The organism is Geodermatophilus sp. Leaf369 (genome assembly GCF_001424455.1).
In the GTDB taxonomy this organism is placed as follows: Bacteria; Actinomycetota; Actinomycetes; order Mycobacteriales; family Geodermatophilaceae; genus Klenkia.
The window spans coordinates 282,285-338,959 of the sequence record NZ_LMQA01000003.1; the positions used below are offsets into that span (position 1 = coordinate 282,285).

Below are 56,675 nucleotides of genomic sequence, written 5' to 3' on the forward strand. Positions count from 1 at the left end.
GAAGGTGATGCCCAGGTCCAGCGCGCGGTCCAGGACGGCGAGGGACTCGTCGCGGTCGGCGGCCCCGTAGGACTGGCTCATCCCCATGCAGCCCAGCCCCTGCGCGGAGACCTCGAGGTCGCCCAGCCTGCGTCGTGCGATCGGTGCGGTCATGCCCCGATCCTGCGCCTGCCCGTCGGTGTCAGCCACGGGACAGCTCGTCCACGGCGTCCCGCTCGGCGTCGGTGAGGGCGAACCCGAGGACGTCGGCGTTGGCGCTGATCCGCGCCGGGGTGACCGACTTGGGGATGACGACGACGCCGTGGTCCAGGTGCCAGCGCAGCACCACCTGGGCGGAGCTCACCCCGTGCGCGTCGGCGATCCCGGTGAGCACCGGGTCGGCCAGGTCGGTGCTCTTGAACGGGCTGTAGCCCTCCAGCACCACCCCGCGCTGCCGGTGGCCCTCCAGCACGTCGGCGTCGAAGAACGAGGGCGCCCAGCGGACCTGGTTGACGGCCGGCATCACCCCGGTGGCCTCGGCCAGCTCGTCGAGCATCGCCAGGGTGAAGTTGCTGACCCCGATGTCGCGGGTCCGACCGGCGTCCCGGGCGGCGACGAACTCCCGCCACACGGCGACGTCGTCCCCGCCGGTGGACCAGTGCACGAGCCACAGGTCGAGGGCCTCGACGCCGAGGGCGGCCAACGAGGCGTCCAGGGTGGCCTGCGCGGCGTCGGCCCGGTCCGGCGGCAGCTTGGTGGTCAGGAAGACCTCGTCCCGGGCGACGCCGGACTCGGCCAGGGCGCGGCCGACCTCGGCCTCGTTGCGGTACATCGTGGCGGTGTCCAGGTGCCGGTAGCCGGCCTCCAGGGCGGCCCGGACGGCGTCGGTGCAGGCGCTCCCGGTGATCTGCCAGGTGCCGAAACCGAGCAGCGGCATCGCGCCACCCCCGGGGAGAGCGGCGGTGGGCTGGGTGTGATCGGTCATGCCCGGGCCCTGCCCTGCCAGGGGTGGCCCGACACGTGGGATCGTCGGCAGGGACCGGGGACCCCGGCCGCCCCACCCCCACGCTGGAGGACCTCCCGTGCAGTACGCCGAGTCCGTCGTCGACCTGATCGGGAACACCCCGCTCGTCCGACTGACCAAGGTCACCGACCACCTGGGCCCCGACGCCCCCCTCGTGCTGGCGAAGGTCGAGTACGTCAACCCCGGCGGCTCGGTCAAGGACCGCATCGCCGTCCGGATGATCGATGCGGCCGAGGCCTCGGGCGCCCTGCAGCCCGGCGGCACCATCGTGGAGCCGACCAGCGGGAACACCGGCGTGGGCCTGGCCATCGTGGCGCAGCAGCGCGGCTACAAGTGCATCTTCATCTGCCCGGACAAGGTCAGCTCGGACAAGATCAACACGTTGCGGGCCTACGGGGCGCAGGTCGTGGTCTGCCCGACCGCGGTCGACCCGTCCGACCCGCGGTCCTACTACTCGGTGTCCGACCGGCTGGCCCGGGAGACCCCCGGTGGCTGGAAGCCCGACCAGTACTCCAACCCGGCCAACCCGCAGAGCCACTACGAGACCACCGGCCCGGAGATCTGGGCGCAGACCGACGGCCGGGTCACCCACTTCGTCACCGGTGCGGGCACCGGCGGCACCATCTCCGGCGTCGGGCGCTACCTCAAGGAGGCCTCCGACGGGCGCGTGCAGGTCATCGGCGCCGACCCCGAGGGCTCGGTCTACTCCGGCGGCACCGGTCGGCCCTACCTGGTCGAGGGCGTGGGCGAGGACTTCTGGCCCACCACCTACGACCAGACCGTCGCCGACGAGATCGTCGCGGTCTCCGACGGGGACTCGTTCGCCATGACCCGTCGCCTGGCCCGCGAGGAGGGCCTGCTGGTCGGCGGCTCGTGCGGGATGGCCGTGGTCGCCGCGCTGCGGGTGGCCGAGAAGCTCACCGCGGACGACGTGCTGGTCGTGCTGCTGCCCGACGGCGGCCGCGGGTACCTCAAGAAGATCTTCGACGACGAGTGGATGGCCGACTACGGCTTCGTCGAGGCCGCGGACGGCGAGACCGTCGGCGAGTTGCTGCGCGCCAAGTCCGGCGACGGCGACGCACTGCCGGCCCTGGTGCACACCCACCCCACCGAGACCGTCCGCGAGGCGATCGACATCCTCCGCGAGTACGGCGTCTCGCAGATGCCGGTCGTCCGGGCCGAGCCGCCGGTGACCGCCGGCGAGGTGGTCGGGTCGGTCGAGGAGAAGGCGCTGCTGGACGCGCTGTTCTCCGGGTCGGCCGCGCTGTCGGACACCCTGGAGAAGCACATGAGCTCGCCGCTGCCGATCATCGGCTCCGGCGAGCCGGTGTCCGCCGCGGTCGCGGCCCTCGGTGGCGCCGACGCGCTGCTGGTGCACGAGGACGGGAAGCCCGCCGGTGTCGTCACCCGACAGGACGTGCTCGGCCATCTCGCCGGCATCCCCGCCGCGGTGCCTCCTACGGTGACGGCATGACCTCCGAGCCCACGCAGGGCTTCTCCACCCGGGCGATCCACGCTGGCCAGGAGCCCGACCCGACCACCGGCGCCGTCGTCGTCCCGCTGCACCTGACGAGCACCTACAAGCAGGACGGCGTCGGGGGGTTGCGCGAGGGCTACGAGTACAGCCGCAGCGCGAACCCGACCCGCACCGCGCTGCAGGAGGCGCTGGCCTCGCTGGAGCAGGGCGCGACCGGGCTGGCCTTCGCCTCCGGGCTGGCGGCCGAGGACGCACTGCTGCGCACGGTGCTCGACCCGGGCGACCACCTGGTGATCCCGATCGACGCCTACGGCGGCACCTTCCGGCTGATCAGCAAGGTGCTCGGCCGCTGGGGCGTCGACCACACCCCGGTCGACCTGGGCGACCTGGACGCCGTCCGCGCCGCCCTGCGCCCGAACACCAAGCTCATCTGGTGCGAGACGCCGACCAACCCGCTGCTCGGCATCGCCGACATCGCCGGGCTGGCCCAGCTCGCGCACGAGCACGGCGCGCTGCTCGCGGTGGACAACACCTTCGCCTCGCCCTACCTCCAGCAGCCGCTGACGCTGGGGGCCGACGTCGTGGTGCACTCCACGACGAAGTACCTCGGCGGGCACTCCGACGTCGTCGGCGGCGCGCTGGTCGCCGGTTCCGCCGAGCTCGGTGAGCGGCTGGCCTTCCACCAGAACGCGATGGGTGCCGTCGCCGGGCCCTTCGACGCCTGGCTGGTGCTGCGCGGGATCAAGACCCTCGGGGTGCGGATGGACCGGCACCAGGCCAACGCCGCCCGGGTGGTCGACTTCCTGACCGCGCACCCGGCCGTGTCCTCCGTGCTCTACCCCGGCCTGCCCGAGCACCGCGGCCACGAGATCGCCGCACGCCAGATGTCCGGCTTCGGCGGGATGCTGTCGTTCCGGCTGGCCGCCGGCGAGGAGGCCGCCCTGGCGGTCTGCGAGCGGGCGCAGGTGTTCACCCTGGCCGAGTCCCTGGGCGGCGTGGAGTCCCTGGTGGAGCACCCGCACCGGATGACGCACGCCTCGGTGGCCGGCAGCGCCCTGGAGGTCCCCGCCGACCTGGTGCGCCTCTCGGTGGGCATCGAGGACGCCGAGGACCTCATCGCCGACCTGGAGCAGATGCTCGCCTGATCCGCCCGCGGACTCCCGCCCTCCAGGCGTGCTGCGCCCCTGCAGGGCCACAGGACGCCTGGACGGCGCGGGTCTGCGGTGAGATGGTTGAACGCATGACCATCGACCTGGCCGCCATCGAGGCGACCCGCGCCCGGATCCGCGAGCAGCACCTGCGCCCGGCCGGCGAGCGACCGGCCTCCACCGCCCGCGGCCTGCACCACACCGCGCTGATCAGCAGCGACGTCGAGGCCACCGTCGCCTTCTACCAGGGCGTGCTGGGCTTCCCGCTGACCGAGCTGATCGACAACCGGGACTACCCGGGCAGCTCGCACTTCTTCTTCGACATCGGCAACTCGAACCTGCTGGCGTTCTTCGACTTCCCCGGCCTGGACGTCGGCCCCTACGCCGAGGTGCTCGGCGGGCTGCACCACGTGGCGATCAGCGTCGAGCCCACCCGCTGGGAGGCCCTGGTCGCGAAGCTGACCGAGGCCGGCGTCGAGCACGTCGTCCACTCGGGCGTCTCGGTCTACTTCCGCGACCCCGACGGTGCCCGCATCGAGCTCATCGCCGACCCACTGGGTGAGATGTACGGGGAACACGTGCTGTGATGACGGGGTTGCGCAGGCGCTGACACTCGACCGGGAGGCACCCGCATGACCCAGGCCCCCCGCCCCGGACCCGCACTGCGCGTCTCGGTCCCCACGCTGTCCCCGTCCTCCAGGCTCTACATGGGCACCGAGGCCGGCGGCTCGGCGCTGCTGCTCGTCGGCACCCTGCTGGCCCTGGCCTGGGCCAACTCGCCGTGGGCCGCCGGGTACGACACGTTCTGGTCCACCCCCGCCTCGCTGGGCATCGGGGACGTGGAGCTGTCGATGGACCTGCGGCACTGGGTCAACGACGGCGCCATGGCGCTGTTCTTCCTCGTGGTGGGGCTGGAGATCACCCGCGAGGTGGCCACCGGCGAGCTCCGCGACCGGCGCTCGGTCGCCGCACCCGCCCTAGGCGCACTGGGCGGCCTTGCCGTCCCCGCGCTGGTGTACCTGGCCTTCAACCCGAGCGGGGAGGCGGCCTCGGGCTGGGGCATCGTGATGAGCACCGACACCGCCTTCGTGCTCGGCGTGCTGGCGCTGTTCGGCCCACGCTGCCCCGACCGGCTGCGGCTGTTCCTGCTGACCCTGGCGATCGTCGACGACATCGGCGCGATCAGCGTGATGGCGCTCTTCTACTCCGACGAGATCGTGCTGCCCGCCCTGGGCGTGGCCGGCCTGCTGGTCGTCGCCCTGCTGGTGCTGCGGTGGCTGGGCGTGTGGAAGCTGACCCCCTACGTGCTGACCGGCATCGCGCTGTGGCTGGCCGTCCACGAGTCCGGGGTGCACGCCACGCTGGCCGGTGTCCTGGTGGGCCTGCTGCTGCCCGCCCGGCCGCCGTCCCGCAAGGAGATCGACCGGACGGCGGCGTTCGGCCGCGCCCTGCGCGAGGACCCCGACGCGTCCAAGGCCCGCAGCACCAAGCTCGCGGTCGCCTCCACGGTGCCCGCCAACGCCCGGCTGCAGGAGTCCCTGCACCGGTACACCGCCTACCTCGTCGTGCCGGTGTTCGGGCTGGCCAACGCCGGGGTGGTGCTGAACGCGGAGACGCTGCGGGCCGCGGCCACCTCCACGGTCACCCTGGGCATCGCGGTCGCACTGGTGCTGGGCAACGCCGTCGGCATCACCCTGGGCGCCTTCGTGGCGCTGAAGACCGGCTGGGGGGTGCTCCCGGGCGGGGTGCGCTGGTCGCACCTCATGGCCGGCGCCACGCTGGCCGGGATCGGGTTCACCATCTCGCTGTTCATCACCGACCTGGCCTTCGACGACGAGCTGCTGCGCGAGCAGGCCAAGATCGGGATCCTGCTGGGGTCACTGACCGCAGCGGTGATCGGCACCGTCCTCCTGCGCACCCTGGGCGAGCGGTTCCCGCTCTGCTCGCCGGCGTCCGACGAGCCACCGTCGCTTCCCCCGCGGCCCTGGATCGAGCCCGGCGTCCGGGTCTGAGCCCTGGCCGGCCGCGCCGATCGCCCGGCGCAGCGAGGCCAGGTCCGGGCGGCCGCTGAACAGTTGACCGTCCACGAAGAGGGTGGGCGTCCCCGGCACCTCCAGCTCCACCCCGGTCTCGAAGTCGGCCACCACCTTGTCGCCGAAGGGCTGTGCCGCCTCCCCGGTGACCCGCGACGGGTCCAGCCCCAGCTCGACGGCGTAGCCGGCGAGGTCGGCGTCGGCCAGCCGGTCCTGGTGGCCGAACAGGTGCTCGTGCATCTCCCAGTAGGCGCCCTGAGCACCCGCGGCCTCCGCGGCCAGGGCCGCGGTCAGCGCGTAGGGGTGCACGTCGGCCAGCGGCCAGTGCCGGAACACCAGCTTCACCCCGCCGTCGGAGCCGTCGACCAGCGCCTTGAGCACCGGGGCGGCGGCACCGCAGTACGGACACTCGTAGTCGCCGTACTCGAGCACGGTGACCGGGGCGTCCGGCGAGCCGTAGACGTGGTCCTCGGGCCGGACGTCGAAGGGCCCGCTCACGCCCGCTCCCCCGTCCCGACCTCGGCGCGGATGTGGCCGGCGGACCCCGACCGCCGGTCGCCCGAGGCGGTCCCGGACCGGCTGTCCGCCGGGTCGTCCCGCACGGTGGTGTCCTCCGGTGTCGTCATGGGCGCTGCAACGCCGGCGGCCGGCGGCGGCTTCCCGACGTTGACGGGCCCGGGCACGCGGGCTTGACTCCGGCCGACCCCGTCCGTCGTCGAGGAGAACCCCCATGCCCTCCCCCAGCACCACCCCCGACCGCGAGCTGTTCAGCGAGGAGCGCTCGTCCGAGGTGGTCGCGGCGTCCTTCGCCGGCACCACCGACCCGCGGCTGCAGACGGTGCTCACCTCGCTGGTCCGGCACCTGCACGACTTCGTGAAGGACGTCGAGCTCACCGAGGACGAGTGGGGCGCCGCGATCGGCTTCCTCACCGAGACCGGCCAGGCGTGCACCCCGACCCGGCAGGAGTTCATCCTGCTGTCCGACGTGCTGGGGCTGTCGATGCTGGTCGAGACGGTGAACCACCGCACCGGAGGGACGGCCACGGAGTCGACCGTGCTGGGCCCGTTCCACATGGTCGACTCCCCCGTGCGCGAGCTCGGCGACGACATCGCCCTCGACGGCAAGGGGGTGCCCTGTCTCGTCTCCGGTCAGGTGACCGGCCCGGACGGGGACCCGCTGGCCGGGGCGACCGTGGACGTCTGGCAGACCAACGAGGACGGCTTCTACGACGTCCAGCAGCCCGACGTGCAGCCGGCCGGGAACCTCCGGGGGCTGTTCACCACCGACGAGGAGGGCCGGTTCTGGTTCCGCTCCGTCGTCCCCCGCTACTACCCGATCCCCGACGACGGCCCGGTCGGCCGGCTGCTCGCCGCGACCGGTCGGCACCCCTACCGGCCGGCGCACCTGCACTTCATCGCCGCTGCGGCGGGGCACCGGACGGTGACCACGCACGTCTTCGTGGCCGACAGCCCCTACCTGGACTCCGACGCGGTGTTCGGGGTCAAGGAGTCGCTGGTGCGCGAGGTGCCCGAGGTCGACGACGCCGCCCGCGCAGACCAGGTGGGGCTGGTCAACCCGTTCCGCACGCTGACCTTCGACCTGTCCCTGCTGCGGGACTGACCGGGGAACACAGAAGGCCCGGACTCCGAGGAGTCCGGGCCTTCCGTGGTGGTAGCGGGGACAGGATTTGAACCTGTGACCTCTGGGTTATGAGCCCAGCGAGCTACCGAGCTGCTCCACCCCGCGTCGCAAGGAGAACGTTACCCCGCGTCCACCGGCGACGTCCAACCCGCCCGGCGTGACGGTCCCCACCCCGACGAGGAGCGCCCTCCTCTTCAGGAGCGGGGAACGCAGCAGGCCCCGGACCTGGGGTCCGGGGCCTGCTGTCCTGCGTCTGTAGCGGGGGCAGGATTTGAACCTGCGACCTCTGGGTTATGAGCCCAGCGAGCTACCGAGCTGCTCCACCCCGCGTCGGTGGACCAACCTTAACAGGGACGGGGTGGGGGTCTCGACCGACCCCCACCCCGGCTTCGTCAGCCGGTCGGACTCGCCGCCGCTGCGGACTGGGCCGCCTCGAACGCGGCTGCCGCGGCCTGCAGGTCGGCCTGCGCCTGACCCACCGCGGCGAAGTCACCGGACTGCTGGGCAGCGGCCAGCGACGCCAGCGCGGCCTGGATCGCCGCGACCGCCGAGTCCACGTCCCCGCCACCGGTGGCCGGGGGCGCCGAGGTGGTCGGTGCCGCCGCCCCGCTGGGTGCCGTCGTCGTCGGTGCCGTGGTCTCCCCGGCGTCCGGCTGGGTGGCGGCGTCCTCGTTGTCCGAGGCCACCGTCCCCGCGCCGGCCCCGAAGACCTGGTCCAGCGCCTCGGACAGGGTGTCGCCGTAGCCGATCCGGTCGCCGTAGTTGACCAGCACCTTCTGCAGCAGCGGGAAGGCGTTCTCCCCCGAGCCCTCGACGTAGAGCGGCTCGATGTAGAGCAGCCCCGCATCACCGATCGGCAGGGTCAGCAGGTTGCCGAACACCGCGTTGGACGTGTCGCTGTTGAACAGCGTCAGGTCCGGTCTGACCTGGTTGTTGGTCAGGAAGGAGTTCTGCACCTGCTCCGGCCCACGGAACGGGGTGTTGCCGGGCAATCGGAGCACCTGGATCTCGCCGTAGGTGGCCGGGTCGGACGAGGCCGACACGAACGCCGACAGGTTGTCCCGCTGGAAGGCGTTGAGCGCGCTGGTCAGCTGGAACGTCGCACCGTCGTCACCCGGGCGCTGGGCCAGGATGTAGTACGGCGGCTGGAGACCATCGGCCGCACCCTGGTTGGTCGGGTCGGTGGAGACCTGCCACCGGTCGTTCTGGTTGTAGAAGTCCGTCGGGTCGGTCACGTGGTACCGGGTGAGCACGTCCCGCTGGAGCTTGAACAGGTCCTCCGGGTACCGGACGTGGCTGATGAGCTCGTCGCTCATGTTCTCCCGCGGCTGGATGACCCCGGGGAACGCCTTCATGTACGTGGCCAGCAACGGGTCGGACTCGTCCCAGGCGTACAGGGTCACCGTGCCGTCGTAGGCGTCCACGGTGGCCTTGACCGAGTTCCGGATGTAGTTGAACTGGTCGTCGGGCAGCGCGGTCGTCCCGGTGCCGGTCAACGCGTCGGCCGCGGCCGTGCCCAGCTCCATCTGCTCGGCGTACGGGAAGGCGTCCGAGGTCGTGTAGCCGTCGAGGATCCACTGCACCTTGCCGTCGACCACCGCGGGGTACGGGTCGCCGTCCACGGTGAGGAACGGCGCCGCCTTCTCCACCCGGTCCAGCGGGTCACGGACGTAGAGCACCCGCGACTCGTCGTTCACCGCACCGGAGAGGATGAAGTTCCGCTCCCGGTAGTAGATGGCGAAGGTCAGCTGCCGGAAGAAGCTGCCGATCTCGACACCGCCGGTGCCGTCGTACGTGCGGTTGATCTGGCCCTCGTCCGACCCGCCCTCGGGCTGGTCGAACTCACGCGGGGTCTGACCCTCGGGGGCGCCGACCACGGAGTAGACGTCGGTGCCGCCGTCGTTGAGCAGCTCGCCGTAGTAGATGCGCGGCTGGTCGACCTGGATGTCACCGGTGGTCGGCAGGTCGCCGGCACCGGAGAAGTTCGGCTCGCCGCCCTCCTGACCGGCGACGACCTGGTTGGCCGGCGCGGCCACGAAGCCGTTGCCGTGGGTGTAGACGGTGTGCCGGTTGATCCAGGTGCTCTGGTTGTCCGTCAGCCCCGAGGTGTTGAGCTCGCGGACGGCGACCACGTAGTCCTGGGTGACCCCGTCGATCGTGTAGCGGTCGATGTCCAGCCGCTCCGGGAACCCGTAGACGTTGCGGATCTGCTGGCGCGCGGTGAACGTCTCGCTGAGCACGTTGGGGTCCAGCAGCCGGGCGTTGGGGATCGTCGTCTGGTCGTCCCGCAGGGCCGCGAGCGCGGCCTCGGGGTCGACGTCGGAGCCGTCGGTGTCGGTGGCGTAGTCCACGTACTCGACGTCGGAGAGCCCGTAGGCCTCCAGCGTGGAGGGGATGGCCCGCTGGATGAAGTCCGACTCCCGCTGGTCGGCCGAGGGCCGGACGACGAACTGCTGCACGATCGCCGGGTAGGCCACGCCGATGACCAGCGAGGACAGCAGGAGCAGCACGAGCGCGGCGGCCGGCAGCGCGAAGTTGCGGACGACGATGTTGGCGAAGAACGCGATCGCGCAGATGACCGCGACGAAGACCAGGATCGTCTTCGCCGGCAGCAGCGCGTTCACGTCGGTGTAGCTGGCACCGGTGAACACGTCACCGCGGGTGGAGTAGACGAGGCCGTAGCGGTCCAGCCAGTAGGCCACCGCCTTGAGGGCCACGAACACCCCGAGCAGCACCGAGAGCTGCACCCGGGCGGCCGAGGAGAGCTTCTGGCCGGGGGTCTGCAACCGGAGCCCGCCGAACACGTAGTGGGTGACCAGCGAGCCGATCAGCGCCAGCACCACGATGGCGAAGCCGAAGCCCAGCGCCAGCCGGTAGAAGGGGTAGTCGAAGACGAAGAAGGAGTTGTCCAGCCCGAACTGGGGGTCGACCGTCCCGAAGGGCGTCGAGTTCCGGAAGGTCAGCCAGGTCTCCCAGCTGCCCTGCGCGGTGAACCCGGCGAACAGGCCCAGGACCACGGCCAGGCCGATGAGCACCTGCTTGCGGCGGGGCTCGACCGACTGGCGGTAGCGCTCGAGGTTCTGCTGCTCCAGGCTCATCGGCCGGAACGTCGGGCGGAACCGGTAGGCCAGGTAGACCGCCAGCGCGACCAGCCCGCCGGTGGCGATGCCGACGACGGCGAACAGGAGCAGACGGGTCTGGATCTCGGTCCAGAACACCTCGGTGAAGCCGGTCTCGTCGAACCAGAGGTAGTCGACGTAGACGTTGGTGAGCGAGCCGATCACGGTGAAGAGCACCAGCAGGACGGCGATGACGCCGATGACCAGCTTGGCGCGCCGGGACAGGGTCGGCACCGGCACGGGGGGCCGCATGGCCACGGGCAGGCTCCTTCAGTTGCTGAGAACACACATCGCTGCTGTGACGTGCTGGGTCGTGCCGTTCGGGGTGTTCACGGCCCTGGGGTCACAGGTCCTCGACCGGTCCCCGACAGCCCCCCGACAGCCGGGCGGCCGAGGGTGACCGACGGTGGGGTCGTCTGCTCAACTGCCGCCGACGTCCGCTGGTTCCCTGGTCGTGGCGTCAAGGACACCACGTCGGGACGGCGTGCCGGTGGGAGGGCGTCAGCCGCCGGCGGTGCAGGGCTGCGGGGTGCCGCCGTCGCGGAAGACCTCGAGCGCGGTGAGCGCGTCGTCCAGGGTGGCCACCCGGGCCATGGTCAGCCCGGGCTGCGGCGAGGCGAGGGCCTCGGCGCAGTTGTCCGCCGGGACCAGGAAGAGCTCGGCGTCGATGTCCCGGGCGGCGACCAGCTTCAGCGGGATGCCGCCGATCGGACCGACCGCGCCGGTCTCGTCGATCGTGCCGGTGCCGGCGATGACGGCGCCGTCGGTGAGGTCGGTGTCCCCCACCAGGTCGATGATCCCCAGCGTCAGCATCAGCCCGGCCGAGGGACCACCGACGTCGTCCACCCGGATCGAGACGTCGAAGGGCGCCGACGGGGTCTGCAGCACCGAGACGCCCAGCAGGGCGCCGTCGCGGTCCTCCGAGGAGGTCGAGGTGACCGTGGTGGTGCCCGCCTCGCCCAGCCGGGTGTACGCGACCTCGACGTCGTCCCCGGCCGGGACGGCGGTCAGCGCGGCGTCGAGGGCCTCGGTGGTGGGGGTCGCGGTGCCGTCGATGCTCTCGATCGCGTCACCGGGCTCGAGCAGGCCGGCCGACGGGGAGTCCTCCGGCACGGTCTGGACGACGACCTTCTCCGGGTACCCCAGCTCGGACAGCGCGGCGGCGTTGGCCGACTGCTCGGAGGTGAGGAAGGCCTGCCGGTTCTGCTCCTGGGTCTCCTCGACCGTCTGCTCGGGCGGGTAGACGGTGTCCCGGGGGACGACGCTGACCTCGCTGTCGAACCAGCCCTGCACCGCACCGACCAGGGTGAGCGGCCGCTGCGGCACCCCGACCGTGGTCAGGTTGAGGTTGCCGGTGGTGTCGTTGCGCTCGCGGCCGTCGATGCTGATGATCGGGTTGCCGTCGACGTCACCCAGGGTGTTGTAGGTGGGTCCGGGCACCTGGGCCACGTAGGGCACGGGCAGGAACGTGCCGACCAGGCCGAAGGCCAGCAGCAGCACGACACCGGCGACGAGGACGGTCACACGACGGCTCACGGGCGTCGACAGTAGGTGACCGACGCGGCGCGGGCCTGCAGCTGAGCGGGCGCGGGGCGGGGGCTGGGTGTCCGCCCAGAGCGGACGGCAGGAGCGGGTAGCGGCCCCCCGGCGCGGTTACCGTGGGTGCCATGAGCGACGTGCCCTTCGGATTCGGCCTGCCCGACCGCGACCCGGAGCGCCGTGGCGACTCCGGCCAGGGGGGTCAGCCGAACGACCCGTTCGGGCTGGGCGCCCTCTTCGGCGGGGCCGGTGGCGGCTCGCCGGAGGACCTGCTGGGCAAGATGCCGCTGTTCGCCGAGCTGCAGAAGCTGATGAGCTGGTCCGGCGGACCGGTCAACTGGGACCTGGCCCGTCAGGGTGCGATCAGCCAGCTCGCGGCCGGCCACCAGCCGACGTCCGCCGCCGAGCAGAGCGAGGTAACCGAGGCGCTGCGCCTGGCCGACCTGTGGCTGGACCAGGCCACGGAGATGCCCTCGGGGATCGAGCGGACCGTGGCGTGGTCGCGGGTCGACTGGCTCGAGCAGACCCTGCCCGCCTGGGGTGCGCTCATCGACCCCCTGGCCGAGCGCGTGGTCGCCGCGATGACCGCCGCGCTGCCGGCCGAGGCGCAGGCGATGGCCGGTCCGCTGGCCGGGATGATGGGCCAGATGGGCGGCATGATGTTCGGCGCCCAGGTCGGCCAGGCCCTCGGCAAGCTCGCCGACGAGGTCGTCACGAGCACCGACGTCGGTCTGCCGCTCGCCCCGGCCGGCACCGCCGCCCTGGTGCCGCAGAACGTCGACGCGTTCCGCGCCGGCCTGGACCGCCCCGAGGAGGAGGTCCGCCTCTTCCTGGCCCTGCGCGAGGCGGCCCACCAGCGGCTCTTCGCGCACGTGCCGTGGCTGCGCCAGCAGCTGGCCGACGCCGTGCACGCCTACGCCCGGGGCATCCACGTCGACGCCGACGCGATCCAGCGGGGGCTGGAGGACGCGATGGGCGGCATGGAGGGCGGCTTCGACCCGCAGGACCCGGAGAAGCTGCAGCAACTGCTGGGCAGCGGCGTCCTGGAGCCGGCCGAGACCCCCGAGCAGCAGATGGCGCTGCGCCGGCTGGAGACGCTGCTGGCCCTGGTCGAGGGCTGGGTCGACGTCGTCGTCGCCGAGGCCGCCGGCAAGCGGCTGCCCGGGCACGGGGCGCTGGCCGAGACCATGCGCCGCCGCCGCGCCTCCGGCGGACCGGCCGAGCAGACCTTCGCCACCCTGGTCGGGCTGCAGCTGCGCCCGCGCCGGCTGCGCGACGCCGCCACGGTGTGGGGCGCGATGACCGCCCAGCACGGCAGCGACGCCCGTGACCGGCTCTGGTCGCACCCGGACCTGCTGCCCACCGCCGACGACCTCGACGAGCCGCTGGACTTCGTGGGCAAGCAGGGCACCGGCTCCGGTGACCAGCGCGACGCCGACGGTCAGGACGAGTTCGACCGGCTCACCGCCGGGCTGGACCTGCAGGACCCCTCCACCGCCGAGGACGACGGCGACAGCGACGGCGACGGCGACGGCGCTGCCGACGGGAAGCCCGCCACCAGCTGACCCCTCAGTCGGTGCCGCCCTGGTCCCCGACCGGGGCGGCACCGACCCGGGACTCCACGCCCTCCAGGAAGCCCAGCGCCCGCTCGGCCCGCGGGTACCGGCCGACCAGGGCCCAGAAGGCGTCGTCGTGCGCGGGCTCGAGCAGGTGAGCGAGCTCGTGCACCAGCACGTAGTCCACGACGTACTCGGGCATCCCCCGCAGCCGGCTCGACAGCCGGATCGTCCGGTCGGCGGGGGTGCACGAACCCCAGCGGCGGTTCTGGTTGTCCACCCAGCGCACGCTGCTGGGCAGCACGCCGCCCAGGTGGGCCTCGGACAGCGCCCGGGCGCGGGCGGCCAGCTCGTCGTCACCGCCCAGGGTGCGGCGCCGACGGTCCTCCCGGGTCTCGAGCTTGGCGACCATCTGGGCCACCCAGCGACGCTCCTCGGCGGCGCTGAAGGAGGCCGGGATCAGCACGACGGTGCGGTCGTCCTCGCGGTAGGCGGTGACGGTGCGCCGCCGCCGGGGACTGCGGCGGACCTCGATCGCCCCCGTCCGCTGGGAGCCCGGCCCGTGTGCCTCGCCCGCCCCACGGTGGGCGCGGCCGGTGGAGACACCGGCGCGCCCGGACCCACGGAGGGCGGCCGGCACCGCGGAGGCGGTGTCGGTCGAGGTGGTGTCGGGGGTGTCCGGTGACTGCACCCACGCACGGTAACCACCGGAGGGCCGCTCATCCAGACCGCGGACACCCGGTCGGGGACGAGTGCACACGCTCGGTGGACATCCGGGCCGGGATCGGCCGCTCCGGGCGCCGTCCACAGGGTCCCCGGGGCCCTCCGGCCCGGCCCCGCGCGGACCCGGCCACCCGACCGGGCAGTTCCGCACCCGTCCCTCCCCTGCCCGTGCACAGCGCCGGGGCCACCCTCCCCACCTCGTCCACAGCTCCGTCCACAGGAGGTGGACAGAGCCCGACCGGGTTGTGGACGCCGGGCCGGTCCCGACCCCGTCCGGTGACACGCTCGGCCGGTGACCGAGAGCACCCACCCGCTGCTGCCCCCGGGGACCCCGCTGCTGCGGCTGGGCGCCGACACCCTGCAGATCGGCGGGGCCGACGGCGGCACGGGGTTGCGGGTGGGTCCGCTGGGCGAGCGGGCCCGTCGAGCCGTCGTCACGGTCCTGAGGTCCCTCGACGGGTCCCGGCCGGAGCGGTCGCTGCCCGCGCTGGCGGTCGCCTCGGGCGTCCCCGCCGACCTGCTGGCCGACCTGGTGGTCGGGCTGCGCTCCACCGGCCAGCTCGTCGACCTCTCCCCCGCCGACCTGCTGGCCACCGACCCCGGGCCGGCGGGGCGGGCGCGGGCCGGCACCGAGCTCCCCGCGGCGGTGGCGCCGGGCCCCGGTCGGTGGCGCGGGCGCCGGGCGTCGGCCGTCGTGGTGGACGGGGCCACCCGGGTGGGTGTCCCCCTGGCGGCCCTGCTGGCCGCCGGCGGGGTGGGCCGGGTGCACGTGGTCGACCGCGGACCCGTCCGGGCCGAGGACGTCGTGGTGGGCGGGCTGTCCGCCCTGGACGAGGGACGCCCCCGCGCGCTGGCCGCGGCCGACGCCGTGCGGCGGGTGGCCCCCCAGGTCGACCTGCGGCCGCTGCCCCCGGGGCGCCCCCCTGACCTGGTGGTCCTCTGCCGGCCGTGGGCGGCCGTCGACCCGCTGCAGGGCGGCCTGCACCGGGACGGGGTGCCGCACCTGGTGGCCACTGTCCGCGGCGAGACCGGTGTGGTCGGCCCGCTCGTGGTGCCCGGCCGGACCAGTTGCCTGCGCTGCGCGGAGGCGACCCGGCGCGACGAGGACCCCGGCTGGGCCGAGGTGGTCGCCGGTCTGCGGGAGCCCGTCGTCGGGTCACCCGGCGGCGGGCCGGCCAGCGGCAGCTCGCTGACCTGCCTGTCCACGGCCGCGGCGGCCGCCGCCCAGGTGCTCGCCCACCTCGACGGCGACGCCGCGCCCACCGTGGTGGGGGCGACGCTGGAGCTCCGTCCACCGGGGTTGGTCCCCGTCCGCCGGGTCTGGCCGGCGCACCCGGGGTGCCCCTGCCGGACGGCCGGGGCAGCGGGCCCGCCGCCGATCTGACGCCTCGCTGCAGAACAGGGACACTGGAGGGGTGACGGACACCGGACGGGGAATCCCACGCACCTCGGTGTCGCGGACGGCGAAGCTGGCCTCGCTCCCGCTGGGCGCGGCGGGCCGGGCGACGCTGGGCATCGGCAAGCGGCTGTCGGGCCAGTCGTCGGAGGAGGTCTCGGCCGAGCTGCAGCAGCGCACCGCCGAGCAGCTCTTCGCCGTGCTCGGCCAGCTCAAGGGCGGGGCCATGAAGCTGGGGCAGCAGCTCTCGGTGTTCGAGGCCGCCGTCCCCGAGGAGCTCGCCGCGCCCTACCGCGAGGCCCTGGTCAAGCTGCAGGAGGAGGCGCCCCCGATGCCGGTGCGCACCGTGCACGCGGTGCTGGCCCAGCAGCTCGGTGGCACGTGGCGGACCCGGTTCGCCGACTTCGACGACACCCCGGCGGCCGCGGCGAGCATCGGGCAGGTGCACCGGGCGACCTGGCGCGACGGCCGGGACGTGGCGGTCAAGATCCAGTACCCCGGTGCCGGTGCCGCGCTGATGGCCGACCTGAACCAGCTGTCCCGCTTCGCGCGGATGTTCGCCGTCCTGTTCCCCGGGATGGACGTCAAGCCGCTGATCACCGAGCTCAAGGCCCGGGTCGCCGAGGAGCTGGACTACGGCCAGGAGGCCGACTCCCAGCGCGCCTTCTCCGCCGCCTTCGTCGACGACCCGCAGATCAGCGTGCCCCGGGTGGTGGCCAGCGCTCCCAAGGTGATCGTGTCGGAGTGGATGGAGGGCACCCCGCTCGCCAAGATCATCACCGACGGCACCCAGGAGCAGCGCGACCGCGCCGGGATCCTGCTGACGGTGCTGCACTTCTCCGGCCCGCAGAAGGCCGGCCTGCTGCACGCCGACCCGCACCCGGGCAACTTCCGGTTGCTCCCCGACGGCCGGCTCGGGGTCATCGACTTCGGCGCCATCGCCCGCCTCCCCGGCGGGCACCCCGAGCCCATCGGCCGGCTGGTGCGGCTGGCGCTGGCCGACGAGCCCGAGCACGTGCTGGCCGACCTGCGCACCGAGGGCTTCGTCCGGGCCAACGTGGCGGTCGACGCCCGCGGGGTGCTGGACTACCTGCGCCCGCTGCTGGAGCCGGTCGCCACCGATCACTTCCACTTCACCCGGGCCTGGATGCAGGAGCAGGCCACCCGGGTGGGCGACCCGCGCAGCGAGGCGAGCCGCCTGGGCCGCCAGCTCAACCTGCCCCCGGCCTACCTGCTGATCCACCGGGTGACGATGGGGTCGATCGGGGTGCTCTGCCAGCTCGGTGCGGCCGGGGACTTCCGCGCGGTCTGCGAGGAGTGGCTGCCCGGCTTCTCCGCCTGAGGGCCGTCCCTCAGGGGTCCAGCCGGGCCTCGATCTCCCGGACGTGCCGCCGGACGCAGCCCGGGCACAGCACCCGCTCGACCCCGCCCCGGGTGGTCTCCCGGGCCCAGTCCAGCGGCACCGGCACGGGCGCCCGGTGGCCGCAGACCCCGCAGGCGGTCGGTGTCTCCATCCCCCGATGATGCCCGCCGCAGGACGACGAAGGCCCCACCTGCTCCCCGGTCGGGGTGCGCGGGTGGGGCCGTCGGTGGTGCGCTCGGCGGGGTGGGTGGCGGGACGGGCGGCACGGTCAGCGCACCGCGGCGCTGGCGCGGGCGGCCCGACGGGTCGCCCGCTCGGCGCGGCGCGCCCACCGTCGTGCGGCGACGACGCGGCGGGCCCGGGCGGCCGCGTCGGCATCGGCCACCAGGTGCTCCTGGTGCGTGCGCGCCACGAGCAGGACGCCGTCGTAGTGGTTGCTGGTGAGGTCCATGTCCCCTCCTCTCCGGGTCTGGTGGTGGTCGGTGCCGGGCCCGCTCACGCGGCGACCTTGCGGGGCCGGCCCCGGGGCCGCTTGCGGGCGATGACCACGCCGTGGTCGAAGATCTCCCCGCCCCAGACGCCCCAGGGCTCGCCCCGGTCCAGCGCGCCGGCCAGACAGTCGGTCCGCAGGGGGCAGTCGACGCAGTGCGCCTTGGCCTCCTCCAGCCGGGCCGGGGTCTCGGCGAACCACAGGTCGGGGTCCTGCACCCGGCAGGGCAGGACGGACCCGAGCTCGGCGTGCCGGTCCGGTGCCGGGTGTTCGATCGTGTGCTGCACGGCCGCTCTCCTTCTCCTCGTGCCGTGACCGGTCGACGGAGGTCCCGCCGACCGGGAGGTCGGTGGGATCGGCGGCGGACGTGACGGAGGCCGCGGATCCCGGGTGTGTCACCGGGTCCCGCGGCCTCGAGGAGGTCCGTGCGAGCTGCTAGCTCGGAGAGGTCCTCGAGGGCGGTGTGCCCGGGGTGGTGCTCTTCTCGCCGGTGGTGGCGCCGACCGGCAGACCGGTCATCGGGACGCGCAGCCGGACGGCGGCAGGCAGAGCGGTCCCCTGGAACCGGTCGGCCTGCGGGCTGGTGAGGCTGCCGCCACACGCGACGGAGACCCCGACGTGGATCGGGGTCTCGTAGGTGTTCGTGCCCATCTGGACCCCTCCTCTCGGGGCTCGGAGCGCGGCCGGTGGGCCGGGCTCGGGGTGGCGGTCAGGTCGTGCCCTCCGTCACCGGAGGGCGTGCTCAGCAGGCTAGGGGACCTCCCGGACAGCGGTCAACGCATTAAACGAGGCCGACCCGATCAGGTGTCCGCGGCCACCGTGGCCAGCACGTCCTCGCCGTAGGCCGCCAGCTTGCGGGCGCCGATCCCGGGCAGGGCGGCGAGCTCGGTGAGGGTGCGCGGCCGGGTCTCGGCGATGGCCTGCAGGGTGGCGTCGCCGAGGACGACGTAGGCCGGCACGGAGGCCGCCGTGGCGGCCTCGGTCCGCCAGCTGCGCAGGGCCTCGAACAGCTGTCCGGCGGCGCCGTCGAGGACCACCGCCGCGCGCGCGGCGGGGGTCCTCCGGGCGGCTGTGGACTCCGGGGCGATGCCGGTGAGGAAGCGGCTGCGGGGGCGGGAGCGGCGACCCCCGGGCTGGCGGGACAGCGACCAGGACAGCGTCAGCTGCTCCCGGGCGCGGGTGACCGCGACGTACAGGAGCCGGCGCTCCTCCTCCACGGCGTCCGGGCGGTTCAGCGACTGCGCGATCGGCAGCACCCCGTCGACCAGGCCGACGACGAACACGGCGTCCCACTCCAGGCCCTTGGCCGCGTGCATCGAGGCCAGCGTGACGCCCTGGACGGTGGGGGCGTGCTGGGCGTTGGCCCGCTCGGCCAGGTGGGTGACGAAACCGGCCAGGTCGAGCGTGGGCTGCTCGGCGACCAGGTCGACGGCGAGGTCGACCAGCGCCGACAGCGACTGCCAGCGGTCCCGGGCCGCCCCGCCGGGTGGGGGGCGGTGCTCGACCCAGCCGACCGACGCCAGCACGTCGCGCACGGTGGGCACCAGGGCGCCGTCGTCCCGGCCGGCGGCCGCACCGCGCAACAGCAGCACCGCCTCCCGCACCTCGGGGCGCTCGAAGAACCGCTCCCCGCCCTTGAGCACGTAGGGCACCCCGGCGTCGGCGAGCGCGGACTCGTAGACCTGGGACTGGGCGTTGATCCGGAAGAGCACCGCGATCTCCGCGGCAGGCAACCCGCCGTCCACCAGCGCGCGGCAGGCCGCGGCGACCGCGGCGGCCTCCGTGGGCTCGTCGGGGTGTTCCAGGAAGCGCGGTTCGGGGCCGCCGGCTCGCTGGCCGAGCAGGCGCAGCCCCGGCAGGCCGCGACGCCGGGGCGCCATCCCGATGATCCGGTTGGCCAGGCCGACGACCTCCGGCGTGGAGCGGTAGTCGCGCTCCAGCTTCACCACCTCGGCGTCGGGGTAGCGGTCGGCGAACCCGAGCAGGTGGTCGGGGTCGGCGCCGGTGAAGGAGTAGATCGTCTGGTTGGGGTCACCGACCACGCACAGCTCGGCCCGGCCACCCAGCCAGGCGTCGAGCAGCCGCTGCTGCAGCGGGTTGACGTCCTGGTACTCGTCGACGACGAAGTGCCGGTACTGCCCGCGCACCTCCCGGGCGACGTCGCGGTGCTCCTCCAGGGCGTAGGCGGTGACCAGCAGCAGGTCCTCGAAGTCCAGCGACCCGTCGCGGGACTTGGCCTGCTCGTAGCTGGCGTACACCGCGGCGACGGCGGCCGGCTCGAACGGGGTCTCCCGGGCCGCGGCCTTCGCCCGGGCCGGGTAGTCCTCCGGGGTGGCCAGGGTGGTCTTGGCCCACTCGATCTCACTCGCCAGGTCGCGCAGGCTGGCCCGGTCGGTGGTCAACCGGTTGCGGGTGGCGGCACCGGCGACGACCCGCAGCTTGTTCTCCACCAGCTCGGGCATGGGGCCACCGAGCACCCGGGGGGCGAAGTACCGCAGCTGACGCATCGCGGCGGCGTGGAAGGTGCGGGCCTGGACACCGCCCACGCCCAGCGCGGACAGCCGGCCCCGCAGCTCCCCCGCGGCCCGGGCGGTGAACGTCACGGCCAGCACCTGCTCGGGGGTGTAGACGCCGGTGTGCACGCCGTAGGCGATCCGGTGGGTGATCGTGCGGGTCTTGCCGGTCCCCGCGCCGGCCAGGATGCAGACCGGGCCGGTCACCGCCGCCGCCGCGGTGCGCTGCTGCTCGTCCAGGCCGGCCAGCACCGCCGCCGCGCTGTCGGGCGGGGGGCTCTCCGTCGACCCCGCACGACCCGACCCGAGCTCACCGACGACCACGGCCCGAGTCTGGCAGCCGGGTCCGACAGCCGGGGGAAGCATCCCCAGGGGGTCGTCGTTGTCCCGGGTGCGTGCGACCGCATGCCGTCGACCCGAGTGGCCGGCGTCCGCACCACCGATGGAGGATCGCTCCGTGAGCGCACCGACTGCCCCCGTGACCATGTACACCACCAGCTGGTGCGGCTACTGCGTCCGGCTGAAGAAGCTCATGCAGCGTGAGGGCATCGAGTGGGCCGAGGTCAACATCGAGACCGACGACGGTGCGGCCGACCTGGTGATGAAGGCCAACGGCGGCAACCGCACCGTGCCCACGCTGGTCTTCGCCGACGGCAGCGCCCTGACGAACCCCAGCATCGAGCAGGTCAAGAACCAGCTCGCACAGCTCCCCGGCGCGTGATCCCGGCTCCACGGCCCTCCCCGGGTGATGATCACCCTGGTGCGGGCCGTGGACGGCCCGCACCGCCGCGACCGTCCGGGTCGCCCCGAGGCAGGGAGGACGTGGTCGTGAGCACACCGGTCGGTCCCGCCGCCACCCCCGCCGAGCACCCCGCCGAGCCCCACCTGGCCCCCGGTGACGACGTCGTGCGCACCGCGGCGGGGGCGCCGGCGTTCGTGGTCACCCGCACCACCCGGGGCTGGGCGGTGCTGACCCCCGCTGGAGCCGAGGACGCCCCCGACCTCGTCGAGGCCATGAGCCTGGCCGACCTGATCGCCGAGGACCTGGGCGCCTCGCCCGAACCCGGTCGCGACGCCCGCCGGGCCGCCCGGGGTGCGGTCGACGCCGCCGACGAGACCGACCCCCGCGACGCCCGGATCGCCGGCCTGGAGCGGACCGTCGCCCAGCTGGAGCACGCACTGGCCACCCGGGTCTCCACCGAGCGGGCCATCGGGGTGCTCGCCGCACGTTCGGGCTGCAGCCCCCGGGAGGCCTTCGAGGGGCTGCGCAAGCAGGCCCGGTCCGCCGGACGGTCGGTGCACGACCTGGCCCGCGAGGTCATCGACGGACTCACCTCGGCCCCGACCGTCCCGGCACCGGCCACTCCCCCGCCGGGCGACCAGTCCGCGCGGGGCAGTGCGCGTCGGGTCGAGCGCACCCGTGCCCGGCACGGGGCCGCCCCCGGTCCGGTCCAGGGCTGACCCTGAGCTCTCCGCTCCCGCTCACCCCCGTCGCGCTGGCCGACCGTCTCGCGGCCCTGCTGGCCGACACCCCGGCCGAGGCCGGCGCCGCCGCGCTGCGGGTGGCCCTCGACGGGCCGGACACCGCCGACCCCGAGGCGCTGGCCCGGGCGGTCGCCGAACGGCTCCCCGCGCTCGGCCGCCCGGTGACCGTCGTCCCGGCGGCCGGGTTCCTGCGTCCGGCCTCGGTGCGCCTGGAGCACGGCCGCACCGACCCCGACGCGCGGTACACCGACTGGCTCGACGTCCGTGCCCTCGCCCGGGAGGTGCTCGACCGGGTCGGCCCCGGCGGGCCCGGTGACGTGCTGCCCGAGCTGTGGGACGCCGTCCGGGACCGGGCGACCCGGGCCGTGCGGGTGCCCGCAGCCGGGGTCGTGCTGGTGCCCGGGGCGCTGCTGCAGGGCGTCGGGCTGGCCTTCGACGTGGTGGTGCACCTGCGGGTGGGCCCGGCTGCCCGGGCCCGCCGCACCCCGGCGGCGCAGGCCTGGGAGCTGCCGGCCTTCGACCGGTACGACGAGGAGGTCGACCCGGTGGCGCTGGCGGACGTGGTCGTGCTCGCCGACCACGCCGACCGGCCGGCGCTGGTGCTGCAGGGCCGCTACAGCTCCTGAGCCAACCAGCGGTCGAGGATGTAGCGGGCGATGGAGACCGGCGGCGGCAGCGCGGCCGGTCCGTCACCGGCCAGCAGCTCGGCCCGGCTGAACCATCGGGCCTCCTCGATCTCGTCGTGATCGACCCGCAGCTCGGTGTCCACCGCACGCGCCGTGTAGCCCAGCATCAGCGACTGCGGGAAGGGCCAGGGCTGGCTGGACACGTACTGCACGTCGGTGACCTCGAGACCGACCTCCTCGGCCACCTCGCGGGCCACCGCGGCCTCGGCGGACTCCCCCGGCTCGACGAACCCGGCCAGGATGGAGAACCTCCCGGCCGGCCACACGGCCTGCCGACCCAGCACGCACCGGTCACCGCCGTCGTGCACCAGCATGATCACCGCGGGGTCGGTCCGCGGGAAGACCTCCTGGCCCGTGCTGGGGTCGCGCTGGGTCCAGCCGGCCTTCTCGATGGTGGTCGCCGTGCCCGTGTAGGGGCTGAAGCGGTTGCGCTCGTGCCACTCCACGATGCCCACCGCCTGGGCCAGCAGGCCGGCGTCCCGGTCGCCGAGCTCCCCGCCGACCTCGCGCAGGCCGGTCCAGCCGTCCACCGGCCGGCCGTTGACGGTCAGCGCACGCTCCCCCCGGACCACCGCGTACGGCACGCCGTCGGCGTGGCCGAGGTAGATGCCACCGGTGGGGAACCCCGGCTGGGTGTCCCAGACGAGCTCGGGACCGGCCGCCCCCTCGTGCACCGGCACCTGGCGCTTCTCGTCGATGGTCAGCACCTGCACCGGGCGGCCCTGTGCGGGGTCCTCGAGCAGCCGGTCCAGGTGGCCGCGGTCGTGGCCCACCCGGGACAGCACGGGCACGTAGTCCCCGGAGGAGGCGGTGGAGGTGACCCACACGCCGTCCTCGACGGGGGTCTCCAGCGGCGGGTGGCCACCGGTCGGGGGCTCGGGGTTGTCGGCGGCGGTGCTGCCGCCGGGGGGGACGGTCACGCGGGGCTCCCGGGGGTCGTGGAGGGCACGGTCTCGACCGGGCCGAGGGCACGCAGCTGGTCCTCGACCTGCGTGGCGTCACCGACCACGACCGTGGTGAGACCGGCGGGGTGCAGCCAGCGGCGCGCGGCCGCGGACACCTCGTCGAGGGTGACGGTGGCCAGGGCGGCCTGGTGCTCGGCCAGCCACTCGGGGGGCAGGCCGTGGCCGATCAGCGCGGACAGCGTGCTGGCCAGCCCGGCGTGGGTGGCCGTGGCCAGGGCCATCGTGCCCAGCACGTACCGGCGGGCGCCCTCGAGCTCGGCGTCGGTGACCGGCAGCAGGGCGATCCGGCCCAGCTCGTAGGTGGTCTCCAGCAGGGCGGGCCCGGTGACCCCGGTGGCGACGTCGGCGTCGACCAGGAACGAGGAGCCGGCGCCCAGGTGGTCGACCGCGCTGCGCGGGCTGTACGTGTAGCCGCGGCGTTCCCGGATGTTCTCCACCAGGCGGGAGGAGAAGTAGCCGCCGTAGACCATGTTCGCCAGCCGGACGGCCGGCAGCTCGGGGTCCAGCCGGCCGGGCGCAGGACCGCCGAGCCGGATGTTGGATTGCACGGCGCCGGGCCGGTCGACCAGCTGCTGCGGCCGGGGGCCGACGGTCGGCAGCGGCCCGGCCTCGACGCCGGTGCCCTCGCCCACCCAGTCGCCCAGGGCGGCGGCCACCGCGTCGGCGGCGGCCGCGGGGTCCAGGTCGCCGACGAGGACCAGCGTGCTGCCCGCGGGGAGCACTCGCTGGCGGTGGAGGGTGCGCAGCGCGGCCGGGGTGACCTGCTCGACGAGGCCGGGCTCGGGCATCTGCACGGCGTAGGGGTGCTGGCCGTAGCGGCGGGTGGCCAGGGCGGTGCGGGCGACCACGCCGGGCTGGGAGCGGGCGATGCCGATCCGCTCGGTGACCCGGGCGCGCTCGGCGGCGACCTGGTCGGTGGGGTACGTGGGACGGACGAGCAGCTCGGCGAGCACACCCAGCACGGCGGGCAGCCCGGCCGGGAGCATCGTCGTCCCCAGCAGGAGGCGGTCGGGGTCGGCCGACACCGACAGCTCGGCGCCCTCGGCCTGCAGCAGCTGGGCGACCTGGACCTGGTCGTGGGACTTCGTGCCCAGCAGCACCGCCCCGGTCAGGACCGAGGTGCGGGCCACGTGCACGGCGGCCGCGCGGGCGGAGGGGGCCGCGAACGGGATCCGCAGCCGCAGCTCGACCAGCGGGACCCCGGGCCGGGGCACGACGGCCAGCCGCAGCCCCGAGGGCAGCGTGCTCAGGTGCACCTCGGGCACCGGCTGCGGGCGGGGGTCACCCAGCGGCGGGACCAGGGAGAGGTCGAGGACGGGGGCGCTCACGAGGGGCCTCTCAGACGGTGGGGGGTGGTCACGATCGGGTGCGCAGCTCGAGGACGGCGGCGCTGTCGCGGGTGAGCCCGCGGGCGGCCTGCTGCACGGCCTCGGGGGTGACGGCGGCCAACCGCGCGGCCAGTTCGCCGGACAGCTCGGCGCGGCCGTGCACCAGCTCGGCGGAGGCGAAGCCCAGCGTGCGCCCCAGCACCGAGTCGGCGCCGCGCAGCAGCTGCGCGCTGGTGCGGGCCTGCACCCGGGTGAGCTCGTCGGCGGGCACGCCGTCCTGGGCGACCTTCTCGACCTCCTCGTGCACCGCGGCCAGCACCCGCTCGGGGGTGACGTCGGCCGGGTGGTGCACCTGGGTGGTGAGCAGGGTGGCGTCCCGGACGTCGAACGGGTCGCCGAACAGGCCCACGTAGGAGGCCTGCGCGACCGCGAGGTGGTCCCGGTGCACCAGCCGCAGCTCCAACCGGGAGGCGTCGCCCTCGCTGAGCAGCTCCGAGAGCAGCACGGTCCCGAGGTAGGTCTCCAGGTCACCCACCGGGTCGGGCACCCGCCAACCGATGGCCACGGCCGGTGCCGGTGCCAGGTCGTCGACCACCACGGCGTGCCGGGGGCCGGTAGGGGAGGCCTCCCCCGTGTAGGGCGTGGGCGGGGCCGCCCGGTGCGGGACGGCGTCGAACCACCGGCGCACCAGCGCCTCGGTCTCGGCGACGTCGAGGTCACCGCCCAGGCAGAGCACCGCGTTGGCCGGGGCGTAGTAGCGGTCGAAGAAGTCCTGCGCGTCGTCCACGGTGGAGGACTCGAGGTCGACGAAGGAGCCGTACCCGTCGTGGGTGTTGGCGAAGGACTCGAACGCGACCTCGGGCAGCTGCAGCCAGGGGAAGGCGCCGTAGGGCCGGTTGAGCACGTTGACCCGGATCTCCTCCTTCACCACGTCGATCTGGTTGCGGAGGTTCTCCTCGGTGATGGCCGGGGACGCCATCCGGTCGGCCTCCAGGAACAGCGCCCGCTCCAGCGCCTCGGCCGGCAGCGCCTCGAAGTAGTTCGTGTAGTCCTGGTGGGTGGAGCCGTTGAAGGTGCCGCCGGCGGCCTGGACGAGCCGGGCGTGCTCCATCTTCGGCACGTGCGCCGAGCCCTGGAACATGACGTGCTCGAAGAGGTGGGCGAACCCGGTGCGGCCCTGCGGCTCCGAGCGCATGCCGACGTCGTAGAAGACGCTGACGGCGACGACCGGGACGCTGCGGTCCGGGGCCAGCACGACGCGCAACCCGTTGTCGAGGGTGAACCGCTCCACCGGGTGCCGGAGGGTCAGATCGGCAGCGGTCGCAGTCACCGTCCGACCCTATCCGCGGGTACCGGTCACAACACCTCCACCGCCTCCAGCACCCGGTCGACGACGCCGTAGAGCTCGGCGTGGGTGTTGGGGATGGAGATGTAGAGCAGAGCCGGTGCCGGGCGACCGACGTCGACGACGAGCATCGCGGCGCGCTCCCCGGTGGCCTCGTAGCCCTCGACGTCCCAGCTGAGGGTGAACTCGTACAGCCAGGCGGGCGCGCCGTCGACGGTCATCGCCTCGTCGCGCAGCACCGCACGCTCGTTGGGTGCGGGGTAGTAGTTGCCCCGCGCGCTGTCGGCGACGGCCAGCGCGGTGGCCTGCTCGCTGCCCGGCCCGGCCCAGCCGTAGCCCTCGGCGACCGGGCCGGACGTGACCTGGGCGATGAACTGGCCGCCGCTGGGCACGCCCTCCTGGGTGACGAAGAACTGGCCGGCCACCGACGTCGTCTCGAACGGGACACCGGAGGCGTACTCGTACCAGCCGTCGCCGAGGAACGGGTAGGAGATGCCGGCCTCCTCGTCGACGATCCGCACCGTGCCCGGGTCGAAGGTCGGCCCGGCCGGGGCGGTGACCGCGGCCGACGTGGCGACCGGGGTGCTGCTGCCCGACCGGCCCAGGAGCACCGCCACGAGGACGACCACCACGACGGCGACGAGCACCCCGCCGCCCACCAGCAGCGGCGCGGTGCTGCTGCGCCGGGGCGGTGCGGCGGTCCACGGCGCGGCCGGGCGCTGCGGGACCGGCTCGAACGCGGACCCGACGTCGACCCCGGGGCCGGCCGGTGTGGTGACGTCGGACCAGGTCACCCCGTTCCACCAGCGCACCAGGCCCGGGCCGCCGTCGGGGTCGGGGTACCACCCCGGTGCCGCCACCTGCGTCCCGCTCCCGGACTGCCCTGGTCCGCTCATGCCGGCGAGCCTAGGGGGCCCGGTGTCCGGGCCGGCGGGTCACAGGTCGTCCCGGTCGGCGGTGTCCCGCCACCAGGACAGCAGGGGCGGGAGGCCGTCGACGCCGCCACCCCGGGCGGACACCGTGGCCAGGCCCGGGCGGTCGTCCCAGGTCCAGGTGAGCACCGGGTCGCCGTCACCGTCCACCGAGCAGGCCAGCCGGCCGACGGGCTGCTCGTCGAAGTCCGCCAACCGCACCCACCCCTGCTCGCCCTCGGACCCGGAGCACGCGAAGTCGTCGTCCCCCTCGAGCTGGGGCAGTCCGCCGGCGGCGACGACGGCCTCGAAGGCCGCGGCTGCCTCCGCCGGGGAGTCGTAGAGGTCGTAGCGCTGGGTGGCCGGGCCGTCCTCGGTGCCGCTGGCCCCGCAGTCCAGACCGGTGAGCACGGCGTCCGTGGGGTCGGTGACCGTGCAGGAGGACGGGTCGACGTCGGCGGGCAGCCCGACGGCGAGCAGGTCCTGTCGGGCATCGATCGCGTCGTCCTGGGCGTCCGACGCCCGGCCGAGGGCGAGCACGAGCCCGATCCCGAGGGCAGCCGCGACCAGCGCCAGGACGACGACGGTCACCGGCAGCACCCGGCCGGGAGCCCGCCCGGCGGGCGCCGCCCGGTCCGGCGCCCACGGCGGGGGTCCGGGGAACGGGGCCGGAGCACGCGGGGGCTGGGCCTGGACCGACGTCGGTGCCGGGCGGGGCCGCTCGGCCGTCTCCGGCCGGCCGCCGTCACCGGCGGCCAGGCCGATCGTGGTGGGCGCGGTGCCCTCGGTCGGCGGGAGCTCGGCGGGGCGGGGCACCTCGACGCCGCTGACGCTCAGCGCCGCACGGGCGGCAGCGGCCATGCCACCGGCCGAGGTCCACCGCTCCGCGGGGTCCTTGGCCAGCCCCCGCGCCACGATGGCGTCCAGCAGCGCCGGCACCCCGGGGGTGATCGAGCTCGGTGCCGGTGGCGGGGTGTTGACGTGGGCGTACATCTGGCTCGCGGCGTCCGCGGCGGTGAAGGGCCGCTGACCGGTGAGGGCCTCGAACAGCACGCAGGCCAGGGAGTAGACGTCGGCCGCCGCACCCAGCTCGCCGCCCAGGAACCGCTCGGGCGCCATGTACTCGGTGCTGCCGACGGTGAGCCCGGTGCCGGTCAGCGGCGGGCCGGTGCTGCTGTCCACGGTGCGCGCGATGCCGAAGTCGACGAGGTAGACGAAGTCCTCCCCCGGCGCCGAGTCGGCCAGGTCGCCGCCGTCGGCCCGGCCGACGAGCAGCACGTTGGAGGGCTTGACGTCGCGGTGCACCAGGCCGTCGGCGTGCGCGGCGTCCAGCGCCCGGGCCACCTGACCGACGACGTCGACGGCACGGGCCGGGTCGAGCGGGCCGGTGCGCCGCAGGAGAGCGGCGAGGTCCTCGCCCTCGACCAACCGCATGTCCAGGAACAGCCGGCCCTCGATCTCGCCGTACCGGTGGATGGGGACGACGTGCGGTTCGCGCAGCCGGGCGGCCACCCGGGCCTCCCGGCGGAACCGCTCCCGGTAGGAGTCGTCGGTGGCCCACTGCGGGTGCAGCACCTTCAGGGCGACGTCCCGCTCGTGCTCGGCGTCGTGGGCCCGCAGCACCTCGCCCATGCCACCGCGCCCGAGCACCCCGAGCACCCGGTAGGGACCGAACTGCGCGCCCTCCTCCACCTCAGCGTCCGGCGAAGGGGACCGTGGCGAGCTCGCGCCACAGGTGGGCGGTGGCCTCGGCGCCGCGGTGGAGCATCGGCAGCAGCACCCGCTCGTCCGGTGCGTGGATGCGGTCGGTGGGCAGGCCCGCGCCGAGGAAGAGCAGCGGGGCGCCGAGCACCTCCACCAGGTCGGCCTCCGGGCCGCTGCCGCCCTCGCGGGTGAACAGCACGTCCTCGCCCGGGACGTCGAAGGCCTGCCCGATGGAGCGCAGCAGCGCGTCCATCGCCGGGTGGTCCAGGTCGCTGGCGCACGGGCTCACCCCGCCGGCCGGCACGTGCACGTCGGCCTCGATGCCCGCGGGGGTGTGCTGCTCGACCCAGGCCCGCACCTGCTCCGCCAGGTCGGACGGCACCTGGTCGGCCACCAGCCGGAAGGTCACCTTGGCGTGTGCCTCCGACGGCACGATCGTCTTGTGCCCGGGCCCGGTGTAGCCGCCCCACATGCCGTTGACCTCGGCGGTGGGCCGGGCGCCGACCCGCTCCAGGGTGCTGAAACCGGCCTCGCCGGTGGCCGCGCGGGACGCCGCCGGGCCGGCCAGCCAGGCCGCCTCGTCGAAGGGCACCCGGCCCATCAGCGCACGCTCGCGCTCGGTCAGCGGACGCACCTTGTCGTAGAAGCCCGGCAGGGTGACCCGGCCGGACTCGTCGTGCAGGCCGGCCAGCAGCGACGCCATCGCGTGCAGCGGGTTGGGCACCGCGCCGCCGAAGGACCCGGAGTGCAGGTCGACGCCCGGGCCGCGCAGGGTGATCTCGGCATCGGCCAGCCCGCGCATCGCGGTCACCGCGCTGGGCACGTCGGCGGCGGCCATGCCGGTGTCGCTGACCACGACGACGTCGCAGTCCAGCCGGTCGCGCCGCTCGTGCAGCAGCTCGACGAAGTGCGGGGAGCCGGACTCCTCCTCGCCCTCGACCAGCAGCTTCACCGTCACCGCGGGGGTGTCGCGGCCGGTGGCGGCCAGGTGCGCACGCATGCCCAGCAGGTGGAAGGCGACGTTGCCCTTGTCGTCGATGGCGCCGCGGGCGTGCAGCTCGGGGCCGGCCGGGGTCTCCACCCGGGTGGGCTCGAAGGGCGGGTACGTCCACGCCTCCTCCGGGTCCACCGGCTGCACGTCGTGGTGGCCGTAGACCAGCGCGACCGGTGCGCCCGCGTCGGCCGAGGGCCACTCGGCGTAGACGGCGGGGGCGCCGGCGGTCGGCCACACCTCGACCACGGGGAAGCCCGTGCGGCGCAGCGCCTGAGCCAGCCACTGCGCGCTGGCGGCCACGTCGCCGGCCCGGGCCGGGTCGGCGGACACCGACGGGATCCGCAGCCAGGCGTCCAGGTCGGCGTGCAGGTCGTCCAGGTGGGCGGTCACGAAGTCGCGTTCGGCGTTGCTGCTCACCGCGCGACGGTAACGCGCCCCGCCGGGGCACCCGGGATACGTTCGGCGCCATGCCCCCCGGACAGCTGCAGGTGGACGTCGGCGACCTGACCTTCGACGTGCGGACCGACGGTCCCGAGGACGGCCGCCCGGTGCTGCTCCTGCACGGGTTCCCGCAGAACTCCTCCTCGTGGGCCGCGGTCAGCCCGCTGCTCGCCCAGGCCGGGCTGCGCACCTACGCCCCCGACCAGCTCGGCTACTCCCCCGGCGCCCGGCCCGACGAGCCCGAGGCCTACGCACTGCCCGCCCTGGCCCAGGTCACCGCCGACCTCATGACGGCCCTGGACGTGCCGGTCGCCGATGTCGTGGGCCACGACTGGGGCGCCAACGTGGCCTGGGCGCTGGCCGCCTGGCACCCCGACCGGGTGCGCACGCTCACCGCGGTGTCGGTGCCGCACCCCACCGCGTACACGCTGGCCTACCGGGCCGACCCGGAGCAGAAGGAGCGCTCGGCCTACATCAAGCTCTTCTGGCAGGTCGACAAGGCCGAGCGGGTCCTGCTCGAGGACGACGCCCGTCGGTTGCGCCGGCTGCTGGACGGGGTGGACCCGGAGGCCGTGGCCGACTACGTGGCCCACCTGCAGGCGCCGGGTGCGCTCACCGCGGCGCTGAACTGGTACCGGCAGATGAGCGGGGACACCCCGGTGGACCCGGTCGGGGTGCCCACCACCTACGTGTGGAGCGACGCCGACGTGGCCGTCGGCCGCACCGCGGCGCAGGCCTGCGCGGACCAGGTGACCGGGGACTACCGCTTCGTCGAGCTGCCCGGGGTCTCGCACTGGGTGCCCGAGCACGCCCCGGAGGCACTGGCCCGCGCGGTGCTGGACCGGGTCGCCTCGGTCTGAGCTCACCGGTCCTCCCCGGAGACCAGGGCCAGGAGGCCGGCCTCGTCGAGCAGGTCGACCGGGCGCAGCGTCACCCCGGCGGCCACGTGGTGGAACCCGGCACTGACCTGCTCCACCGGCACCCCGGTGAGCCGTGACCAGCCCAGCCGGTAGGCAGCCAGCTGCACCCCGGCCGCGGCCAGCTCCGCGGGGCCGGGCACCGGGCCGGTCTTCCAGTCGATCACCTCGTAGCCGCCGTCGGGGGTCACGAAGACGGCGTCGATCCGACCGCGCAGGGTGAGCGGGCCCAGCGGCGTCTCGAACGGCGCCTCGACGTCGACGGGCTGCCGGTCGGCCCACTCCCCGGCCAGGAACCGCTCCTGCAGGGCGGTCAGGGTGTCGTCCGGCGCGGCCGCGGCGTCGCCCGAGCCGGGCAGCTCGTCGATGTCGATGAGCCGGGACGCCCCGAACCGCTGCTCCAGCCAGAGGTGGAAGGCGGTCCCACGGCGGGCGAGCGGGGCAGGCGCCGCGGGCATCGGCCGGCGCAGCCGGCGGGCCAGCTCGGCGGGGTCGCGGCGGAGCGCGACCAGGGCCGAGACGGACAGGTGGGCGGGCAGGGACACCTCGGTCGCCCCGCGGCCGGACTCGCCCCGCTCGCGGAGCAGCAGGTCGGCGTCGCGGACCCAGTCGGTGACCACGTCGTCGTCGGCGGCGCCCAGGCCGGGCTCCCCCAGCGGGTGCGCCCGGGTGGCCCCGACCAGCTCGGCGGCCGCGGTGAGCGCCCGTCGACGGGTGGCCGACAGCGGGTCCGTCGGCCACACCCCCACCGGCCACTCGGCCAGCGCCGGGTTGGTGGCGTCCTCGTCGGGGGCCTCGGCCCAGTGGTCCACCACCCCGTTGCCGGCCTCGCAGGCCTCCCGGACGGCCTGCAGCAGGGTCGAGGGCCCGTTGGGCTTGACCCCGTCGCGCCACCAGCTGCCCGAGCAGAGCAGCAGCCGCTTGGCCCGGGTGACCGCCACGTAGCCCAGCCGGACCTCCTCGGCCAGCCCGAAGGCCTTCCACTCCTCGACGTAGGTGCCCAGCGCGTCCCGGACCACGGACTGGTCACCGGAGCCCGGGACGGGCAGGCGCAGCCGGGGCAGGTCCTCCCGGTCGGTCGCGCGCAGCTCGACCGGGACGGCACCCGGGTCGCTGATCCAGGAGTCGGAGGTGTCGGGCTTGCTCGGGAACTGCCCGACGGTCATCCCGGGCACGCCGACGACGTCCCACTCCAGGCCCTTGGCCGAGTGCCCGGTGAGCAGCTGGACCGCGTCGGGGTTGACCGCGATCTCCCCGGGTTCCAGGCCGCGCTCGCGGACCTCGGCGTCGGACAGGTAGCCCAGGAACGCCGGCAGCGAGGGCAGCTCGGCGAGGTCGGCGAACTGGGCCGCCACGGTGTGCAGCGCGTCCAGGTGGGTGCGCGCGGCACCCGGGGTGGCGTCGGGGTGGCTGGCCAGCTCGGTCTCCAGGCCCAGGGTGCGCACGACCTCGTCGACCAGGTCGGGCAGCGGCTCACCGAGCCGACCCCGCAGGCCACCGAGCTCGGCACCCAGCCGCCGCAGCCGCCGGTGTCCCTCGACGGAGTAGGCGTCGGGGCGGCCGAGGTCGTCCAGCGCCTCGACGATGCTGCCGCGCTCGGGGGCCAGCTCGACGACCGGCGCCGCGCCGGCCTCGTCCGCGCGGGGACGGCGGTCGCGCACCAGCTGGCGGGCCCGGGCCTCCAGGGCGGCGAGGTCTCGGGGACCGATCCGCCAGCGGGCGCCGGTGACCAGCCGACCCAGCGCGTCCCCGGCGGTGGGGTCGACCAGCACGGTCAGCGTGGCCACCACGTCGGACACCTCGGGCACGTCGAGCAGACCGCCCAGGCCGACCACCTCGACCGGCAGCCCGCGGGCCCGCAGCGCCGCGGCGATGCCCGGGAGCTGGGCCCGGCGGCGGGCGAGCACCGCGATGGTGGGCCGCTCCCGGGCCGGGTCGGGCTCGGCGGGCCCGTGCCACTGCGCCGCCAGCCGGTCGGCCAGCGCCTCGGTCTCCTCGGCGATCGTGTCGTAGAGCCCGACGTGCACCTCGCCCGGGCCGGCCGTCGGCGCCGCGGTCAGGTCGGGCAGCGGGGACGCGTCCTCGGGCTGGGGCAGCCGCCCGGCGACGGTGTTGGCGATCGCCAGCACCGCCCGGTCGTTGCGCCAGCTGGTCGACAGGGTGAGCCGCTGCGAAGGCCGGTCGGCAGCACCCGGGAAGGTGCGCGGAAAGCGCTCGATGGTGCCCGAGGAGGCGCCGCGCCAGCCGTAGATGGACTGCCGGGGGTCCCCGACGGCCAGCACCGGGTGCTCGCTGTCCCCGCCGTACAGGGCCTCCAGCATCCGCAGCTGACCGACCGAGGTGTCCTGGTACTCGTCGAGCAGCACCACCCGCCACCGGGCCCGCTCCCGGCGGCCCACCTCGGGCGAGGCGGTGGCGACCCGGGCGGCGTAGGCCACCTGGTCGGCGTAGTCGATGGCGCCCGCGGCCCGCTTGCGCGCCTCGTAGGCCTCGACCATCGGAAGCAGGGCCACCCGGGAGCGCTGCCGGGCGAGCACCTTGAGCACGTCGGCGTAGGGCCCCTTGGTGCGGCCGGTCACCGGGTAGGCCCGGACCTGGTCCTCGAAGCGCGTGGTCCAGGCCCGCAGCTGGTCGGGGCTCACGTCGTGCTCGCCCAGCTCGGAGGCCAGCTGCAGGACGTCCTCGGTGGTGGTGACCAGCCCGAGCGAGACGTCGCTCATGTCGCCGGTGTGCGCGGCCACCGCGGTCGCCGCCTGACCCCAGCACATGGCCGGCCCCAGCACCCCGGCCCCGGGCTCGACGCCGATCCGCAGCCCGTGCTCGGCGACGATCCCGGCGGCGTAGCCGTGGTAGGTCGCCACCGTGGGCGCGGCCACGGCGAGCCGCTCGGCCAGTGCCGGAGCGGTGTCGGGGTGCCGGGCCAGCGCGGTCAACCGGAGCCGGACGCGGGCACCGAGTTCGCTGGCGGCCTTGCGGGTGAAGGTGAGGCCGAGGACGGCCTCCGGGGCCACGAGCTCGTTGGCCACCAGCCACGCGACCCGGGCGGCCATCGTCTCGGTCTTGCCCGACCCGGCCCCGGCGACCACCACCATCGGCCGGTCGACCGGGGCCGACACCACCGCGGCCTGCTCCGGCGAGGGGGCGTAGGAGAGCCCACAGCGCCGGGCCACCTCCGCGGGGTCCAGCAGCTGCGGCAGCGGGACGGCCGCCGGGGCGACCATGCCGGGGAGGTCGAAAACGAGCTGCTCCTCGGGCTGCTCACCGCGGCGGGGGGTCACCGGGTCACCTGCCGACCGGACTCCTGCACCGGGCAGCTGCGCTTGAAGGAGCAGCGGTCGCAGTCGGTGTCGGTGCGGGCGGCGAAGGTGGCCGCCCCCATGCCCTCGCCCACCTCGGCGACGAGCTCCCCCGCCCAGGTCTCCCGCGGGGGCACGTCCTCGGGCAGCGGGGCCTGCACGTGCTCCTTGGCCGCCTTCTGCGCCCCGCCGACCTGCAGCAGGGACGCCCCGCCGGGCACCGCGCCGTGCCGGGCGAACGCGCCCTCGGCCACCGCCACCTGGTAGGCGGCCAGCTGGCCGTGCTCGGCGACGGTGCGGGGTGCGGTCTTGCCGGTCTTCAGGTCCACGACGACCAGCCGGCCGGCGTCGTCGCGTTCGAGCCGGTCGACCTGCCCGCGCAGCCGCGCCCGGCCCACGGTCACGTCGAAGTCCTCCTCGGCGGCGACCAGCTCGCGGTCACCCCGGACGTGCCACCCCAGGAACTTGGTCAGCATCTCCTGGGCACGGTCCCGCTGGCGCTGGTCGAACCAACCGGGCCCCAGGTCGAGCCGGTCGAGCTCGCCGTCGAGCACCGCGGCGGCCTCGGCCGGCGGGAGACCCTCGGCGACCTGCTGGGCGACGTCGTGCACCGCTGACCCGACCGTCCGGGTGGTCTCGGGGGACGCCTCGGCACCCACCGCGCCGAGCACCCAGCGCAGCGGGCAGCGCTGGAAGGTGTCCACCGCCGAGGGCCGGACCCGTACCGCCTCGGCCGGGTCGACCAGCGGGGACTCGTCGGACAGCGGCGCCAGGCCCCACCAGCTCGACGGGTCGGCACCGGGTACGCGCTCCTCGGCCAGGCGGCGCAGCAGGGCGGCGGCGCTGGCCCGTCGGGCCGTCGGGGTGTGCGGGTCGGTGAGGGCCCGACGCAGGTCGGCCACCAGCGCCGGCAGGGTCAGCGCCCGGGGTAGCGGGGTGTGCGGGCGGGTGCCGTCGCCCTCGGCGGGCGGTTCGGCCACCAGGTCGAGGAACCGGCTGGCGTTGGCCCCGGCGTCGGCCCCCTCCAGGCCCCCGTCGACGGCGGTGACCACCAACCGGCGTCGGGCCCGGGTGACCGCGACGTAGAACAGCCGACGCTCCTCGGCCAGGGCGAGCGAACGACGGTCCAGCGTCGCGGTGTCGGTCCCGGCGGCCGCGTCGACCAGGTCCTCGGAGCCCAGCAGGCTGGCCCGCACCCGGAGGTCGGGCCAGACGCCCTCCTGCACCCCCACGACGCACACCAGGTCCCACTCCAGGCCCTTGGCGGCGTGCGCGGTGAGCAACCGGACCGTCTCCCCCGCCGGGGCGCGGGCGGCCCCGCCGTCCCCGGGCAGCTCCTGGGCCCCCACGTGATCGACGAACTGGGCGACCGTGGCGTACGGCAGCCGGTCGACGAACGCGGCGACCGCGTCGAACAGCGCGACCACCGAGTCGAGGTCGCGGTCGGCCACCGCGCCGGCCGGACCGCCGCCGGCACTGGCGCGCGCCCACCGCGGCCCCAGACCGCTGGCCTGCCACATGGCCCAGAGCACGTCCTCCGCGCTGCCGCCGCGGGTGAGCGCGAGCCGCCCGGCGCCCAGCACGTCGGCGACCCGGTCGGCCGGACGCGCGACGTGGTCGGGCAGCGCCTCCAGCAGGGTGGCATCGGCGAGCACGTCGGCCAGCGGGGTGCCGCGCTCGGCCGGGTCGATCCCCCGGTCGACGAGCACCCGGCGAGCGGCCCGCCGGAGCCGGCGCAGGTCGAGCACGGTGGCCCCGCCGAGCGGGGAGGCCAGCAGGGCCTCGGCACCGGACTCGGTCACCCAGACCTCGCCGTCCTGCTCCGGTCCGGCTCCGGCGCCGTCCGCGGGCGGCGGGGGGAGCAGGGCGCGGAGCCCGGCCAGCAACGGCTCGACGGCCGGCTGCTGGGCCAGCGCCAGGTCGTCGGCGGAGACCGCGACCGGCACCCCGGACTGGCCGAGCGCCCGGCGGACCGGCGCCAGGGCCGACGACGTGCGCACCACCACGGCCATCTCCGACCAGGGCACCCCGTCGACCAGGTGGGCCCGGCGCAGCGTGTCGGCCACGTGCGCGGCCTCCCCCGCGGGGGTGTCGAACACGTGCACCTCGGCCGTCCCGGCGGCGGTGTGCTCCCCGGGCTGCAACCGACGGTGCTCCCACGGGCCGGGCAGCCCCTCGGCCACCCGGCGGCTCACCGCCAGCAGCTCGGCCCCCGACCGCCGGCACACCCCCAGCGACAGGCGCTGGGCCGGCCGGCCGTCGGCGTGCCGGAACCGCTCGGTGAACTCGGTGATGCCCCGGGGCTCGGAGCCGCGGAACGCGTAGATCGCCTGGTCGGGGTCACCGACCGCGACGAGGTCCCGCCCGCCGCCGGAGAGCAGGTGCAACAGCTCCACCTGGGCGGGGTCGGTGTCCTGGTACTCGTCGACGAACAGCCAGCGCGTGCGGACCTGTTCGACCCGCAACAGCTCGGGGTCGGCCTGCAGCTCGGCGATGGCCTCGCGCACCAGCTCCGCCGGGTCGTACCCGCTGCCCGAACCACCGAAGGACGTCTCCAGCCAGGTGACGTCCTGGTACTGCTGGGCGAACCGGGCGGCGGCCACCCAGTGCGGCCGGTCCAGCGACCGGCCCAGCGCCGCCAACCGCGCGGGGTCGACCCCCCGTTCGGTGGCCCGCAGGACGAGTTCGCGGAGCTCCCGGCGGAACCCGGCGGTCTCCAGGGCCGGCCCCAGGTCGCTCGGCCACCGGAGCACGTCGTCCTCGACGTCCCCGCTCAGCAGTCGGCGGACGGTGAGGTCCTGCTCGGCCGAGGCCAGCAGCCGCGGCGGGGGGTCTCCGCGGCGCACCGCCGCCCGGTGCAGCACGCCGAAGGCGTAGGAGTGGAAGGTGCGGGCGACGGGCTCCCGGATGGTGCGCCCGACCCGGGCGGTGATGCGGGTGCGCAGCTCGGCTGCGGCCTTGCGGCTGAAGGTGAGGACCAGCACCCGCTCGGGGTCCAGACCGGACTCGATCCGCCGGGCGACGGCCTCGACGATCGTCGTCGTCTTGCCCGTCCCCGGGCCGGCGAGCACCAGCAACGGACCGCCGGGGTGGTCGACCACCGCCTGCTGGGTGGGGTCGAGCACCGGTCGCACGGCCGGCGGCGCGGTCGGTCGCACCAACCGGTAGCGGGGTGCGGCGACCGGCCCGGGCACCTCCGGGTCGACACCACCGACGTGCGCCTCCGGCGCCTGCTGCGTTCCCCCCACGGCCACGGGTCGATCAGACCACGGGGCACCGACAGTCTCAGGCGCGGCGACGTCGGTCCGGCCAACCCACCTCGGCGAGGTCCACCCGGCCGCCCCGCAGAGGCACCCCGTCGGCGGCCAGCAGCTCGAGCTGGCGCACCCGCACCTGCTCGGCTGCGGTGCCGTCGGCGCGGACCACCCGGAACCAGGGCACCGCTCCCCCGCCCGTGGACAGCGCGCGGGCGACCCGCCGGGGTCCCACCCCGACGAGCCGCCCGATGGCGCCGTACGTGCTCACCCGCCCGGCCGGGATGGCCTCGACGACGTCGAAGACCGCCTCGTCCACGTCGACCGGAGCTCCGGTCGACCCCGGCTCGGACAGGGTCAGCCCACGTAGTTGCTGTTGACCCGCCACCACTCGTACAGGGCGGAGACGTCGGCCTGGGTGGTGCCCGGGCTGGTCACGTAGCCCTCGATGAGGAACTGGTCGTCGGTCCACACCAGCAGCACCGTGCCGTCGGTGAGGATCGCGCAGCCGACCTGGCCGGTCTGCGACCGGTCGTCGGTCGCCCACGGGTAGTAACCCACGGTCGTGGAGCAGTCCTGCCCGGTCGGCAGCTCGCTGAGCCCGCCGCCGGTGACGTCGGTGAGGAAGACGTCGTCCATCGTCGTGGTGTCGGGGTACTGGTAGAACCGCGCCTGCGCCGGCCCGGGCTGGGTGAGCGCCGCACCGCACTGCGCGGCCGCCGTGTCACCGTCGCCGGCCAACGACGCCTCCTCGCAGTCGGTGAAGTCGCTCGGGAGCACCGACACGAGGTCCTCGGCGCTGCCGCCGGTCGAGGTCGGCTCGGAGGTCTCGGTGGACTCCGAGCTGGACGACGACGGGCTCGAGGACGTCGAGGAGGCCGAGCTGGAGCTGGTGGCCGAGGAGCTGCTGGCGATCGGCTCGTCGTCCCCGCCGCCCAGGTTGACCACCAGCAGCACGGCGACGACGGCGATGATCACCACCGCGGCGACCGCCCCGATGATCAGGCCGGTCTTCTTGTTGCCCCCGCCCTGCGGGCCCTGCGGACCACCGCCGTACGGGCCGCCGGGACCCCCAGGACCCCCGGGACCGCCCGGGCCGCCGAAGCCGGGGCCACCGGGTCCGCCCGGGGGCGGGCCGGCCTGGCCCGGCTGGCCGTAGCCACCGGCGGGCTGGCCGAACTGCTGGGTGGGCTGCTGGCCGAAGCCACCGGGCTGTCCCTGCTGCCCCGGCTGCCCGAAGCCGCCCTGCTGGGTCGGCTGCTGGCCCCACCCACCGGACTGGCCCGGGTCCTGACCGGGCGCCTGGCCCGGGGTCTGGCCGAAGACCTCGGTGGGCTGGTCACCACCGGGCTGACCCGGGAACGGGAGACGTCCACCGGGCGGAGGTCCGTAGGGGTTGTTGCCCTGGGGCGGCTGCGACATGGGTGCTGACCTCCTGCGATGCGGACTCGTCCGGTGCGGATCGTAGGTCCCCGGTGGCCGGTCCGCTGCACGGCACAACGACCCGCGCGCCCCGTTCGGGTCAGCTGCGGCGACCGAAGCGGGCCAGCAGCCGGGTCTGTGCGTCGGCGCCGGCCGGCACCGGGACGGCGGGGTCGACCAGCCCGGGGACGCCGTCGGGACCGAGCCGGTGCTCGGCGTAGACCAACCCGGCCTGCACGAGCTCGTCGTCCAGGACGGTGTCCCCGCCGGTCGCCCGGGCGAGGTCCCACGCGTGCACGGTCAGGTCCACCGTCATCTCGGCCAGGTAGTCGGTGCCGGCCGTCGGCCCGGCCGAGAGGTCCACGGTCGAGGACATCGCGTCCGGGTCGGCCCAGGCGGTGAGCGCGGCGTCGGCAGCGGCCTCCCACGTCCCCAGCGGGTCGCCGTCCAGGAGCGCCTCCGTGCCGGTGGGCACCCGCGTGCCGGCCTCGGCCACCGACTCCCCGGCCAGCAGCGCCGGGGCCCACCGCTGCTCGGCCACGAGGTGTGCCACCAGGTCGGCCACGGTCCACCCGGGGAGGCACTCGTCGTCCCACTGCCCGGGCTCGACGGCGTCCACCCGGTCGGTGAACCGGGCCTGCGCCCGCTGGAAGAGCTCGAGGAGTGCCACGTGGTCCGGTGCCATGCGACCAGTCAAACGCAACCGGGCCCGACCTCGCGCGGAGGTCGGGCCCGGTAGGGCGCGATCAGTAGGTGGGCAGCGCCTTGTCGATGCGGGTCGCCCAGGCGGTCACGCCGCCCTGCACGTGCACGGCGTCCTTGAAGCCCGCGGCCTTGACCGCGGCCAGCGCCTCGGCCGAGCGGACCCCGGTCTTGCAGTGCAGCACGATCGGCTTGTCCTGCGGCAGCGAGGACAGCGCGCGGCCGGAGAGGATCTCGTCCTTGGGGATCAGCGTCGCGCCCGGGATCGAGACGATCTCGTACTCGTTGGGCTCGCGGACGTCGATCAGGGCGAAGTCCTTGCCCGCGTCCATCATGTCCTTGAGCTCGTCGACGGTGATCGTCGAGCCGGCGGCGGCCTCCTGGGCCTCCTCGGACACCACACCGCAGAACGCCTCGTAGTCGATGAGACCGGTGATCGGCTCGCCCTCGGGGTCCTTGCGGATCTTGATGGTGCGGAAGGTCATCTCGAGGGCGTCGTAGACCATCAGCCGGCCCAGCAGCGTGTCGCCGATGCCGGTGATCAGCTTGACCGCCTCGGTCGCCTGGATGGCGCCGATGGTCGCGCAGAGCACGCCCAGCACGCCGCCCTCGGCGCACGAGGGGACCATCCCGGGCGGCGGCGGCACCGGGTAGAGGTCGCGGTAGTTCGGGCCGTGCTCGGCCCAGAACACCGACACCTGGCCGTCGAAGCGGTAGATCGAGCCCCACACGTAGGGCTTGCCCAGCAGCACGCAGGCGTCGTTGACCAAGTAGCGGGTCGCGAAGTTGTCGGTGCCGTCGACGATGAGGTCGTAGTCGGCGAAGATCTCCTCGACGTTCTCGGAGTCCAACCGGGTCTGGTGCAGCCGGACGTCGACGAGCGGGTTGATCTCCTTGATCGAGTCCCGCGCGCTCTCGGCCTTGGACCGGCCCACGTCGGACTGCCCGTGGATGATCTGGCGCTGCAGGTTGGACTCGTCGACGGTGTCGAACTCGACGATGCCCAGCGTGCCGACCCCGGCCGCCGCCAGGTACATCAGCACCGGCGAGCCGAGACCACCGGCACCGACGGCGAGCACCTTCGCGTTCTTGAGCCGCTTCTGCCCGTCCATCCCGACGTCGGGGATGATCAGGTGGCGGCTGTAGCGGCGGACCTCGTCGACGGACAGGTCGGCGGCGGGCTCCACCAGGGGTGGCAACGACACGTCGTTCTCCTCGTGACTGGGGGGCGTCTCCGGCCGGTGGCCGGGGTTCCTGCTGCGGGCAACAGCCTGGCAGGTGCCCCTCTTCCCACCCAGCGCAGACCCCTCCGGCGCCGCACCATGGGCGCCGTGACCAGCCCCTCCCCGCTGCGCCCGGGCGCGCCCACCCACATCCGCCTGACCGTCACCGACGTCCCCCGCGCGCAGGCGTTCTGGACCGACGTCTGCGGCTTCGAGACCGCCGTCGGCGGGCCGCCCGAGGACGACGACGGGACGGTCGCCGAGGCCCTGCAGGGCGGGGTCGTGATGGCCGGCCGGGGGGTCCGGATCGGGCTGCGGCCGGTGGACGCCGAGCGGGCCGGCGACCGCTTCGACCCCTTCCGGGTGGGCCTGGACCACCTCAGCCTGGCCGTGGACACCCACGCCGAGCTCGAGCAGGCGGCAGCCTTCTTCGACGAGGTGGGGGTGCCGCACGGACCGGTGCGCACCGCGATGGGCGCGTCCCACCTGGCCTTCTTCGACCCCGACGGCATCGCGATCGAGCTCACCGGGCCCTCCAGCTAGGGGAACGGCCAGGCGTTCTTCTGGCAGCCCTCCAGGCCCAGGGTCTGCTGCTGCATGACCGGGGCGAGCTGCCCGGCGCCGGGGCAGGGCTGGTGGCCGTTGCCCAGGGCGTGCCCGACCTCGTGGTTGACCACGTACTGCCGGTAGGTGGCGATGTCACCGCCGTAGTCGGGGACGGCGGTCTCCCAGCGGGCGAGGTTGATCACCGCACGCTCGCCGTACCGGCAGGACGTGTAGCCCCCGGTGCCCACACCGGGGCAGTAGGTCTCCATGCTGCCCGGGCTGACCAGGCTGACCCGGAAGTCGTACTCCCCCGCGGCGGCCTCCGCGGCGCCCACCCGCTGGAAGCTCATGGCCCCACCGGAGCCCCAGGACCGGGGGTCGCCGAGCGTGGCCTCGACCGCGGCGGCGAAGCCCGGGCCGTCGACCTGGATGCCGTCCTCGACCTCGACGACGAAGCGCTCCAGCGGTCCGCTGCCGTACACCGCCGAGCTGCCGTCGACGACCGTCACCGTGCCGGTGCCCTGCTCGACGTAGCTGGCCGGGCCGGTGGTGGCGGGGAGGTCGGTGGGACCGGCGTCGCCCTCGGCGGGCGCGGGCTCGGCGGTGACCTCCGGCGCGGTCGTGGCGGGGGCGGCACGAGAGGAGACCGGCGCCGCCGAGCCGGCCGCCGTCGTCCCCGGGTCGGAGTCGGCCTGCCCGGTGCCGGTGACGGCGACGTCGACGAGCGCCAGCACGGTCAGCACCGCCAACAGCGGCACGGCGTAGGCCCGCCAGCCCCAGCGCGCGGCGAACCGGGCGAACCACCCGGTCGCGGGCCTACCGCCTCCGGTGCCGCGGCGGGTGACGAGCGGGTCGCGCCGGGCCACCAGGGGGCCGGGGCGAGGCACCGGCTGCGACGGGCGGGAGCGCCGGGCACCGCGGGGCGGGCTGGGCCGGGGGCCCACGAGCGGGCGGTCGCGTCCGGAGCCCGCCCCGGGGCCGGCAGGCCGCTGGGGGTCGTGGTCCGGACGGGTCACGGCGGTGAGGCTCTCACGGCCACCGGGCCACCCGGTCGAGCGCACGGTCGGCCCCGGTCGTGTCGGACCGTCCCGTCCCACCCGCCTCAGCGACCCCGCTCGGCGGTCTCCTCGATCAGCCCGAGCACGGCGCGGGCGGTGTCCTCGGGTGCCTCGGTCATCGCCACGTGCCCGACCCCGGGCTGCACCTGCAGGCGCGCGTCGGGCAACGCCGCCGCCAGCCTCGGGGCCATCCGGGGGTCGACCAGCTTGTCCTCCGCCCCCCACACCACCACCGTCGGGACGGCGACGGCACGGGCGGCCCGCCAGGCGTTGGCCCGGCCGACCCGCAGGTAGGAGGTCATCAGCCCGCGCATGCTGCGGGTCAACGCGCGGTCGGCCCACGGCTGGGAGTCCCGCAGCCGCATCTCCTCCACCGCCTCGTCGTACCGCGCCTTCGGCACCCGCGCCGGGTCGCCGAAGCACATCGCCAGGATCCCGCGGACCCGCTGCTCGGGGGTGCCCACCGACACCCGCCGCTCGGCCAGCGTGGGGATGCCGGGCAGCAGCAGCAGGGCGATGGCCCGGTCGAAGGCCGGCGGCACCCGGTAGACCGGCATCGCCGGGGAGACCAGGGTGAGCGTGGCGATCAGGTCCGGGCGCCGGACGGCGACCAGCAGGCTCACCAACCCGCCCAGGGAGTTGCCCAGCAGGTGCACCGGCTCGCCCCGCCCCGGCCCGGGCAGGTCGCGCACGTGCTCGAGGACGGCGACGACGGCGCGCACGTGCCGGGCGATGGCGTACCCGCCGCGGGGCGGCTCGGACTGCCCGAAACCGGGCAGGTCCACCGAGAAGCCCTCCAGCCGCACCGCCAGCAGGGCTGCCAGGTCCGTCCAGTTCGTCGACGCACCACCGAGGCCGTGCACGTAGAGCGCCCGCTCGTGCGGGGCACCGTCGGCGGCCCCGTCGACCGGGCCGGTCCACGGGGTGTGGCGCAGGAAGACGGTGCCGCCGTCGGCCGGCACCTGCTCGCCGGGCCAGGCGGGGACGAAGGGCCGCAACCGGCGCATCCGGGTGGTCGAGAGCACGGCGGGGCGGGGCTCCCCCGTCGACGGGGCACTCGCGGGGGCACGGGTGGCCTCCGGGGCCGGCCGGGCGTCGGGCACGGCGGCGACGGTAGACCACCTCCGCACTCGGACCACCGGGTACCGAACCCGCCGGTAACATCTGCCGGGCCATGCACCCCTCGCGCCCGAGCTCCCCGCCCGCCGGCCCCGCTGTCGCGGCCCGCCGCACCTCCCGCCTGCCGCGGGGTGCGCGCCGCCTGCAGCTCCTGCGCGCCGCGCAGGAGGTCTTCGTGGCGCAGGGGTTCCACGCCGCGGCCATGGACGACATCGCCGACCGGGCCGGGGTCAGCAAGCCGGTGCTCTACCAGCACTTCCCCGGCAAGCGGGAGCTGTACCTGGCCCTGCTGGAGCAGCAGGTCGGCGAGCTGGCCGCGCAGGTCCGGCAGGCGATGAGCGGCACCGACGACAACCGCACCCGGGTCGACGGCGCGGTCGGTGCCTACTTCGACTTCATCGACGCCGACGGCGAGGCCTTCCGGCTGGTCTTCGAGTCCGACCTGCGCAACGACGACGAGGTGCGCCGCCTCGTCGACCAGGGCGCCCGGGCCTGCGTCGAGGCCATCGCCGAGGTCATCGCCGCCGACACCGGGGTGGACACCGAGCGCGCCCAGCTGCTCGCCTCGGGCATGACCGGGCTGCTGGAGACCAGCGCGCGCTGGTGGCTCCCCCGCAAGGGCACGGTGTCCCGCGACGAGGCCGTCGCGCTGATGAGCTCGCTGGCCTGGCGGGGCATCTCCGGCTTCCCGCGCATCGGGGACGACGACCACCCCACCCCCACCCGCTGAGCCCGTTCGCTCTGGGCGCACCCCACCAGGCGGCTGCGGCCCCCGCGCTCGACTAGCGTCGCGGGCAGCAGCCAGACGAGGCCGCCCGACCAGAGGAGGCATCTCCAGCGTGGAAGTCAAGATCGGTGTCCAACACTCCCCCCGCGAGCTGGTCATCGACAGCCCGAAGACCCCGGACGAGATCGCGGCGGAGGTGTCGGCGGCCATGTCCTCCAGTGACGACGGCCTGCTGACGCTGGTCGACGAGCGCGGCCGCCGGGTCGTCGTCCCCACGAACAAGATCGCCTACGTCGAGATCGCCGAGGCCGACAGCCGTCGCGTCGGCTTCATCGCCGGCAACTGAGCGGCGCGGCCCACAGGGCCGCGAGTCCTCCCTGGGGGCGGTCCCGTCCGGGGCCGCCCTCAGGTGTTCAGGCCGAGGGCCTGCATCCGCTCGGTGTGCGCGGCCATGATCCGCTGGAGCAGCTCACCCACGCCGGCCAGCGAGCCCGTGCCCGCGATGATCAGCTCGGCGAGACCGTCGCGCTCGGCGATGACCACCTGCGACTGGGTGAGGGCCTCGCCCACCAGCCGCCGGGCCCAGAGCGCCAGCCGGCCGGCGACGGTGCGGTCGGCGGCGATCGCGGCGCGCACCTCGCGGACGGCGAAGTCGGCGTGCCCGGTGTCGGCGAGCACCTCCAGCACCAGGTCCCGGTCGGCGGTGGGCAGGAACGCGGCCACCTCGCGGTAGAAGTCCGTCGCCAGCCCGTCCCCCACGTGCGCCTTGACCAGGCCCTCGAGCCAGGTGCCGGCCCGGGTGGAGTCGTGGAAGGCGTCCAGCGGGGCGACGAAGGGCGCCATGGCCGCGGCCGGGGAGACCCCCAGCTCGACCAGCCGGGCCGAGAGCCGCTCGTGGTGCGCGATCTCGGCCGCGGCCATCCGGGCCAGCGCCGAGCGGCCCTCCAGCGTGGGTGCCAGCCGGGCGTCCTCGGCCAGCCGGTCGAAGGCGGTCAGCTCGGCGTAGGACAAAACCCCGAGCAGGTCCACGACCGGCCGCACGTGGTCGTCGGGCTCGACGGGGCTGCTCACGGGTGGGGCCCTCCTGGTGGTCGACGGGTCCTCCCCCGGACGGGGGACGGCGCCCCGCGGGCGACGCTCAGGACCGGTGCGCACCGTATCCCGCGCTAGGATGGCGTCCGGCGGGCCGCACGGCTCGCTCTCCGTGTGCGCTGACGACCGCCGGACGACGACCGCCGGGGCCCTCCCCAGGGCACCGAGGTCGGTCTCCTCGGGCCGTCCACCACGACGTCCGGGTCTGCTGGCCGCGTCGGCGCTGGACCCAGATCCCGGAACCGACCGGGACCGTGCAGCGTCGGCGCCGCCGATGCGCCGGTCCCCCACCAGACCGAGGCGAGACCACTGACCTCCAGCCGACAAGACACCGACCAGACCGCCGTGAGCGCCCCGGAGCTGGAGCACGCCGAGACCGGCGCCCCCGCCCCCGAGCAGCTCGAGGCCCAGATCGACGAGCTGGGCGGCGCCCCCGTCCCGCCCGACGCGCCGCTGTTCAGCGACTTCGACGTGCACCCCGACGTCGTCGCGGCACTGGCCGAGAACGGCATCACCCGCACCTTCGCCATCCAGGAGCTGACCCTCCCGCTCGCCCTGGCCGGCAACGACCTCATCGGGCAGGCCCGCACCGGCACCGGCAAGACGCTGGGGTTCGGCGTCCCCATGCTCCAGCGGGTCTCCCCGCCGGCCGAGGGCGGCGACGGGGTGCCGCAGGCGCTGGTCGTCGTCCCCACCCGTGAGCTGTGCGTGCAGGTCTCCCGTGACCTCGGTGCCGCCGGTGCCAAGCGCGGCATCCGGGTGCAGGCCATCTACGGCGGCCGGGCCTTCGAGCCCCAGGTCTCGGCGCTGCAGGCCGGCGTCGAGATCGTCGTGGGCACCCCCGGCCGGCTGCTCGACCTCGCCCAGCAGGGCCACCTGATCCTGGGCAAGGTCAAGGTGCTCGTCCTCGACGAGGCCGACGAGATGCTCGACCTCGGGTTCCTCCCCGACATCGAGCGGATCCTGGCGATGGTCCCGGACAAGCGGCAGACGATGCTCTTCTCGGCCACCATGCCCGGCCCGATCGTCACGCTGTCCCGGTCGTTCATGTCCCAGCCCACGCACATCCGGGCGCACGGCAACGACGAGGGCTCGACGGTCCCCCAGACCACGCAGTACATCTACCGGGCGCACAACCTGGACAAGCCCGAGCTGCTGTCCCGGGTGCTGCAGTCCCGCGACCGCGGTCTGGTGATGGTGTTCTGCCGCACCAAGCGCACCGCCCAGAAGGTCTCCGACGACCTCGTCGAGCGCGGCTTCGCCGCCGCCGCGGTGCACGGCGACCTGGGGCAGGGCGCCCGCGAGCAGGCGCTGCGGGCCTTCCGGGCCGGCAAGGTCGACGTCCTGGTCGCCACCGACGTCGCCGCCCGCGGCATCGACGTCACCGGCGTCAGCCACGTCGTGAACTACCAGTGCCCCGAGGACGAGAAGACCTACGTGCACCGGATCGGGCGCACCGGCCGGGCCGGCAGCACCGGCGTCGCCGTCACCCTGGTCGACTGGGACGACATCCCCCGCTGGCAGCTGATCAACAAGGCCCTGGGCCTGGACTTCACCGACCCGCCGGAGACGTACTCCACCTCGCCGTGGGTCTACACCGACCTCGACGTGCCGACGACGGCGACCGGCCGCCTCCCCCGCGCCCAGCGCACCCGCGAGGGCCTGGGCGGCGAGACCCTCGAGGACCTCGGCGAGACCGGCAAGCGGCAGAAGGCCGGCGACCGGGACCGTGGTGGTGACCGTGGCGGCCGCTCGCAGGCCGGCGGTCGTTCGGGCCCGGGCCGGGAGACCGTGGGCGAGGACGAGGCCCCGTCGGTGGGCCCGGCCAAGAGCCGTCCGCGCCGACGCACCCGGGGCAACGGCGAGGCAGCAGCCGGTGCGGCCGCCGCCAGCGACGGTCCTGCCGTCGAGGGCTCGGCCGCCGGCTCCTCCAGCGAGGCCCCCTCCGGGGACGGCACCACCAAGCCGCGGCGTCGCCGCCGCCGGGGCGGGGCCAACCGCGGCGGTGGCGGCTCGGAGTCCGCAGCCTGATGGCAGGTCGGCTCCTCGTCGCACCGGCGTGAGCCGGCTGCGGCGCCCGCCGCTGCGGGTCTGGGTCTGGACGGCGGCCGCCCTCGCGGTGGTCGTCGTCGCCGGCCTGCTCTGGCGCGGCTCGGACGCCGCGGCCACCACCAGCACCACCGCGGGCGAGCCCGCGGTCGCCAGCGGCAGTCCGGCTGCCGAGCTGGCCGTCGCCTGGACGACCACCCCGACCGGACCGGCACCCGACCGGGCCGTCGAGTCCGGCCGGGCGGTGCTGGCCCAGGACGACGGCTTCCGGGTGCTCGACCCGGCCACCGGGGACGAGGCGTGGCGCTACACCCGCAGCAACGCCCGGCTCTGCGGCGTCACCACGGTCTCCGACCGGGTCGTCGCGCTGTTCTCCACCGGCGGCCGGTGCAACGAGATGGTCGCCTTCGACGCGGGGACCGGCGTGCGCACCTGGTACCGCTCCGCCGGGTTCGCCGCCGACGCGACGCTGTCGAGCACCCAGGGGATCGTGCTGGCCCGCAGCGCCGGGGGCGTGGCCACCGTCGACCCGATCGGCAACGGCACCCGCTGGCGCTACGAGGTGCCCGAGGGGTGTCGGCTCACCGACGCCGTCGTGGGCAGCTCCGGGGTGGCCGTGCTCCAGCGCTGCGGGGAGGACGCCAGCAGCGCGGTCCTGTTCGACGGGATCGACGGCACCCAGCTGTGGAGCCGCGACCTCGGCGTCCCCGAGGCCCGGCTCACCGGTGCCGACCGGCTGGTCGGGGTCGTCGCCGGCGACGCCCTGCAGGCCCTCTCCCCCGCCGACGGGACGACGCTGCAGGACGTCCCGCTGCCGGCCGCCGGAGGCGACGGACCGCTCCAGCAGGCCGGGACTGACGACGCGGTGCTCGTGTGGGCCCGCAGCACCGTCCTGGTGCTGGACGCGACCACCGGCGCGCTGCGCTGGTCCCTGCCGGCGGTGGGCCTGCCGGCGGTGGACGAGGGCGGCAAGACCCCGGACGGTGCCGTGCTGGTCCCCGAGGACGGCGCGTTCGTCCGCCGCCAGCTCGCCACCGGGGACGAGGTGTCCCGCTCCACGGCGCCCACCGGCGCCCCGGTCGGTGGCCGCGCTGCCGTGGTGGGCTCGACCGTCGTCCTGGCCACGGCGGAGCAGGTCACCGCCTACCGCTGACGCGGGCGCACAATCGACGCATGCTCCCCGGCGGCTCCGAAGAGACAGCGCCCGACGACCTGCGCCAGCTGACCCGTTACGACGCCGCGCCGGTGTCCTTCCCCGGGGGCGCCGGTCCGCTTGCCGCGCTGGACACCGGTGCCGGCGCCCGCGGCACGGTCCTCATGATCGCCGGGTTCACCGGCACGAAGGAGGACTTCGCCCCGCTGCTGGCCCCCCTGTCGGCGGCCGGCTGGCGGGTCGTGGTCCTCGACCAGCGTGGGCAGTACGAGTCCCCCGGGCCGGACGACCCGGAGGCCTACACCGTCGACCTGCTGGCCGCGGACCTCCTCGGCGTGGCCCGGGTGCTCCGCGAGGAGGGCCCCGACGCCCCGCTGCACCTGCTCGGCCACAGCTTCGGCGGCATCGTGGCCCGTGCCGCGGTGGTCGCCGACCCCGGGCTCGTCGACTCCCTCACCCTGCTGGCCAGTGGTCCGGCCGGTCTCACCGGCCCGCGCGCCGAGCTGCTCGAGCACCTCGCGCCGCTCCTGGCGGCCGGCGGGGTGCGGCTGGTGCACGAGACGCTGGAGCAGCTGGCCCTCACCGACCCCCGGTCGCAGGACGTCCCGGTCGCCGTCCGGGAGTTCCTGGCCACCCGGTTCCTGGCCAACACCGAGGCCGGCCTCACCGGGATGGCCGCGGCCATGACCGAGGAGCCCGACCGGGTGGCCGAGCTGGCCGCCACCGGCGTCCCGGTGCTGGTCGCGCACGGCGACGCCGACGACGCCTGGACCCCGGCCGCGCAGACCGACATGGCCCGCCGGCTCGGTGCCCGGCACGAGGTGCTCACCGGCTCCGTGCACTCCCCGGCGATCGAGGTGCCCGCGCAGACGGTGCGGGTGCTGGACGACTTCTGGGCCGCCGTCCCGGCCCGCACCCACCAGGAGGCCGACGCGTGACCTCGATCAGGGACGTCACCCCCGCGCAGGACCTGGCCGGCTTCTTCGGCCCGGACTCGATCACCTGGCGGATCCACGCCGACCCCAGCTACTCCGTCGGTGGCCTGCGTGCCCTGCTGCTGCAGGCGCTGCACCCGGTCGCGATGGGCGGGGTCTCCCGGTTCTCGGTCGGCTTCCAGACCGAGCCGTGGGCCCGGCTCACCCGCACCGCCGAGTACGTGGCCACGCTGACCTTCGGCACCCGCCGGGAGGCCCTGCGCGCCGTCCGGGCCGTCCGCGGGGTGCACCGCGGCAAGTCCGACGTCGAACCGACCACCGGTCGCGCCTACAACGTCGACGACCCGGACCTGCTGCTGTGGGTGCACGCCTGCGAGGTCGACTCGCTGCTCTCGGTGGCCCGCCGCTCCGGCGTGCCGCTCACCGACGCCGACTGCGACGCCTACGTGGCCGAGCAGGTGGTGGCCGGCGAGCTGATCGGCTGCACCCCCGGCACGGTGCCCTCCTCGGTGGCCGAGCTCGCCGCCTACTTCGAGCGGGTCCGGCCCGAGCTCGCGCTCACCGACCCCGCCAAGGACGCCCTGCGCTTCATCCTGGTGCCCCCGATGCCCGGCTGGGTGCAGGTGCTGACCCCCGCCCGCCCGGCGTGGGCCGGGCTGGCCTCCCTGGGCGTGGCCACGCTGCCCCGGTGGGCCCGGTCGATGTACGGCCTGCCGGCCCTCGCCCTCACCGAGCCGGCCACCACCGCCGCGGCGCGGGCCTTCCGGCGCACCACCCTGGCGCTGCCGACCCGGGTCCGGGAGAACCCGACGCTGCGCGCCGCCCGCGAACGCGTCGCCGTCGGCACACCCGTGGTCGCCTGACTCACCCGCGCAGCGCGGCCCGCCCCTCGGGGCAGGACCGACGGAACGGGCACCCCGCGCAGTGCTGCCCGGTGACGACCGGGAACGCGGTGTCAGGGTCCGCCCCGGCCTCGACGGCGGCCGTCGCCGCGGTGGCCGCCCGGGCGGTGGCCTCGGCCCGCTCCACGTGCCCGGCGAGGGTCTCCGGGGTGTGCTCGAAGGCCGCCACGGTCGCGGTGGGCAGGTGGTGCAGCTCCACCCGGGTGCAGGGACGACGGAACGTGCGCCGGACGCCGAGGACGTACAGCGCCAGCGCCTGGGAGTCCGCCGCCTCGGCCTCGGTGCTCGGCCGGCGACCGGTCTTGTAGTCCACGACGACCAGCTCCGCGCCGCGCTCGTCGATGCGGTCCACCCGGCCCGAGACGCTCAGCGTCCCCGTCGTCACCGTGACCTGGCGCTCGGTGGCCAGCGGAGGATCGGCCGGGTCCAGCCCGGCGACGTGCTCCTCGACCCACCCGGCGGCCCGGGTGCGCCACTCCTCGGCGTCGGGGGCCTCCACGGCGGTGACCGTCGTCCAGTGCCGGTCCAGCAGCCGCCGGGCCGACGCCGGGGTGCGCTCGGCCACCGGCAGCTCCCACCAGGACCGCAGCGCGGCGTGCACCGCGGCCCCGACCGACGCGTTCACCCGCGGCATCGACTGCGGTGGGGTGGGGCGGTCGACGTAGCCGAACCGGTAGCGCCGGGGGCAGGTGTCGTGGGCGGCCAGCTTGCTGGGGGTGGCGGTGAACAGCGGCTCGGGCAGCTCGAAGGCCAGCTGGCTCACGCGGTCGCCGGGGCGCTGCCGGTGCCCAGGGACACCAGCCGGGCGTACTGCTCGGGGTCGGTGGTGCAGGCCGCGATCGGGGTCCTCTTGTTGCTGCCGTGGTAGTCGCTGGACCCGGTGGTCAGCAGGTCCAGGTCGGCGGCAAGGCCCCGCAGCAGGTCACGGTCGGCCGGCACGTGGTCGGGGTGGTCGACCTCCAGACCCAGGAGCCCGGCCCCGGCCATCGCGGCGATCGCCTCGTCGCCGACGATCCGGCCGCGGGAGCGGGCCAGCCCGTGTGCGAACACCGGCACGCCACCGGCGGCGCGCACCAGGGCGATCCCCTCGAGGACGTCGGTGTCGGCCTTGGCCACGTAGTACGGGCTGGTGTGGTGCAGGAGGCCGGCGAAGGCCTCGTCCACCGAGCCGACCACCCCGGCGTCGACCAGGGCCCGGGCGACGTGCGGGCGGCCCACCACGCCCCCGGCGCTGCGCTCGACGAGCCGCGCCCAGCTGATCGGGTGCCCGTCGGCCGCCAGCGCGGTGACGATCCGTTCGCCGCGGCTGAGCCGCTCCTCGCGCAGCCGCTGCCGCTCGGCCGCCAGCTCGGGGGCGTCGGGGTCGAACAGGTAGGCCAGCAGGTGCACGCTGATCGGCGGCTCGTCGGCCGGGAACCAGCGGCAGGACAGCTCGGTGCCGGGGACGACGGTCAGCCCGGACGGCGCGGCCGCGATCGCCTCGGCCCAGCCGTCGGTGGTGTCGTGGTCGGTGAGGGCGACGACGTCCAGACCGGCCGCCGCGGCCGCCTGCACGACGCCGGTGGGGGTGTCGGTGCCGTCGGAGACCGCCGAGTGGGTGTGCAGGTCGATGCGCATCACCGGTCAGCCTGCCGCACGGGTCCGACACCCGCGGCGCCGCCGCCGCTCAGCGCTTGGGGTTGCGGTACCCGGGGATCGGGGCGGTGTCGACCCGGTGGTACGGATCGGACGTCTCGGCCCGGGGCGGCGGACCGCCCGTCGGGCCACCGCCCTCCTCGTCGTCCCCACGCCGACCGCCGGCCGGGAACAGCAGCCCGGTGATCCGGTCGTAGAGGTCGGTGGCGTCGGGCAGGTAGGTGATCCGGGAGAGCGCCTGGTCCTGCCCGGCCGACTCGAAGCGGAACGTGCCGTAGCCGAGCACCTGCCCCACCGGGGTCTCCTGGTAGGTCAGGTCGGTGACCCGGCGCAGCGGCATCATCGCCACGGTGCGCACCAGCACCCCGCTGGTCATCAGCACCCGGCGGTCGGTCACCAGGAACTGCCGGACCCGCCACTCGACCACGTACACGGCCAGGTAGACCAGCGCGACCACGGTGACGACCAGCCCCACCGTGGCGGTGAAGCGGTTGTCCGGGTCGACCTGCAGCACCCACAGCCCGGCCAGCAGCGCAGGGACGCCGCGCACGGCCGGGCGGACCAGGACGGCCCAGTGCCGCCTGGCCGCGACGACGGCGTGCTCGTCGGGCAGCAGGTACTTGTCGGCGTCCTTGCTCGCGCGGGTGCGGCGCTCGGTGCCCGTCACGGGGCCGACCCCGCGGTCAGACCAGCGAGCCGACGAAGGACGCCAGCGAGGACGCGGCGTCCCCGAGGGCGGTGCCGGCGTTGCGCACGATGTCCGCCGAGTTCTCCGGCTGCTGGATCACGTAGAACAGCACGAAGGCGACGACGAGCCAGGTGAGGACCTTCTTGAGGTTCACACCGTCACCTCCGTCAGAGGGGGTGGGCAGACGCCGGGGCGTCGGCACGGTCGGGGAAGGACCGCGCCACATGAGTAACACGCGACGCACGCGTCACGCGGGCGCCACGCCGTGCGGCGCGTCGTCACGACCCGGGCAGGAGGTGGTCGGACGGCGGACCCAGCGGCAGCGTCGGCAGCACCCGGTCGCGCAGGTCGACCAGCACCAGGTCCTCGGCCAGCAGCCAGGCCGCCGACGCCGGCCAGGTCACCAGCCACAACCAGACGCCGAACGCCTCCCCCACGAACACCGCCCGGTCGTCGCTGGTCGGCACCTCCCACAGGGCCGCCCGCTGACCGGCCGCCTGCACCGCGGCCGACGACGGCCCGGCGACCAGCTCCCCGGGGTCCAGCCAGGGCAGCCCGGCGTACCCGGCACCCAACCCGGTGCCCGGCTCCTCCGCGACCAGCACGACCTCCGCCTGGCCACCGAGCGGGGCGGGGCCGGCGCAGTCCACGACGATCCCCCGCGCACCGGGCTCGCCGCCCCAGGCCAGCCCGGTCACCGCCCAGCCCTCCGGCATCGGGTCCGGGACCCAGGCCGGGACCCGGGCGTCCACCGTCACCGCCGAGATCGTCGCGTGGTCGAGCACCGGCGTGTGGTGCAGCGGGGTCACCGCGGCGTGCAGGTGGCACCACGCCTGGTCCGACCCGGGCCGGACGACGAGGACCTCACCACACCGCGGACACACCGGGCTCGCGCTCATCCGGGCAACCGTCCAACCCCGGGGCCACCTCGTCAAGAGAAGGACCCCGTCGCCCCCCACCACTCGCAGGCTCGCGGCGGGGCCCGGCGGCGGGGCCGTTCCATCCGGTCACCGTTAGCGTCGCCGTCGTGACGGGGTTGGTGGCGTGTGTCGGGGGGATCGTGTTCGACCGGCGCGGCCGGTTGCTGGTCGTGCGGCGGGCCAACGACCCCGACGCCGGGGCCTGGTCGGTGCCCGGGGGGCGGGTCGAGGCCGGGGAGGACCTGGCCGCCGCCGTCGTCCGGGAGGTCGCCGAGGAGACCGGGCTGACCGTGGTCGCCGGGCCCGAGGCCGGCCGGGTGCTCGTCCCGGCGCACGCGCCGGTCTACGAGGTCGTCGACCTCGTCTGCACCCCGACCGACCCCGACGCCCACCCGGTGGCCGGTGACGACGCGACGGACGCCGCGTTCGTCGACCGGGCCACCCTGGGTTCCCTGCGCTGCACGCCCGGGCTGGTCGCCACCCTGGACGGGTGGGGCCTGCTCCCCCGCTGCTAGCGGCGCACCGGCTCCGGACGACCGGGCTGCTCGCCGCCGCGCGCCTCACCGTAGGAGCGCTTGGGGATCATGACCTTGCGCCGGAACACGCAGACCACGGTGCCGTCCTGCTTGTAGCCGATCGTCTCCACGTGCACGACACCCCGGTCGTCCTTGGACGTCGACTCCTTCTTGTCCAGCACGGTCGTCTCGCCGTAGACCGTGTCCCCGTGGAAGGTCGGCGCCACGTGCTTGAGCGACTCGACCTCCAGGTTGGCGATGGCCTTGCCGCTGACGTCGGGGACGCTCATCCCGAGCAGCAACGAGTAGACGTAGTTGCCGACCACCACGTTCTTCCCGAAGTCGGTGGTCTCGCCCGCGAAGTGGCTGTCCAGGTGCAGCGGGTGGTGGTTCATCGTGATCAGGCAGAACAGATGGTCGTCGTACTCGGTGACCGTCTTCCCGGGCCAGTGCTTGTAGACCGCACCGACCTCGAACTCCTCGTAGTACCGGCCGAACTGCACGGATCTGCTCCCGGTGTCGTCGTTGACGCAGGTTGGAGGGGCGCCGCACCGGTCACGGACCGGGTCGGACGTGGCGGCGATCCTACGATGGGCCGGTGACCCTCCAGTCCGCGCCCGAGGTGACGGCCCCGCCGGAGGTCGAGCGGCTCTCGGCCGCCGGCCGCCGTGGTCGGCTGGCCGCCGCCGCCCTGGTCCTGGCACTGCTGCTGGCCGGCAGCGTCTGGGGCGACGACTCCGAGTTCCCCTTCGGCCCGTTCCGGATGTACTCCACCCGGGCCGCACCCGACGCCCCCGTGGTGTCCACCCGGGTCGTCGGGCTGACCGCCGAGGGCGAGGAGGTCCGGCTCTCCGGTGGCGAGGTGGGCCTGCGCCGCGCGGAGTTCGAGGGCCAGCTCCCCCGCCTCGTCGACGACCCGTCCCTGCTCGGTCTGGTCGCCGAGTCCTACGAGACCGCGAACCCCGGCGGGCCGGACCTGGTGTCGGTCGAGGTCGTGCAGCGTCGCTTCGAGCTCGTGGACGGCGCCCGCACCGGCGCCTTCACCGACGACGTGCTGGTCTCCTTCGACCTGGACGGTGCCGCGTGACCCGCAGCGCCGGCACCGCCGTGACCGACCGGCCCGAGACCGCCGCCGCCGTCCCGCTGACCCCCCGCTGGTGGTTCCGCCCGGTGCCGCTGGCCCGGATCGCGGTCTTCCGGGTGATCGCCTACTTGTTCATCCCGGTCGACGTCTTCCTCACCACCGCCTGGGTGCGCGCGCACGCCGACGTGCCGACCGAGTTCTACCAACCGCTGGTCATCGGTCGGCTGCTGCACCTGCCCACCCCCACGCACACCGTCGTCCTGGTCGTGCAGTGGGCGCTCGTGCTCGCCGCTCTCGCCGCCGCGAGCGGGAAGGCACCCCGGCTCCTGGGCTGGGCGGTCTTCCTGCTCTACGCGGAGTGGATGGTCATCGCGATGAGCTACGGCAAGGTCGACCACGACCGGATCGCCTTCCTCGTCGCCCTCGCCGTGCTGCCCACCATCGGCCGCGCCCGGTGGAAGGACCGACGCTCCTCGGAGGCCGCGGGGTTCGGGGCGGCCGCCGTCCTGGTCACCGTGATGCTCACCTACTTCCTCGCTGCCTGGGCGAAGATGCGCTTCGGCGGCTGGGACTGGGCCACCGGCTCCACGCTGACCCGGGCCGTGCTCCGCCGCGGCACCGACCTCTCACTGTGGACCCTGGACGTGGCCTGGCTGCTGCCCACCGCGCAGTGGCTGATGCTTGCCTTCGAGTTCGCCTCGCCGTTGATGCTGCTGGTGCGCTCGGACCGTGCCCGGGCCGCGCTCGTGCTGTTCCTGCTCGGCTTCCACGTGATGGTCTACGCCGGCGTCGGCATCATCTTCCTGCCGCACTGCATCGCGATCCTGTCGATCCTGCCGTGGGAGCGACTGCGTGGCGCCCGCGCCGGGCTGGCGGCCCGGCGGACACCCGCCCCCGCCGGTGCCGCCGACGGGGACGGTGTCACCGGACCACCGGACCGCACCGGCTGACCGCCCCCGCCGGTACGGGGGTCAGATCATCGCCCCGATCCGGGCGGCCATGTCGGCCTCGTGCTGCTGGTAGGCGGTCGCGACGTCGGACAGCAGGGTGCCCATGCCGGTCAGCGAGTCGCTGACGCTCTGGCTGGAGGCCCGCCACTGCTCGTAGAGCGCGCTGAACTGCTGCGCGGCCTGGCTGTCGCTCCACCCGTCGGTGACGCCGGAGTTGATGCTCGCCGAGAGCGTGCCCAGCCGGGACGACTGGTCGGCGGCCTCCCCCCGGCACTGCGCGGACATGGCCTGCAGGGTGGTGATGTCGACCTTCACGGTTCCTCCTCCTGGTCCGGGCACCTCCCGGTCGGTCCAGGACGCTAGGTCGGACGACGACCCGGCGGGCCCGGCCGTCCACAGGCCGGGGCGCTGTCCACAGATGTCCGTCGGCGCCCCCACGCGACCCCGTCCCGGGTGACAGTGCCCCCGTGTCACCGACCCCTGCCGATCCCGCGCCGGTGCCGCCGGACCGCCCGGCGCACCGGAGCTGGACCCTGCACGGCGCAGGGGGCGTGCAGGTCGACGTCGAGGTCCGCGCGCCGGGGACGGCCACGGTGGCCGAGGTCCTCCACGCCCTCCCGGCCGCGG

At 75.1% G+C, this 56,675-nt stretch carries 56 protein-coding genes, 2 tRNA genes and 1 pseudogene (2 of these 59 cut by a window edge); 23 read left to right on the forward strand and 36 right to left on the reverse strand.

Annotated elements, in window-relative coordinates:
* Together ASG36_RS15715 and ASG36_RS15720 are read right to left on the reverse strand one after the other, a co-directional pair.
* Positions 1–153 carry the 5' portion of an aldo/keto reductase gene (locus ASG36_RS15715; RefSeq protein WP_055766313.1) on the reverse strand. 849 nt of this gene lie to the left of the window's left edge, so only the first 153 of its 1,002 coding nucleotides appear in the window; its start codon is at positions 151–153; the stop codon falls past the left edge of the window.
* A gap of 28 nt (positions 154–181) precedes the next feature.
* Positions 182–964: an aldo/keto reductase gene (locus tag ASG36_RS15720; RefSeq protein ID WP_055765889.1), complete on the reverse strand. Its 783-nt coding sequence runs from the start codon at positions 962–964 to the stop codon at positions 182–184.
* 97 nt (positions 965–1,061) lie between these two features.
* On the opposite strand from ASG36_RS15720, the gene ASG36_RS15725 reads away from it, so the two are divergent.
* The 4 genes from ASG36_RS15725 to nhaA all read left to right on the forward strand — a co-directional run bounded on the left by ASG36_RS15725 (position 1,062) and on the right by nhaA (position 5,640).
* On the forward strand, positions 1,062–2,477 hold the full coding sequence (locus ASG36_RS15725; RefSeq protein ID WP_055765893.1) for a cystathionine beta-synthase: 1,416 nt from the start codon (positions 1,062–1,064) through the stop codon (positions 2,475–2,477).
* Positions 2,474–3,625: a cystathionine gamma-synthase gene (locus tag ASG36_RS15730; protein WP_055765896.1), complete on the forward strand. Its 1,152-nt coding sequence runs from the start codon at positions 2,474–2,476 to the stop codon at positions 3,623–3,625. Before ASG36_RS15725 ends, ASG36_RS15730 begins: the two co-directional genes overlap by 4 nt.
* Before the next feature lie 95 nt (positions 3,626–3,720).
* On the forward strand, positions 3,721–4,215 hold the full coding sequence (locus ASG36_RS15735) for a VOC family protein (RefSeq protein ID WP_055765900.1): 495 nt from the start codon (positions 3,721–3,723) through the stop codon (positions 4,213–4,215).
* 45 nt (positions 4,216–4,260) lie between these two features.
* A complete protein-coding gene (gene nhaA, locus ASG36_RS15740; RefSeq protein WP_055765903.1) occupies positions 4,261–5,640 on the forward strand; it encodes a Na+/H+ antiporter NhaA in 1,380 nt (459 codons plus the stop codon).
* Positions 5,641–5,667: 27 nt separating this feature from the next.
* Here the strand turns inward: nhaA and ASG36_RS22740 are convergent.
* Positions 5,668–6,159 (reverse strand): annotated as a pseudogene (locus tag ASG36_RS22740) (DsbA family protein); the annotation flags it as partial.
* Positions 6,156–6,287: a hypothetical protein gene (locus ASG36_RS22920; protein WP_255354644.1), complete on the reverse strand. Its 132-nt coding sequence runs from the start codon at positions 6,285–6,287 to the stop codon at positions 6,156–6,158. The pseudogene ASG36_RS22740 and the gene ASG36_RS22920, both read right to left, overlap by 4 nt.
* A gap of 104 nt (positions 6,288–6,391) precedes the next feature.
* On the opposite strand from ASG36_RS22920, the gene ASG36_RS15750 reads away from it, so the two are divergent.
* Positions 6,392–7,282: an intradiol ring-cleavage dioxygenase gene (locus ASG36_RS15750; RefSeq protein WP_055765907.1), complete on the forward strand. Its 891-nt coding sequence runs from the start codon at positions 6,392–6,394 to the stop codon at positions 7,280–7,282.
* Positions 7,283–7,331: 49 nt separating this feature from the next.
* Here the strand turns inward: ASG36_RS15750 and ASG36_RS15755 are convergent.
* The 4 genes from ASG36_RS15755 to ASG36_RS15770 form a co-directional block, all read right to left on the reverse strand.
* Positions 7,332–7,408 (reverse strand) — tRNA-Met (locus tag ASG36_RS15755).
* Between the two features lie 151 nt (positions 7,409–7,559).
* Positions 7,560–7,633: transfer RNA gene (locus ASG36_RS15760), tRNA-Met, on the reverse strand.
* A 62-nt stretch (positions 7,634–7,695) separates the two neighbouring features.
* Positions 7,696–10,674, reverse strand: coding sequence for a UPF0182 family protein (locus ASG36_RS15765; protein WP_235495133.1), 2,979 nt, complete (start codon positions 10,672–10,674; stop codon positions 7,696–7,698).
* Positions 10,675–10,923: 249 nt separating this feature from the next.
* Entirely contained in the window at positions 10,924–11,958 is a 1,035-nt protein-coding gene (locus ASG36_RS15770; protein ID WP_055765912.1) for a PDZ domain-containing protein, read from the reverse strand.
* Between the two features lie 131 nt (positions 11,959–12,089).
* Here ASG36_RS15770 and ASG36_RS15775 point away from each other — a divergent pair, with 131 nt between their 5' ends.
* A complete protein-coding gene (locus ASG36_RS15775; protein ID WP_055766316.1) occupies positions 12,090–13,526 on the forward strand; it encodes a zinc-dependent metalloprotease in 1,437 nt (478 codons plus the stop codon).
* 4 nt (positions 13,527–13,530) lie between these two features.
* Here the strand turns inward: ASG36_RS15775 and ASG36_RS15780 are convergent, their stop codons facing one another.
* The gene (locus ASG36_RS15780; protein ID WP_235495089.1) at positions 13,531–14,208 is read right to left on the reverse strand and encodes a M48 family metallopeptidase; all 678 of its coding nucleotides are present in this window, start codon (positions 14,206–14,208) and stop codon (positions 13,531–13,533) included.
* A gap of 324 nt (positions 14,209–14,532) precedes the next feature.
* On the opposite strand from ASG36_RS15780, the gene ASG36_RS15785 reads away from it, so the two are divergent.
* Positions 14,533–15,624 (forward strand): ThiF family adenylyltransferase, encoded by a 1,092-nt coding sequence (locus ASG36_RS15785; protein ID WP_055765915.1) that lies wholly within the window; start codon positions 14,533–14,535, stop codon positions 15,622–15,624.
* Positions 15,625–15,655: 31 nt separating this feature from the next.
* Positions 15,656–16,978, forward strand: coding sequence for an AarF/ABC1/UbiB kinase family protein (locus tag ASG36_RS15790; RefSeq protein WP_055765918.1), 1,323 nt, complete (start codon positions 15,656–15,658; stop codon positions 16,976–16,978).
* A 10-nt stretch (positions 16,979–16,988) separates the two neighbouring features.
* On the opposite strand, the gene ASG36_RS22000 is transcribed toward ASG36_RS15790, so the two are convergent.
* From ASG36_RS22000 to ASG36_RS15810, 5 genes are all read right to left on the reverse strand, one after another.
* Entirely contained in the window at positions 16,989–17,150 is a 162-nt protein-coding gene (locus ASG36_RS22000; protein ID WP_157498849.1) for a hypothetical protein, read from the reverse strand.
* A gap of 117 nt (positions 17,151–17,267) precedes the next feature.
* Complete coding sequence (locus ASG36_RS15795) at positions 17,268–17,498, reverse strand: hypothetical protein (RefSeq protein WP_157498850.1); 231 nt, start codon at positions 17,496–17,498, stop codon at positions 17,268–17,270.
* Entirely contained in the window at positions 17,495–17,776 is a 282-nt protein-coding gene (locus ASG36_RS15800) for a WhiB family transcriptional regulator (RefSeq protein WP_304437803.1), read from the reverse strand. Before ASG36_RS15800 ends, ASG36_RS15795 begins: the two co-directional genes overlap by 4 nt.
* A gap of 148 nt (positions 17,777–17,924) precedes the next feature.
* Positions 17,925–18,140, reverse strand: a complete 216-nt coding sequence (locus tag ASG36_RS15805; RefSeq protein ID WP_055765924.1) for a hypothetical protein — start codon at positions 18,138–18,140, stop codon at positions 17,925–17,927.
* Between the two features lie 149 nt (positions 18,141–18,289).
* Positions 18,290–20,326 carry an ATP-dependent helicase gene (locus tag ASG36_RS15810; protein ID WP_235495091.1) on the reverse strand — a complete coding sequence of 679 codons (2,037 nt, stop codon included), beginning with the start codon at positions 20,324–20,326 and terminating at the stop codon, positions 18,290–18,292.
* Between the two features lie 133 nt (positions 20,327–20,459).
* On the opposite strand from ASG36_RS15810, the gene ASG36_RS15815 reads away from it, so the two are divergent.
* The 3 genes from ASG36_RS15815 to ASG36_RS15825 all read left to right on the forward strand — a co-directional run bounded on the left by ASG36_RS15815 (position 20,460) and on the right by ASG36_RS15825 (position 22,113).
* On the forward strand, positions 20,460–20,723 hold the full coding sequence (locus ASG36_RS15815; RefSeq protein WP_235495094.1) for a mycoredoxin: 264 nt from the start codon (positions 20,460–20,462) through the stop codon (positions 20,721–20,723).
* 107 nt (positions 20,724–20,830) lie between these two features.
* Positions 20,831–21,463 (forward strand): ANTAR domain-containing protein, encoded by a 633-nt coding sequence (locus tag ASG36_RS15820; RefSeq protein WP_055765930.1) that lies wholly within the window; start codon positions 20,831–20,833, stop codon positions 21,461–21,463.
* Positions 21,464–21,564: 101 nt separating this feature from the next.
* Positions 21,565–22,113: a uridine kinase gene (locus ASG36_RS15825; RefSeq protein WP_235495095.1), complete on the forward strand. Its 549-nt coding sequence runs from the start codon at positions 21,565–21,567 to the stop codon at positions 22,111–22,113.
* Here ASG36_RS15825 and nudC read toward each other — a convergent pair.
* The 6 genes from nudC to ASG36_RS15855 are packed head-to-tail and all read right to left on the reverse strand — an operon-like array spanning position 22,101 to position 29,837.
* Entirely contained in the window at positions 22,101–23,093 is a 993-nt protein-coding gene (gene nudC / locus ASG36_RS15830) for an NAD(+) diphosphatase (protein ID WP_055765935.1), read from the reverse strand. The two genes, ASG36_RS15825 and nudC, sit on opposite strands and share 13 nt — an antisense overlap.
* The gene (locus tag ASG36_RS15835) at positions 23,090–24,466 is read right to left on the reverse strand and encodes a pitrilysin family protein (RefSeq protein WP_055765938.1); all 1,377 of its coding nucleotides are present in this window, start codon (positions 24,464–24,466) and stop codon (positions 23,090–23,092) included. Before ASG36_RS15835 ends, nudC begins: the two co-directional genes overlap by 4 nt.
* Before the next feature lie 28 nt (positions 24,467–24,494).
* Positions 24,495–25,796, reverse strand: coding sequence for a pitrilysin family protein (locus ASG36_RS15840; RefSeq protein WP_055765941.1), 1,302 nt, complete (start codon positions 25,794–25,796; stop codon positions 24,495–24,497).
* 26 nt (positions 25,797–25,822) lie between these two features.
* Positions 25,823–26,707: a DUF2510 domain-containing protein gene (locus ASG36_RS15845; protein WP_055765944.1), complete on the reverse strand. Its 885-nt coding sequence runs from the start codon at positions 26,705–26,707 to the stop codon at positions 25,823–25,825.
* 39 nt (positions 26,708–26,746) lie between these two features.
* Positions 26,747–28,414: a serine/threonine-protein kinase gene (locus ASG36_RS22370; protein ID WP_055765947.1), complete on the reverse strand. Its 1,668-nt coding sequence runs from the start codon at positions 28,412–28,414 to the stop codon at positions 26,747–26,749.
* A gap of 1 nt (position 28,415) precedes the next feature.
* On the reverse strand, positions 28,416–29,837 hold the full coding sequence (locus ASG36_RS15855; protein ID WP_055765950.1) for a M20/M25/M40 family metallo-hydrolase: 1,422 nt from the start codon (positions 29,835–29,837) through the stop codon (positions 28,416–28,418).
* Between the two features lie 50 nt (positions 29,838–29,887).
* On the opposite strand from ASG36_RS15855, the gene ASG36_RS15860 reads away from it, so the two are divergent.
* Positions 29,888–30,721, forward strand: a complete 834-nt coding sequence (locus ASG36_RS15860; protein WP_055765954.1) for an alpha/beta fold hydrolase — start codon at positions 29,888–29,890, stop codon at positions 30,719–30,721.
* Between the two features lie 2 nt (positions 30,722–30,723).
* Here the strand turns inward: ASG36_RS15860 and ASG36_RS15865 are convergent, their stop codons facing one another.
* The 6 genes from ASG36_RS15865 to moeZ all read right to left on the reverse strand — a co-directional run bounded on the left by ASG36_RS15865 (position 30,724) and on the right by moeZ (position 40,657).
* Positions 30,724–34,056, reverse strand: coding sequence for an ATP-dependent DNA helicase (locus tag ASG36_RS15865; RefSeq protein ID WP_235495097.1), 3,333 nt, complete (start codon positions 34,054–34,056; stop codon positions 30,724–30,726).
* Entirely contained in the window at positions 34,053–37,328 is a 3,276-nt protein-coding gene (locus ASG36_RS15870) for an ATP-dependent DNA helicase (RefSeq protein ID WP_235495100.1), read from the reverse strand. Before ASG36_RS15870 ends, ASG36_RS15865 begins: the two co-directional genes overlap by 4 nt.
* Before the next feature lie 31 nt (positions 37,329–37,359).
* A complete protein-coding gene (locus tag ASG36_RS15875) occupies positions 37,360–37,647 on the reverse strand; it encodes an MGMT family protein (protein WP_235495102.1) in 288 nt (95 codons plus the stop codon).
* 38 nt (positions 37,648–37,685) lie between these two features.
* Positions 37,686–38,750, reverse strand: coding sequence for a hypothetical protein (locus ASG36_RS22010; protein WP_055765957.1), 1,065 nt, complete (start codon positions 38,748–38,750; stop codon positions 37,686–37,688).
* A gap of 100 nt (positions 38,751–38,850) precedes the next feature.
* On the reverse strand, positions 38,851–39,435 hold the full coding sequence (locus tag ASG36_RS15885) for a TIGR03086 family metal-binding protein (protein WP_055765960.1): 585 nt from the start codon (positions 39,433–39,435) through the stop codon (positions 38,851–38,853).
* A gap of 61 nt (positions 39,436–39,496) precedes the next feature.
* Positions 39,497–40,657, reverse strand: coding sequence for an adenylyltransferase/sulfurtransferase MoeZ (gene moeZ / locus ASG36_RS15890; RefSeq protein WP_055765963.1), 1,161 nt, complete (start codon positions 40,655–40,657; stop codon positions 39,497–39,499).
* A 126-nt stretch (positions 40,658–40,783) separates the two neighbouring features.
* Between moeZ and ASG36_RS15895 the strand changes: the two genes are divergently transcribed.
* Complete coding sequence (locus tag ASG36_RS15895; RefSeq protein WP_055765964.1) at positions 40,784–41,218, forward strand: VOC family protein; 435 nt, start codon at positions 40,784–40,786, stop codon at positions 41,216–41,218.
* Here the strand turns inward: ASG36_RS15895 and ASG36_RS15900 are convergent.
* Together ASG36_RS15900 and ASG36_RS15905 are read right to left on the reverse strand one after the other, a co-directional pair.
* Positions 41,215–42,108 carry a DUF3152 domain-containing protein gene (locus ASG36_RS15900; protein WP_235495104.1) on the reverse strand — a complete coding sequence of 298 codons (894 nt, stop codon included), beginning with the start codon at positions 42,106–42,108 and terminating at the stop codon, positions 41,215–41,217. The genes ASG36_RS15895 and ASG36_RS15900 overlap by 4 nt on opposite strands.
* Positions 42,109–42,323: 215 nt before the next feature.
* On the reverse strand, positions 42,324–43,382 hold the full coding sequence (locus ASG36_RS15905; protein ID WP_235495106.1) for an alpha/beta fold hydrolase: 1,059 nt from the start codon (positions 43,380–43,382) through the stop codon (positions 42,324–42,326).
* A 71-nt stretch (positions 43,383–43,453) separates the two neighbouring features.
* Between ASG36_RS15905 and ASG36_RS15910 the strand changes: the two genes are divergently transcribed.
* Together ASG36_RS15910 and ASG36_RS15915 are read left to right on the forward strand one after the other, a co-directional pair.
* Positions 43,454–44,128, forward strand: a complete 675-nt coding sequence (locus ASG36_RS15910; RefSeq protein ID WP_055765968.1) for a TetR/AcrR family transcriptional regulator — start codon at positions 43,454–43,456, stop codon at positions 44,126–44,128.
* 109 nt (positions 44,129–44,237) lie between these two features.
* Entirely contained in the window at positions 44,238–44,471 is a 234-nt protein-coding gene (locus ASG36_RS15915) for a DUF3107 domain-containing protein (RefSeq protein WP_055765972.1), read from the forward strand.
* A gap of 59 nt (positions 44,472–44,530) precedes the next feature.
* On the opposite strand, the gene ASG36_RS15920 is transcribed toward ASG36_RS15915, so the two are convergent.
* Complete coding sequence (locus ASG36_RS15920) at positions 44,531–45,196, reverse strand: ferritin-like fold-containing protein (protein ID WP_082523193.1); 666 nt, start codon at positions 45,194–45,196, stop codon at positions 44,531–44,533.
* A gap of 366 nt (positions 45,197–45,562) precedes the next feature.
* On the opposite strand from ASG36_RS15920, the gene ASG36_RS15925 reads away from it, so the two are divergent.
* Genes ASG36_RS15925 through ASG36_RS15940 form a run of 4 tightly spaced genes read left to right on the forward strand, consistent with a single transcriptional unit; the run spans position 45,563 to position 50,217 of the window.
* Entirely contained in the window at positions 45,563–47,248 is a 1,686-nt protein-coding gene (locus ASG36_RS15925) for a DEAD/DEAH box helicase (RefSeq protein ID WP_235495108.1), read from the forward strand.
* Positions 47,249–47,276: 28 nt separating this feature from the next.
* A complete protein-coding gene (locus ASG36_RS15930; protein WP_235495110.1) occupies positions 47,277–48,419 on the forward strand; it encodes a PQQ-binding-like beta-propeller repeat protein in 1,143 nt (380 codons plus the stop codon).
* Between the two features lie 20 nt (positions 48,420–48,439).
* Positions 48,440–49,357, forward strand: a complete 918-nt coding sequence (locus tag ASG36_RS15935; protein ID WP_055765976.1) for an alpha/beta fold hydrolase — start codon at positions 48,440–48,442, stop codon at positions 49,355–49,357.
* Positions 49,354–50,217, forward strand: a complete 864-nt coding sequence (locus ASG36_RS15940) for an oxygenase MpaB family protein (protein WP_055765979.1) — start codon at positions 49,354–49,356, stop codon at positions 50,215–50,217. Before ASG36_RS15935 ends, ASG36_RS15940 begins: the two co-directional genes overlap by 4 nt.
* A 1-nt stretch (position 50,218) precedes the next feature.
* Here ASG36_RS15940 and ASG36_RS15945 read toward each other — a convergent pair whose 3' ends face one another.
* The 5 genes from ASG36_RS15945 to ASG36_RS15960 all read right to left on the reverse strand — a co-directional run bounded on the left by ASG36_RS15945 (position 50,219) and on the right by ASG36_RS15960 (position 53,478).
* Positions 50,219–51,019, reverse strand: a complete 801-nt coding sequence (locus ASG36_RS15945; protein ID WP_055765980.1) for a PD-(D/E)XK nuclease family protein — start codon at positions 51,017–51,019, stop codon at positions 50,219–50,221.
* The gene (locus ASG36_RS15950) at positions 51,016–51,873 is read right to left on the reverse strand and encodes a PHP domain-containing protein (protein WP_055765983.1); all 858 of its coding nucleotides are present in this window, start codon (positions 51,871–51,873) and stop codon (positions 51,016–51,018) included. Before ASG36_RS15950 ends, ASG36_RS15945 begins: the two co-directional genes overlap by 4 nt.
* Positions 51,874–51,922: 49 nt before the next feature.
* Positions 51,923–52,558 (reverse strand): PH domain-containing protein, encoded by a 636-nt coding sequence (locus ASG36_RS15955; RefSeq protein WP_055765986.1) that lies wholly within the window; start codon positions 52,556–52,558, stop codon positions 51,923–51,925.
* Between the two features lie 16 nt (positions 52,559–52,574).
* Positions 52,575–52,733, reverse strand: coding sequence for a hypothetical protein (locus tag ASG36_RS22375; protein ID WP_200944516.1), 159 nt, complete (start codon positions 52,731–52,733; stop codon positions 52,575–52,577).
* Between the two features lie 124 nt (positions 52,734–52,857).
* Positions 52,858–53,478 carry a DUF6758 family protein gene (locus ASG36_RS15960; protein ID WP_055765988.1) on the reverse strand — a complete coding sequence of 207 codons (621 nt, stop codon included), beginning with the start codon at positions 53,476–53,478 and terminating at the stop codon, positions 52,858–52,860.
* Positions 53,479–53,606: 128 nt separating this feature from the next.
* Between ASG36_RS15960 and ASG36_RS15965 the strand changes: the two genes are divergently transcribed.
* The gene (locus ASG36_RS15965; RefSeq protein ID WP_055765991.1) at positions 53,607–54,014 is read left to right on the forward strand and encodes an NUDIX domain-containing protein; all 408 of its coding nucleotides are present in this window, start codon (positions 53,607–53,609) and stop codon (positions 54,012–54,014) included.
* On the opposite strand, the gene ASG36_RS15970 is transcribed toward ASG36_RS15965, so the two are convergent.
* Positions 54,011–54,517: a MaoC family dehydratase gene (locus ASG36_RS15970; protein WP_055765995.1), complete on the reverse strand. Its 507-nt coding sequence runs from the start codon at positions 54,515–54,517 to the stop codon at positions 54,011–54,013. The two genes, ASG36_RS15965 and ASG36_RS15970, sit on opposite strands and share 4 nt — an antisense overlap.
* A 95-nt stretch (positions 54,518–54,612) precedes the next feature.
* Here ASG36_RS15970 and ASG36_RS15975 point away from each other — a divergent pair, with 95 nt between their 5' ends.
* The gene (locus ASG36_RS15975) at positions 54,613–55,101 is read left to right on the forward strand and encodes a hypothetical protein (RefSeq protein ID WP_055765997.1); all 489 of its coding nucleotides are present in this window, start codon (positions 54,613–54,615) and stop codon (positions 55,099–55,101) included.
* Positions 55,098–56,048, forward strand: a complete 951-nt coding sequence (locus ASG36_RS15980) for an MFS transporter permease (protein WP_235495112.1) — start codon at positions 55,098–55,100, stop codon at positions 56,046–56,048. The genes ASG36_RS15975 and ASG36_RS15980 overlap by 4 nt, the downstream gene beginning before the upstream one ends.
* A 21-nt stretch (positions 56,049–56,069) precedes the next feature.
* Here ASG36_RS15980 and ASG36_RS15985 read toward each other — a convergent pair whose 3' ends face one another.
* Entirely contained in the window at positions 56,070–56,363 is a 294-nt protein-coding gene (locus ASG36_RS15985; protein WP_055766000.1) for a WXG100 family type VII secretion target, read from the reverse strand.
* A 152-nt stretch (positions 56,364–56,515) separates the two neighbouring features.
* Between ASG36_RS15985 and ASG36_RS15990 the strand changes: the two genes are divergently transcribed.
* Positions 56,516–56,675, forward strand: partial view of an FtsK/SpoIIIE domain-containing protein gene (locus ASG36_RS15990; protein WP_157498851.1) — the 5' portion only. 3,923 nt of this gene lie beyond the right edge of the window; the window shows 160 of its 4,083 coding nt (coding positions 1–160); it begins with the start codon at positions 56,516–56,518; the stop codon falls past the right edge of the window.

What these genes read in the sequence shown, in the direction of transcription:
- ASG36_RS15720 (WP_055765889.1), bottom strand. Translation starts at nt 964, where the DNA reads ATGACCGATCACACCCAGCCCACCGCCGCTCTCCCCGGGGGTGGCGCG.
- ASG36_RS15730 (WP_055765896.1), top strand. Translation starts at nt 2,474, where the DNA reads ATGACCTCCGAGCCCACGCAGGGCTTCTCCACCCGGGCGATCCACGCT.
- ASG36_RS15735 (WP_055765900.1), top strand. Translation starts at nt 3,721, where the DNA reads ATGACCATCGACCTGGCCGCCATCGAGGCGACCCGCGCCCGGATCCGC.
- nhaA (WP_055765903.1), top strand. Translation starts at nt 4,261, where the DNA reads ATGACCCAGGCCCCCCGCCCCGGACCCGCACTGCGCGTCTCGGTCCCC.
- ASG36_RS22920 (WP_255354644.1), bottom strand. Translation starts at nt 6,287, where the DNA reads ATGACGACACCGGAGGACACCACCGTGCGGGACGACCCGGCGGACAGC.
- ASG36_RS15750 (WP_055765907.1), top strand. Translation starts at nt 6,392, where the DNA reads ATGCCCTCCCCCAGCACCACCCCCGACCGCGAGCTGTTCAGCGAGGAG.
- ASG36_RS15765 (WP_235495133.1), bottom strand. Translation starts at nt 10,674, where the DNA reads ATGCGGCCCCCCGTGCCGGTGCCGACCCTGTCCCGGCGCGCCAAGCTG.
- ASG36_RS15775 (WP_055766316.1), top strand. Translation starts at nt 12,090, where the DNA reads ATGAGCGACGTGCCCTTCGGATTCGGCCTGCCCGACCGCGACCCGGAG.
- ASG36_RS22000 (WP_157498849.1), bottom strand. Translation starts at nt 17,150, where the DNA reads ATGGAGACACCGACCGCCTGCGGGGTCTGCGGCCACCGGGCGCCCGTG.
- ASG36_RS15805 (WP_055765924.1), bottom strand. Translation starts at nt 18,140, where the DNA reads ATGGGCACGAACACCTACGAGACCCCGATCCACGTCGGGGTCTCCGTC.
- ASG36_RS15845 (WP_055765944.1), bottom strand. Translation starts at nt 26,707, where the DNA reads ATGAGCGGACCAGGGCAGTCCGGGAGCGGGACGCAGGTGGCGGCACCG.
- ASG36_RS15860 (WP_055765954.1), top strand. Translation starts at nt 29,888, where the DNA reads ATGCCCCCCGGACAGCTGCAGGTGGACGTCGGCGACCTGACCTTCGAC.
- ASG36_RS22010 (WP_055765957.1), bottom strand. Translation starts at nt 38,750, where the DNA reads ATGTCGCAGCCGCCCCAGGGCAACAACCCCTACGGACCTCCGCCCGGT.
- ASG36_RS15885 (WP_055765960.1), bottom strand. Translation starts at nt 39,435, where the DNA reads ATGGCACCGGACCACGTGGCACTCCTCGAGCTCTTCCAGCGGGCGCAG.
- ASG36_RS15910 (WP_055765968.1), top strand. Translation starts at nt 43,454, where the DNA reads ATGCACCCCTCGCGCCCGAGCTCCCCGCCCGCCGGCCCCGCTGTCGCG.
- ASG36_RS15935 (WP_055765976.1), top strand. Translation starts at nt 48,440, where the DNA reads ATGCTCCCCGGCGGCTCCGAAGAGACAGCGCCCGACGACCTGCGCCAG.
- ASG36_RS15950 (WP_055765983.1), bottom strand. Translation starts at nt 51,873, where the DNA reads ATGCGCATCGACCTGCACACCCACTCGGCGGTCTCCGACGGCACCGAC.
- ASG36_RS15960 (WP_055765988.1), bottom strand. Translation starts at nt 53,478, where the DNA reads ATGAGCGCGAGCCCGGTGTGTCCGCGGTGTGGTGAGGTCCTCGTCGTC.